Genomic DNA, 57,671 nt, shown 5'->3' on the forward strand with positions numbered 1-57,671 from the left:
GCACGACGGCGCGGCTCTCAAATACAGCCGCACGGCGGCGCGGCTCTCAAATACAGCCGCACGGCGGCGCGGCTCTCAAATACAGCCGCACGGCGGCGCGGCTCTAAATAGAGGAATCTCCACTATGGATCATATCGAACTCTCACTCACCCAATCGCTTGATCACTGCATAAAGTGTAATATTTGCACCTCGGCATGTCCGGTTGCAGCCGTTACCGACGCCTTCCCCGGACCCAAATACGTTGGGCCTCAAGCCCAACGCTTTCGTCACAAAGCTCAAGCGGTGCCCGATGCATCGGTAGACTACTGCTCGGGATGCCGCGTCTGTAATCAAGTCTGCCCAACCGGAGTGCGCATCGCCGAATTGAACGCACGTGCGAGAGCGCAAATAGTCACCGAACGCGGGATGCCGTTGCGCAACCGGATCATTGCCCGTTCGGGGTTGGTCGGACGTCTCAGTAATGGGCCGCACGCGCCGCTGGTCAACTTCACCCTCAGCTTCGCGCCGGCGCGCTGGTTGATCGAACAGGTGATGGGTATTCACCGCCACGCGCCGCTCCCAAAGGCCAGCACCTACACCTTCCGTAGTTGGTTCAAGCGACGCAAACCGTCAACAACCGGTCATCGACCACAGGTTGTCTACTTCCACGGCTGTAGCACCAACTACTACGAGCCACACGTTGGTAAGGCGGCTATTGCCGTGCTTGAGCATCTCGGCTTTGAGGTGATTCTGCCGCCGCAGCGTTGCTGTGGATTACCACTGCTCTCGAACGGAGATTTTCCCGCGGCGCAAAAGCACCACGAATACAACGTTGCTCAACTTTTGCCTTACGCTCGATCTGGCATCCCGATTGTCGGCACCAGTACCAGTTGCACACTGACGTTAAAGGAAGAAGCGCCTGAACTGCTCGGTTTGCACGGCGACGATGTTCGTGCTGTGGCTGCCGGTACCTACGATATCTTCGAATTCCTGCGCGATCTCCATGAACAAGGACGCCTACGCACCGACTTCCGGCCTCTCGAACGTACACTGCCCTACCATCCCCCTTGCCAACTACGCGCCCATCGGATCGGGCGCCCTGTGCTCGATGTGCTAGCTCTGATCCCCGGCTTACGCCTGCTCGAGAGTCGGGCTGAATGTTGTGGCATTGCCGGTACGTATGGCCTCAAGCGTGAGAAATATCAGATCGCTATCGATGTCGGCAAACCGTTGTTCGAGTTCGTCCGCACAAGTGGTCAACCGCTTGCCCTCTGCGACAGCGAAACCTGTCGCTGGCAAATCAGCGGCGCTACCGGTGTGGCGACACGCCACCCGATAGAAACCCTTGCCGAAGCGTATGGGCTGGCGGTATAAAAGGCCAGTCCCAACGGTAGGGGCCGGCCCCCGTGCCTGCCCCCATGCCGACCCCGTGCCAGCCCCAACGGTAGGGGCCGGCCCCCGTGCCTGCCCCCATGCCGACCCCGGCGGTTGGCCCCAACGGTAGGGGCCTACCCCCGTGCCTACGCCTACCCCCGTGCCTACGCCTACCCCGTGCCAGCCCCAACGGTAGGGGCCGGCCCCGTGCCTACCCCCGTGCCAGCCCAGACGGTAGGGGCCGGCCCCCGACCCCCGTGCCTGTCCCTACTGCCCGCACCATCCTTACAAAGATGTTACCGTAGCGCATTCTATCATTTGCTATAATACGAATCAGTGTGTTCGGATTAACCGGAGTAATGCGCATGCTTGCGCCGGAAACAGTTTTACAAGGCCGATACCATATCATCACCCAAATTGCCAAAGGCGGGATGGGCGCCGTCTATCAAGCCCGCGATCTCCGGCTACGCATTGATGTCGCCCTCAAACAGACCCTTTTTACTGATGAGACATACCGAGAAGCATTTGAGCGTGAAGCCCAAATCTTGGCCCGGTTACGCCATCAAGCCTTACCACGAGTTATCGACCACTTCATCGATCCCCAAGGTCAGTTCCTGGTGATGGAGTTTATCCACGGCGAAGATCTCGGTAACCAGTTGGCCCGACTTGGCCGCCGGTTTGCTTCGCCAAAGCTATTGCCAATGGTGGTCAAGTGGACAGATCAACTCCTCGATGTGTTGAACTATCTGCATACACGACCAATACCGGTTATTCATCGTGATATTAAACCGAAAAATCTCAAACTCACCGCAAGTCACGACATTATTTTGCTTGATTTTGGGCTGGCCCGCGGTGGCATGACCGTCTTCGCCGGACTTGAGGGGCCGAATGTTCGCAAAGTGTATGGCTTTACCCCACCATACGCACCGTATGAGCAGATGCGCGATGGCGAACCCGACCCCCGCAGCGATATTTATGCCCTTTCGGCTACTGTTTATCACCTGCTGACCGGCGTGTTACCGCCAGATGCCATGACTCGCATGGCGAGTATCGTTAACGGACAACCCGATCCCTTGCGGCCCATCCGTACACTCGCACCGCATGTGCCGGAGGGATTCGCTCAACTCATCGAGCAAGGAATGGCGACGCTGATTCATCAGCGGCCACAATCGGCCCGTGATATGCGCGAGGCATTGCACCGCTTACGTGGGCGTTCGGCAGTGACCGCCATTCCGAGTTCTGTTCCTCCAATCACCCCATCATCAGTTTCACCACCGCTGCAAGCCGATACAACGGCAACCCCGGCCCAACCGTCAACAATGCCGAGTCGACCAACACCACCACCCGTCGGCACAATGATCCGTCGCCTGATTACCGGCAGTCCGGTGCGGAGCGTTGCTTTTTCACCCAATGGCAAGTGGTTGTTGGACGGTCACGACGACTATACCGTCGGCGTGTGGGAAGTCGCTACCGGTGAACAGAAGGTAACGTTACGCGGTCACGAGAGTACGGTACGAACCGTTGCGTTCAGTCCCGATGGTAAACTCATCGCTACCGGCAGCGATGATGAGACGATCCGCATCTGGCGCACCTCCGATTGGCAGACACTACAGGTCATGCATCATCCCGGTTGCCCGATTGAAAGTGTTAGTTTTAGTCCTGATGGTCGTTACCTGGCCGCCGGCGGTTGGGGTAATGCCATCACGCTCTATCTGCTCAAGCAAGAGAAGATCGAGCCAATTGGCCTGTTTTCTTGCCCATTCGTGCATTCGCTGAGCTTTGCACCGAATGGATCACTCTTGGCCGCTGGCTGTTACGATGGGGCGATCTATCTTTGGCAGATTGCTGATCAGCAGGCCCTTGATCCGATAAGTGGTTTCAACACCTTTATTTACAGCGTTGCCTTCAATCCGGCCAGCACCATCATTGCCGCCAGTAGCGGTACGACAATTCGCTTATGGCGGCTGAAAGATCGTTATCCCCTCGATACACTCCAAGGCCATACTGCACCGGTCCGCGAGCTGGCATTTAGTCCTCGTGCACCTTTGCTTGCGTCGGTCAGTGAAGATCGCAGTGCGCGGTTCTGGAATGTCGAACACGGGCAACCGCTACCGCTGATCCTCGAACATAGCGCCGGTGTTAGTTGCCTGAATTTTAGCCCCGATGGTCAATTGCTGGCTACCGGTTCCCACGATGGCCGAATCTGCCTCTGGCAAGCACCAACTGAACAGTAAGTACTGCATCCTCTAGAGATGAGGCCGCGTCCTTCACAACTTGCGTTGCGCTACCTGCTCAACCAAAGCGATGATCCGCTCCGCCCGCCGACCATAGGTGTGTTCGGCGGCTAACCGCTGCCGTTCCGTTGCCAATGCCGGATCACACTCCGCCAGCGCAGCCGTCAGGGCTGCTTGCAGCCCATTCAGATCGCGTCGCGTAAAGCTGTAAGCCAAATGCGATGGCAAGATCTCGTAGAGCGCCGGAATTGCTGGTAGGACTATCGGCAAGCCCAACGCCATATACTCAAACAGCTTAAGCGGTGATGCCGTTACATCGGTCACCGTGTCGGGAATCACCAATACATTGGCTGCACCTAGACAGGATACGACTTCGATTTGTGGTCGCAGTGGTAAGAGATAGAGATCGGCTGACATTGCTGTCGTTTCGGCAACTCGCAACCCCTCACTCAACGCATGGGCAGCCAATGCAGCGCGCTCACCGGGTCGCCCACCAATGACGATCCCGATCAGCGTCGGATGGATAGCCCGGAGTCGACGAATTGCACTGAGCAGGCCATCGAGCCAACGATGGGCAAAGGTCATACCGGCATAGGCTACGATAGGGGCATCGGCAGGTAACCCTAAACCACGACGACACGCCGCACGGTCCTGTGGCCGAAAGACCTGTTCATCATACGCATCAGGAATGACGGCTACCTCGGCCGGATCACGCCACTCAATCTGTGCTAACAAACGCCGAAAATTATCGGTGAGCGAAACGACGGCACTTGATCGACAGAGCGCCGTGCGATCGATCAAATCGAGGAAGCCGCGGGCCCATGGCTCCTTAGCCCGCGATGGGTTACGCGACTCCAGATCATGGGCTTCATAAATCACCGGTAAGTCGAAACGTGGCCCGAAGACTCCGGCCCACCACGCCGCGATAATCGGCTGCCGAATATACACCGCTTGCACGTTGTGGCGACGCAGCGCGACGACGGTTGCCGTCATCGCGGCAAACGCCGAGTGCTCAAGGTAATAGAGCAACGTGCTCTTGTACAAACGTGACAACTTCCCGATCGCTGGTCGTGGTAAATGCACCGCACCTACCTCAAAAAACCGGCTCGGTTCATTACCCCAGCGCGGAATAAGGGCCAACGTATCGGGTCGGCGGGCACGCAGTTCTCGCAACGTGGTAAACGTTTGCAGGGCATTGGCCGATTGCAAATTGAGGCTCGTTGGATACGCAATGTAAACAATCATCTCAGCGGGCTACCTCAAACCGAGACAACAACCGATCTAACTCAGCCAGCGTTGAGGCGAGCCCCTCCGGCGCAGTATGCAACGATCCACCGGTCACTAACGCTGCTCGCACCAAATGCGGATCATCACCTGCGACCGCCAGATTCCGCAGATCCTGTCGGATCCGCTCGTCGCTAATCGCAATGCCATGCCGAGCAAGCATGGTTCGATAGTACGGATAGTGCTCAATTAATTGGTGGGCGACGCTCTCAAACCCATAGCGGGCAATTTGCATACGGGTACCGAAGCGCATGGTATTCTCGGCAAACATAATGCGGTCGTGCCGTGAAGGCTCGATCAAGATAATATCCACTTCTGGATGGCGACGGCGTACCTGCTTGATATGGTAATGGAGACCCGCGTGGATGAAGGTGCGGAATACTTGATTGCCGATACGCTGAATACCCTGATCACTAATCGCCGCACCGGGCGGATGACGACGGTTGTCAAATGGTACCATTGGATTAATACAAACGATCAGTTCAGCGCCACGCTCAATCGCAATATCAAGGCTAGCAGTACCGCGGAGACCACCATCGATGTAATCCCGGTCACCTATTCGTACCGGACGATAGAAGATCGGGATCGCCGCCGATGCGCAAACGGCCAATGAAATAGGCACCTGATCGAGGGGTGGCAAACCAAATACTGCCCGTTCACCGCTGTCTAGATCAGTGGCAATAATCAGTAATTCACGGTCAAGATCGTGAAACCGATTAGAGCGACCGGGCTGTTCGAGGGCCACACGGATATAGCGTTCGAGCGCCTGCGAATCGTAAATACCGGTCGGCAAACCCACTGCCAGCGTTTCGATAAGGTCAAGCAGCGACGCCTCCTGCCCCTCGCGCAACCAACGCCGGAGCGCTTGCATCACTGCACCGGGCAACTGCGAGCCACGCCGCACCAGATCGGCAAGGTTCAACTGATAGAGATGGTGTGGTTCGAGTTGATCTATGCCGAGCAAGGAACGTTCGAGCACGCTAATCAGCGTGCGCGGCGACATATTATTGGCCAGACAAGCATTGATCAATGCGCCGGCGCTTGTACCGACATAGATATCAAACTCGTTGACCGAAAGGTGATCAAGTACTTGATCGATAGCGCAAAGGGCACCGATCTCATACGCGGCGCCGGCAACGCCACCGCCGGCCAGAACCAGAGCGGTTGTGCTACGATGCATAAACTGCCTCTTTGCGTGTATGTATTATTGGCCGCTCTTCAATACGCTAACGCCGGCGTAACAACTGCTCAACCATGTTGGCAAGCGCGTCGATCTGTGCGTGGAGCCGTTCAACATCGTTCCGCGTGGGAACATCAGCGATTCGTTTGGCGAGCTGGTCATGCGCATCACGGGCAAACTCTTGGCGTAACAGCAGTCTGCGCCAGCGATCGGCTTCTTCAGGTGAAAGCTCACCTTCATCAACCAAAACATCGATCCGGCGACCGATTTCGGCCTCGATCAGATCGTCGCCGCCCAGCGAACTAAAGAGTGTGCGCCGGAGAGTGGACAGTGTGTCGCCACCCACCTGAATCAGACCGGTCAGTAAATTGGTGGGGAGGGGTGAATTGCGGCCACGGGCCTGTAACACAACCTGAGCCAAAATATTGGCCGTAATATCATCACCTGTTTCGTTATCTAGCACCTGAACGGTTTCACCCTTCTGAACAAGCTGAGCAATGCCGTCAAGGGTGATATACCGTTTCTCGTTAGTATGATACAGCTTACGGTTGGCGTATTTTTTGATAACATGCATGATATTGCCGCCTTGTGCTGCATACCGGTAGACAACCATGCAGCAGCTATAGTTCTGAGTGTTGTGGTGATAGTCTCAGCGGCAATTATAACACGCTGCGCCACAATGCCGGCAACTGTAGCAAATGCCACAGTGCCGGCGCTTGTCTTGACCCGACTCTACTTCGTCTCGCCCTCTTCCTTGGCCTCACCACGAGTACGGTGGCGGGCTGGTGTCTCCTGAATGCGGCGCAGCTCTTCTACCCGCGCGGCCAGTTGGGCAATTTTCGCACTGAGCTCATCAATGTCGCGCTTCGAGGGGATGTTGAGCCGGTTGAGGAACTGCTCAAACCCTGTCTCAACTTGAGCAGCAAGATTGTTCAGATTGGTTTGCATCGGATCGACTTGCGGCAGAGCTGTCTTGCGGAAGCGCTCGGCCGCTTCCTCAAACAGCTTTTGCGCATCTTTCTGCGCCAGTTCGCCCCGCTCTACGAGCCGATTGATGAAGGCTTCGGCTTCTTCACGGCTGAGCGCAAACGCACCAATCCCCGCGAGGATGAGCTTGCGCACCACTTCAAAGATCTGGACACTCGGATTGACCGGCGGTGGTGTCTCGTCGATCTGGCGAACGTTGACCTCAATCTCTTCCACCGTGCTCATAGCAACCTCCTGCTTTTCACGAGTAACCGGTTGTTAACTGCTTGTATCATAGCACAGTCTACCAAGTTTTGGTAGACGAATAACGCAGCGCGTTATACAGATCAATTATAACACGCTGCGTCATAAAGATCAATGGCGCAATAGTTGCGAAGTGCTCTACGATGCTGACATTCCAACAACGTCCCAGACGAAATGAAACGAGCTTAACCGCATCCCTTCACGCTCATAAAACCGGTGCGCATCCGTTCGCCATGTGCCCGAATCGAGATGGAGTTGTGCGCAGCCTTCGGTAACGGCTTGTTGCTTGAGCCATGCGAGTAATGCCGCACCATAACCACGTGACCGTCGATCACTCCGCGTCACCAGATCATCCACGTAGAGAAAACGCCCCCACGCGAGATTCTCACAGACCCGAAACCCAGCTACGGCCACGACCTCATCATCAACAAATGCCGCAGCTAGCCGATAACCTGCCGTTGCTTGTTGCCGAACACGCGCTACAAACTCATCGGCAGTGAGATGCGGACGCAATTCGCGCATCACCTCATAACACGTGGCAATTATGTCATCACGAATGACCAAATCAATCACCGGTGGCGCAGGCGTCTCGCTATGCATGCTATACCTCGCTATCTTTCACTTGCCCCGACATCCTCGCGGTAGGTGCGTCCTGGAAAACGGATCCGCTCAGCGTTGATGATCGCCCGACCTCGCGCACCGGCTAGCGTTGCGCCAAGGGCTACAACTGTCACCACATGACCACCGGTGAGGTATAGCCCACCGCCACCACCTAAGATACGGTCGTGGTGTGTTGGATCGTACCGCAGAATAAACGGAGATTCGGTCTGATCGTGAAACACCAGTACCCCCTCTTCAACCTCACTTATCCCTTCAACGGCAGCGCTGATCGGGTAATGATACGGATAGCCCTGTGTGACCAACGCCAACGCGACACTCGCTTCTTCACGCCAGCGTAATGGTGGCAACCGGTGCAAACGACGGGCAATTGCCGCTTCCAGATACGGCAATAGGTCATCGATCAAGCGTGGCAAAACTGCCTGCGCTTCCATATCACGCAAACTACAGCGTAATCCTACAACGCGCGGCCCGTGCGTACCGATGATACAATCGACCCCAACGATTCCCCAATATGGAAGTTGCTCACGGGCGATTGCGGCAACGAGCGGCTGCATAATATGGCGTTCTAGGTACGCCGTCAGCTTTTGAGTGTAGGGCGAATTGCCGGTAATTGCCCCCATCGCCGGTGCCGGTGGACTATTCGGTTGTGGACCCATCCCTTCATAGAGACGCGCCGGCAATAATGTCACCACTGCACTCCCGTCGGTGATGGCAGAAAAACTGACGAGTGGCCCAGCGACATATTCTTCGATGATGACCCCGTGACTGCTCCCCTCAACTGGTCGGGAAACAAACAAGTCATGCAACGCTTTGAGCGCGGCGTAACGATCGGCATAAACACCCTCACCGGCTGCAGGATGATCGCCACGCAACACCACCGGCAACGGTTGCGCGGCGAGATATTTCTCGGCCATCGGTAAGCTGGTAAAGCAACGCCCTCCTGGGGTTGGTAACTGATAGCGCAAAAGCAGCTCTTTGGCGTAACAGCGACTCCACTCAATACGGGTGCTGCGCTGCGATGCACCACAGACACCGATATGCATACTTACCACTTCATCAACCAAACCGGCCCAGAGTGGTTCGCTACTCGCCGGTACAATCAGATCAACCCCCTCGTTGAACGCCCATTGGGCTACTTGCGCTGGTTGTAACGGATCGAGGTCAACCTGTGGGGCAATCTGGCACGCACCGCCATTTCCCGGTGCTACCAGAACATCAGCCGATGGACTGGCAAAGAGCTTCCATACTAATGCATGCGTGCGACCATCATGGCCGAGAACAAGAACTTTCATGCCGCACCGTTCCTTGCAAACACGTGTTGGTAATAGCGAACGCGGTACAACTCGTGCGCAAGATTAGATGCCTAATCGGCTACGAGTGGCTTTGATCAGGTTCTGAATCAGCATCACATTCGTCACCGGCCCGGTACCGCCGGGAACCGGTGTAATCGCACCGGCCACTTCAACCACAGCCGCAAAATCGACGTCACCAACCATACTGCCATCGGCCAAAACATTAGTACCAAAGTCGATGATCGTTGCACCGGGTTTGATCATCTCAGCGGTAATCAGTTGCGGTCGACCGGCTGCGGCCACAATGATGTCACACTCGCGCAACACCGCACCTAAGTCAGATGTGCGTGAATGACAGATAGTGACTGTCGCATCGGCCTGTAGCAACAGCAACGCCATCGGCCGCCCGACAATCGCCGAGCGCCCAACAACTGCTGCCCGTTTTCCCCGTACCTCAATCTCATACCGACGCAGCAATTCCATACCACCGGCGGGGGTATTCGGTATCAGCACCGGGCGTCCTTGTGCCAAAAGACCGGCATTGATCGGGTGAATACCGTCGAGATCCTTTTCGGGAACCAGCCGACTCAAGACGCCATCGAGGGACAAACCGGCCGGCAACGGTAATTGGAGCAAGATGCCGTCAACCCGGTCATCAGCACTCAATCGCGAAACGGTCGCTTCGAGTTCAGCCTGGGTGACAACATCAGGAAGAATAATCGTTCGACAGGCAGCACCCAACGACTGCGATAACCGATCGATGCTGCGCACATAACGGGTTGCCGCCGGATCTTCACCAACCTGCACGACGGCAATCACCGGTGCCCGATCGATCCGTTCGTGTAGTTCGGCAATCTGTGCTGCCAACTCGTGACGCAATGCTTGTGCCAATGCACGACCATCGAGAATACGCGCACTCATCCGATCATCCTTCCCCGGACAATGGTGACAATACCATCAACTTCATCACCAAGCCCGATCAGTAAATCTTGCAACTGGGCGCGCGTTTCGCGAACAAAGATCTGATCCTCAAGTGCAGCCAAATTAATCTCAACGTTCAATGCAGCACTCTGAACGGTGGCGCGTACCAGTAAAGCGGCAACCCCAACATCACTGACCACCAAGCGCGCACAGTTGTTTGCCAAGGTCGTGCAAAGCGGAAGTAATGCTGCTGCGGCCTGTGCAGTTCGCAACGGTACCTCGGCAGCCAAACGGGTAATCTGCTGGATTGCCGCCTTGCGTGTCGCTGCATCGGCCTCGGTTGTGCGCGGTAGTTTGTACGCCGCTGCGAGGCGATTAAAGACGGCAATATCTTCATCGGCCAGCCGTTGTAATTCGGCACGCAATTGCTCGGCCTGAGCGTGAATAGCCCGTAACTCGTTTTCTACTTCGGCAAATTGCGGCTTCCCGATGGTCAATTCACACACCATGCTCACCAAACCGGCTGCCATAGCACCGGTAAGTGCTGCCACACTCCCACCACCGGGGGTGGGGGCACGTGAGGCAAGCGCATCGAGAATGGCGCCGAGCGGCTGTTGCATCAATGATTCGGACATGACGCCTCCCTTATCTGGAAACAGCTCACCATCAACGCTGCTATGGTCGATAGCGAGATTTATTATAGCCGATAGGTTATACCATACCGATATAGTTGCCTCGTTTGCATCATACCAACACCGATCAAGCACTTCTTCATCCTGTGGTGCGTAATCCGGCAGCAATAGCATTGACCAGCAGCAACAGATCGATGAGCGTCGTTTCCGCCGCCGGATCATCAGCCGCGCGCTGGGCACGCCATTGCCGGAGTAACTCGATCTGTCGTTGATGCAAAGGTGCTAGCCCGATCTGGCGACGGGCGAGGGTTGCAGCAAGTTGGGGCCACCGTCGGTCCAGTGGCATACCAAAGAGCGATTCCAGTGCTGCTACAGTACGTTCAAACTCGGCATCGATCAAGATCAGAAAATCTCGACGCAGCGCCTCATCTTCGACTAATGACGCATAAGCGTGCATGGTCGGACGATGAGCAGTCAGGAGACTCGTACTCACATTTGCTAATAGATAGCTCAAGAACGGCCAATTCCACTGGGCAGCATAAAGCTCTTCCCACACTGCCGGATCGGTATCGCGCAAGGCTTGGAGCGCACTCCCCACACCATACCAACCCGGCAAATAGAAGCGCGACTGGTTCCAGCTAAACACCCACGGAATCGCCCGCAGATCGGCGAGCGTCGCTTGCCCCGTGCGCCGTACCGGACGTGAACCGATCCGGCTTTGCTCGATGACGTCAATTGGCGTAGCTTGTCGAAAGAAGGTGACAAAACCATCACGCTCAATGAGATCACGGTATGCTGCCTGCGCCTGTTGGGCCAAGCGTTCCATCACCGGCTCAAGCGGATGCGGTGTTGGCGGATGTCGCCGGTGTAACAGTGTGTAGGTCGTCGTTCCGGCTAACAATAATTCGAGATTATAAGCAGCAGTCAGACGGTTAGCGTATTTTTGGGCAATGACTTCACCCTGTTCGGTCAAGCGCAAATCGCCGTTCAAACTGCCCGACGGCAACATCGCAATAAACCGATTGGTCGGTCCCGCACCACGGCTAATTGTTCCGCCACGCCCATGGAAAAAGCGAATCCGCACCCCACGCGCTGCCCCAACCTCACTCATTGCCCGCTGTGCTCGTTGCAGCGCCCACTGGCTGGCGAGAATCCCGCCATCTTTATTACTGTCGCTATATCCGATCATCACCTGCTGGACCAGCTCACCATCATGGGACTGTACCCCTAAGCTACGACGGGTCACCGGATGATCGAGGATCTCGGCTAAAATCTGCGGACTGTGTTCGAGATCTTCGATGGTTTCAAACAGCGGTACAACCGGTAACCGACAGACCAACCCCTCCGGCGTTGCATACGCCAGTCCAGCTTCGCGCGCTAGCAAGTACACCACCAGTACATCCGTCACATCACGGGTCATACTGATGATCAGCGGGCCAAGACCACTCGTACCGTAGCGAGCAATATGAGACGCCAACACCCGATAGCACTCAACCACCGCCGTCGCTTCTGGCCCCAATGGGGTATTAGGATGAGCAAAGGGACGCGGTGAAACGATTTCGCGCTCTAACAATGCACGTCGTCGTTCAGGATCACCTCCAAGAAGATCATCGGTCGGTAGACCGGCCACGATCAGCAACTGCGCCAGTGCCCGATCATGAAACTGACTATTCTGCCGAATATCGAGCGTTGCCAAATGAAAGCCAAACGTTTGCACTAATTGCATGAGCGGGCGAATTTCTGCTTCGGCCAGCCGTCCACAACCAACCGACCGTAAATGCTGTGCAAATTCTTGTAAATCGTGCAGAAGTTCATCTGCACTACGATACCGTCCCGGTTCATCAACCAACCGGGCCGCTTCCGCCGGTGAATCATCTATCGGCAGTCTCGCCAACATCAGATTCAGCGCCTGCCGCCATGGCTCGTTCGGATTCCGCGCCACCGCTTGTACCCCTCGCATCCCCAAGGCATTCGTCATCCGCCGAATCTGCTCGGCTAGACCGGGTGGGGTTGGTACCAGCAGATCTGAGATACTTAGGTGACGCACCGCCTGCCGAATCCGACGCCGGAGTAAGCGCAAAGCTTGCAAACGTAACTCGTGCAACGTCTGCGCTGTAATCTCGGCCGTGACGAGCGGATGCCCATCGCGGTCGCCACCGACCCAAGAACCAAACGTTAGCTTTGGCCAACGCTCGATCAATAATGCCGGATCAAATCCGCTCATTTGCCACGCATAGCGCAATTGATTATCCAGGACCGGCAATACGTCAGGAAAGACGTTCACAAGGTAGTGCAGGACATTTCGTACCTCTGAAGCCACATCCGGTTTACTAAGAAAGATGTTACCGGTTCGCCACAACCGCTCTAACAACGCTATGATATCCGTCTCGATCTCGGCTTGCTCTGCCGGAGACCAACGTTGGCTTTCACGTCGGACGAGCAATAGATACAGCTCGCGGTAATGATCGAGGACGGTAGTACGTTTTGCCTCGGTTGGATGGGCGGTTAGCACCGGTTCAACTCGTATTTCAGGCAACGCTGCCGCAATCTCATCAGCCGTGAAACCGGCACGTTGTAATTTCAACAACGCATCACGCCAACGCCCCGATTCGGGTGGTAATGCGGGATCACGGTCGGTCATCCGGCGCTGCTGGACTGCCGCATTCTCTTCGGCAATGTTAAGCAACTGGAAGGCAATCCCAAATGCCTGCGCCAATTCTCGTACCGCCACTGCCGACTGATCGGTCCCCTCATGCAACCATGGCAATGCTGCTGCAACCGAGATCGCACCAATATCACGGAGCATACGTTGAAAGCATTTCAGCAAAAAGTGAAAATCCTGCTCAGCTTTGGCATGATCGAGTGGTTGCATGATCACCAACACCTTTCGCTACCGTTACGCCTGATCCCGTTGGCATCATAACAAATCCATCGATGTGTGTCGAGTAGGTTGGAAAGACAACTAAAAATAGTGCGCCTTGACACTTTCCGCCAAGGCGCACAGACAAAACCTTCTGTGATCGAAACCCTAACCTATCGATAAATGACCGGTACAAAGACCTTTATCGACTCTGGTTCAGGTGTGGGTGGTGCCACAACGGTGATAGTTCGAATAATCCCATTCGGCGCCGATGGACTTTCACCACGGTTATTGCTTCGCCCTTCAGCATCTTCGCCGGTCATCGTATTGTAATCCACCACAATTCCGATGTCATACGTGCCTGGCGTACCGAAAATCGTATTCCAGTTCGCCGGCTCACCATTAGCTTTATTCCAACTATTTAATGGAACGGTGTACGATGCACCCGGTATAAATGGCTCCTTCGGGACTTGTGCCGATACTGTCACACATACCGGAGTCGCTGAACCACCGGCGTTGGGATCAGGAGCCGGCACAGAGGTGAGCACTGGAACATCCGGATCGGTTCGCCGAGCGATGCAGAGATCGACAAAGAAACCACCACCCCCACTTGCCGCCACCACACTGCGCGTCGCCGCAAGGCTATTCTTCCGCAGATTGCGCAAGGTCAAGACAATATTGCGAAAACTTCCGTTGTTCGTCTGAACATCGAAGGTCTCGATGATAATGTCCGGCTTGGCTGCAACAATCTTCTCGACCGCGAAATAGAGAAGTTTCGGTGAGAACGTTCGATCACCGGGATCTTGAATGAGCTGAGCCCGGTACTGCATACAGGTTGCTTGAATCTCTTCGTCTGGGAAGGCATTGATCAAGCGTACCTGGTTAAGCCCGTCCTTAGAGTACAACACAGAATTAGGATTCGCATCTATTGCTCGCCACCGTTCTGGATTCGAAATGGAAGGCGAAGGATCAAAATCACTCTCTCGGCAGGTACCACTTGTCACGGCGGCGCGGAATTGAATGCGGATATCTGCCTCAGGATTGCTAGATGGACGGTTGAGATCAACAAACCACTTGAGAGCCAGTAGCCGCGACGTTTCGTTGTCGGTTAGTACCGGGAATGGTTGCGAATAGTACCAACCTTCTGGTGCTCGGGTCGCACTGGTCGTCTCATTTGCACTGCCTACACCACCAAAAAAGATCGTATTCGTTGGCTCGTTATTCTCACTAGCCCCACCGATCACATACATCCACGCTGCATAGACTTGACTTGTCACATTATCAGGTGGTACTGCCGGGATAAGTGCTGCCGCTGCACCGACCCGTCGGTATGGTTCTGGTAAGACACGGTCATTCGTCTCATTGGTACCGACGAAGTAAATATTACTATTGGTCAAATCTTCTAACAAGAATTGATCGTTAAAGATTGCGACCGGGATCGTCGCAGTTGCCCCGCTAGCACCGGGAAAGCTATTGTCTGTCGAACCGGTAATGTAATAGATACGATTGTTGAAACTCAAACCTGTAACGTTATGTCGAGCCTGAATGTTAATCGCTTGCGTCCCACTACCTATAGCAGCGACCTGGTCGGTCCATGTTAACGTACCGGTCGTCGGATTGACATCGGCCCGCCATACCGAGGTATTAAGCAACGTACAATCAATCGTAGTACAGCCACCGAGCAAAAAGATCGCATCTTTCTGTACCGGTGCGCCACCTTCGATCCGAGTGGTGTTAACGGCTAGTGCCGTCCCAGAGTGAAGGCCAGAGTGAAGGGGGAACGGCAAATCGGCCAACTTTGCCCAAACCGTTCCGGCGGACGAATTAGTAGGATGCGTCAGATTACCGTTGGCATCGACTTTGGTGTAGAAGACATACGGATAAATATCTTGCTGTACAAGCTGACTTGGCGCAACACTTAAGCCGCCTATCGCATAGATAAAGTCATTCCCTGCGCTGGTCCGAACATGCACGAGTTGTAAGTCCTGAACTCCGCGGAGGTCAGGCGAAGCCGAATTGGTGATAATCTCACCATTACTGTCGAGGGTAGGAAACCGCCAAGTATCCGGTGTGTTCCAAGCGATAATATCACCGTTAGCATTAACTGTTGCACGTTGTACAAGATTAGTCGAGAAGTTGTACGTCGCGCAAGTTTGATCGTACATATTACCGCCGACAATAAAGATATAGCCAAGATTCGATCCGGTAGTTGCCGGCACAGCTACGGCTGCCGATCGCGACCGACCGGCAATCACGATGTCACATTCAGGACCGGGATCAGCGCCCTGGATGGCAAAGGCCTTAAACGCATCATTGCCCGGTGCAGGGTATGAATCGGTCACAAATGCACCGGTCGCCTGATTAATTTCACCACGAAAGACATAGTTTGAGTTGGAGACACTCTCACCATTACTATCTATTGTCGTAGCACCACCGATAACAAACAGATATTTACTAAGTGACACTACAGGAGCATCGCTCAATGGCAATGGCAATGTTGTGCTTGAGGTTGACCAATTATTACGATTTAACGCCCCGACCGGTGCTAGCTCCACAGCGCCGACCACATCTGGAGCACTCGGCGTGCTTGGTGCTGCCGCCACGACCGTGCGCTGAAACACCCCGCTGGCAAAATCGGCCTGAGAGTTATCGATAATTTGATCGGTCCCTGTTTCGTCAACCAAAGCGCGTATAGTCCCTGATGGCCACGCAGTCACCAGCATAACGCAACTGAGGGTATATATAACCATAACCCGTAATGTGCGACGGGATAGAGATAGAAATGGTGGTGTCATCAGTGACCTCCCGACGAGAATACCTGTGAAGTTGAAGTTCGCCGATGGATAAGAGCAATACCGGTGCTATACTTTGAGCAAGTATAGCGCCGGTACTCATAGATAGCCTAATTCACACTGCACACATTGCCGTCGAGGCGCAAGCGTAGGTTCTGCTCAATTGTTGAGATGAAACCAGCTCCCTGACCATTTGGTTCAAGCACCACCACCATATCCGATTGGGTCGAGCCATTAGTAAAGATCTGGCTATACATGCGCGGTTGTGCTGTCGGCGGATCCAATGGGTGGCGGTAGAAGAGGTAAGCCTGCATCCGATAGGTACCGCGTGGAATCTCTTCGAAGGTATACCGTACCCGACCATCGGTACCGGCTACAATCGGTGCCCGATAGATGCTATTGGTCGAGATGTCTTGTAAGATCACCTCACCAACATTCGGATAGCTCAGCCCACCCACCGACTGGAAGTGATTACCCGGAATAGTGGCGCGCCACTCACCATCACTACCACTCATACATGGTCCACGCTCAATCTCAGCATTGATTGCTAGCATGATGCGGTCGACGTTATTCAACCCATCAGGACCCGATTCAAGCGTTTCGGCGGTATAGAAGTGGCGCGGTGTAGTGGCAACGCCATCACGCAGACCGGTCGCCGGGATCGACGAGAGTGCCAAGACATAGATGTCAGTCTGGATCGACTGATTCGACTTAATCGTGTTTGCCATATTCACCATTTGCGTGATCGGCCGATCCATTCCATTGTATTTCCCACCAACCTCGGTGGTTTGACAAAGCGCATCTTCGAGTACCTCATCCTTCCGACAAGCATGACCATTGGGATACGTCGTCATACTGCTGCTACCAGCATTCACATTCGAGTCGTTGGCATTGAAAAAGGTATTAGTTACCCCATCGGTTACGAAGATAATGGCCCGCCGATAGATCCACTCCTTACCAAGTTGGTTGGTGGTTCTGGGTGCATTGGCCAACAATTGGCTGGCACGGTACAATCCACCGGTCCCATTAGCACGACCACTCGTTTTGTATGGATCGCCCTGATATGCACCGGCATTATTAACGGCTTGGATCAGAGTATTCGGGTTCGATTGGAAGGGTAAGATATTCGTACTCGGAACGTTATGCGTAAACCAGACTAGTGCCATACTGTCAATTGGCTGCGTTGGATCATAGCCGGGGTTGCCAGGCATATTCGTTTGCCGGATCAGCAGCTTAATCGCCTCTTTGGCAACGTAAATGCGCCGCTCTTGCACCGGATTCCATGCATATTGGGGCTGACCACAGCTTTGGGCCGGAGGCGACCCGGGCGGTCCATTCGTGCATTGGGTCACTCGCCCATTCACGATACCTTGGCCGATGAAGTTGGCATTCATTGAACCGGAGACATCAAGAATGACCACGTATTGCACCGGACGACGTTCATTTACAACGATCTGATACTCCGGCCACAGCTCAACACCCCCGGTCAGGCGCACAACACTGGTATTCTCCGGCGGCGGCGGCGTTGCCGAGCAGGCCGTACCTTGGCGATTCGGATCGCCGAGGAAGATGAGATCGAGGTAAGGCTTACCCCGCTCCTGTCCATATGCGGTCAGCACAAACAGTCCAAAGCGCACCACTCGGAAGGCAGCGTTCGATCCTTGACCAACAGCAACATCGTAGATCGGCAGGACCATCCGCGTCCCGGCAGCGATGTGAGCATCAAGAGCGTTGCGTACACCAACACTGTTGTTGTAACCAGAGCTACCGTAAACCCAGTCACCAACATTCAACTCACCGGGTCGTTCAGGGTAGCTAGCCGGACGGGGCAGATTGGTAGCCGGCCATGGAACGACCTCCATGAAACCCTTGGAAAGTGAACCGGTACCGGTCAGTGCTAACTCTAGCTCTTGGTTACTATTGGCATTTGCACCACTTGCCCCGCGCCCATCGAGCCAGCGCAACCACCCAAACTGGCCGGGCAGGTTGCCATCGGTCGGATACAGACGCATCTTGGTAAAGCCTTTGTAGGTACCACTCGTCAGTTTTTGCCAATTATTATCAGGCTTACCATCACCATTCGCATCACCCGGATTACGAAACTCATTACCGCTGATGTACTCATTATTCACCGCAATAGGGTAGACCCCATCAGTCGGTGGACAGGTACCGGCGTATGCAGTAGCACCGATTGGCAACTGATTCTGATTGACAACCCGGGCGAAGAAGGTATCAACATCACCTTCGAGGTTTACTTGGATGTACGCCACATTATCAGGAGCGACCGTACCATCGGGATTGATGCGAGCACCACCCTCAATCGGTTCGCCACGGCCATTGAGATAGTAGGCCTCCATCCGAATATTCGGATTATTTTCGATATCAATCCCGTTTGAGCGCAGCGAATTCACAATAGAGTCATAGATAACTTTATTGGTCGTACCGGCCGGTCGACGAATGTAAGTGTTCATCGCCGACAACGATGCTGCGTTAGCAGCAGCGACGGCACGGCGCTCTTCTGAGAAGGTGCGCCCTACATCCACCGATAATGCTACCATCCCGATCAGCACGACGATCATGAGGGCGAGAAGTGGGATGCTCTGCCCTCGCATTCGTCGTGGTGGGCGGTAGGCACGAATACGACGGGTTAACATAGGTTCCTCCTAAACTGAGTATCAACTGGAATGACAACTCAAATAATCTACCCTACAAACTGGCTCCGGACCGGCATAGTGTGAGTAACCCGCAAAATGATCTCTCGCCCAAACGCCGGCGCAAATGGGAAGAAGAGCCGATATCGGTAGCGAATAGTGACGCGGATCCAGCAATTCTGACCGGCGTTGCGCATATCGACCCGCGGTGTCGTAGTAGCGCATGTCCCGCTCAGATTAGCCGGATTCGGTCCTTTCGGATTTTCAATAATGACAAACCCGTTGGGGTTGGTCGGGTTACTCGGATTGAAGATGACAGACCCCTGGCGGTCATCATCAATCCCATCACCGTTCAAATCGAACAAATTGGCAATCCCCGAAGGTCGGTCGCCACCAGCAAAGCGAATCCTCCTATAAATTTCTGAATAATTAAGCTGTACCGCCGTTACTTGACCACTGCTATTGGTGACGATGATCGGGTAGCTACCATACGTCGCTCCCTCTTGTGCAGCAGCGCGCAGCGCCTGCAAGGTAAAGAAGATCAAGCCAAGGTCGACAGCGGCAGATAGTAAGAGGAAAATAACCGTAGCCGAGAGGGCAAACTCAACAATGGCTTGGCCAGCAGTTTTCCGACGTCGTGTGCTTTGCATAGACACCCTCTCTCATGGTGACCGCAGGTCTTGCAACTCTTGCCAATCGGCAACATCTCGGGCACAGGCCACGCCTCGCGGACTCGCCGGATCAACGCCGAGGTTTTCAATTGAGCGACGCTGCACCACCCGCAAATTAATTGTTCCGTTCTCTAGACCGATCAAGTCAAAGAGCGGTGTGATGCTCCGCACTGGATAGTTAATCTCGATCTCGATAGGGCCTCGATCTTTTAGATTACGAGTCTGCCCGCCATTAGGGTAGCGGATAATCACATAATCCTCAATCCGCCGACCTTCATTCCCCGAACCGTCGAAGAGGACAATATCGGAGCGGATGGCTTCCATAATGCCTCGCACACACCCATCGGCAGTAAAACCGGGAAAGTTAGCCGGCGGATTGTTGCGCAGTTGCAACCACGTCTCGTATGGTGGCAACTGTGCTGCCGCTTCAGCCCCGTTACGAGCCGCTTGCGAGATCATCGAGTAGGCAAAGATCAAATAACCAAACTCGATAATCCCAAACAACACGATCAGCATCGTGGGGAGCAAGAGCGCCATCTCAACGATGGATTGTCCGCGTTTGGGTTTCATAGCACGCACTCCTGCACAGACCTTACCTCTGGTGATTAGTATATGATGAGCAGATGATGAACTGAATAGTCCGAAGGTACCGGATTTTTCAGAGGGGCTCTACCGCATAAGTATGCATCAGTTGCTAATCATGACCGCCGATGTATTTGAGGATCATGTGTTGCCAATACGGCCAATCATGACACCAGCCATCCCAGATCCGGAGCGCATTACCAATACCCTTCGCCCATAATTGGCTTGAGAGGAGTTCATTGGACCACGCCGATGGATCATCACGCCCGGTGACCAAAATAATGTCGGTCTCGCGCAAGCGGTCTATCGCCCACCGATCGTTGAGGTTCGGAATAAAATCAACCGGATTATGAAAGTAGACGCCTTGCGTGTAGTTGGTAAAAAACCGTTTGAGATCGTACAATCCCGATAATCCGATCACGCGCCGGATTAGACCAGGATGGCGCAGAGTGAAGGTAACGGCCTCGCTGGCTCCAAAGGAACAACCCGTCGCCATAAAAAAGGGGTTAGGGTTGAGATGGCGAATGAGCGGTAGAACCTCGGTGATCAGGTAGTGTTCATACTGTTCTTCCCGCCAGATGCGGGCATCAGTATCGGCATTATAATTGTACCAACTTTCACTATACACACTATCAACACAGACGAGCTGAATCCATCCTTGCTCCAGATGATGACCCAAAGCCGCCACCATGCCACGGTCCTCATACTCGTAGAACCGTCCATGCGACGTAGGGAAGACGAGTACGGGCGCGCCGGCGTGACCAAAAACTAACAATTCCATCGTTCGATTGAGGGCAGGGCTATGCCATGCGTGATATTGTCGGTGCATAAGCAAATGTGGCTTTATTCCAAAATCTCGCTGACAATGGTTCAAATGATAGCCTACCCCTCAGTATCTGTCAATGCACATTTGTGGCATCACGATGCCTAATTTCGGTAGTTGCTGTGTTTTCAACAGTGAACAAGGAACATGACATGACAACGTTGCCCACAACGATACCTCACACCCTTACGTGGCCGACCATTATGATTCTCGTATGGGGACGCTGGCTCATCAGTGTGGCATTTCGCCTCGTCTACCCGCTGCTTACATTGCTTGCGGCAAGCTTTACCGTCGATCTCAATGTGGCAAGTTTATTAATTACCGTGCAAGTGGCAGCCTCGCTGATCAGTCCGCTCGGTGGTTTTGTAAGCGATCGGATTGGCGACCGGGCAACAATGCTGTGGGGCAGTATCATCTTCTGCATTGGATCGTTGATCTGTGCCCTCAGCCGTAGCTTTGGTTGGTTTCTCTTGGGGTATGCCGTCATTGGTTTAGCCGTCGCCATAGCAATGCCAGCCTTGCAGAGCTATGTCAGTACGCACAGTCGCTACGAACATCGTGGACGAATGCTCGGTGTCCTCGAATTGAGCTGGGCGCTATCGGCATTGCTCGGTATACCATTGGTGACGTGGGTCTCTGAACGGTTTGGCATCGCCGCTGCCTTTGGTGTGCTGACCGTTGCTGCAATCGCGACCATTCTGTTGTTTTTGGTATTACCAAACGATCGATATGCTACCGGGGCATCCACGGTGCCACCTTCCTTCCGGAGTACGTTGCATACCTTACGCCAATCGAATGTCCTGGCAGCACTTGGCTTTGTCTTCATCCAACTCGCCGCCGTTGAACTAATATTTGTTAGTTATGCCGGCTGGTTGAGTAGTGCATTTGCCGCTACCACAACTCAGCTCGGTCTTGTGTTTGGTCTGCTCGGCGTGGTCGAACTACTCGGTTCATTGACTGCGACACTGTTTACCGATCGGATCGGTAAGCGACGAGCGGTGTTAGGCGGCTTTACGTTGGTCGGCATCTGGCTCCTGCTCTTGCCGCAAAGTAATTCGTGGCCGGTCTTTCTCTCGCTGCTGTTGGCATTTGATCTCTGTTTCGAGTTTGCGATTGTCTCCACGTTTCCCTTGATCAGTGGCCTGAACGCTCAGAATCGTGGCACCATTTTAGCGGCGATGACCGCCTGTATCGGCGGTGGCCGCATTGTCGGATCGCTGGTCGGGCCATGGATCAGCACGATTGCCGGCTATCCGCTCAATAGTACGTTGGCCGGGATTTGTGTATTGATCGGGGTTGGGATGGGATGGTGGTTGATGTATGAAGGTCGGGCATAACTACCAATCGGCATTCGAGTATGGTACGATACAGAGGCAAAGCCGTGCGGTTCCGCCGGATCGATCCCGCACTGCCAGAGACCACGTTGTAACCACCGGCGTTTGAGGTGCATCTTGTTGGTAGCAAGACGACAGTTATGATGAGAAAGGATTTGAGCGATGGCCCTTATGCAAGAAAAAGATCGGCAAGCGGTGCGGGAAGCGTTGAGCGGTTTACAACATGCGGTCGAGTTGGTGTTGTTTACCTCAGCGGACAGTGGCGAATACAGTGAAGTAACCCAGGAGCTTCTTCAAGAGGTAGTAGAGCTTAACCCGCTCTTGCGCTTGAACGTTTACGATCTTGAAAAAGATGGCGCATATGCTGCCGAACTCGGCGTTGATAAAGCACCAGGGATTGTCTTCTTGTCCGGCGAAGAGCGCAAAGACAACGGTATGCGCTTTGCCGGTCTACCGAGCGGCTACGAGTTTGCCTCATTGATCGAGGCAATTCGCTTAGCCGGAGGCGCCACCCAACCCGATTTGCAACCGGCAACGATGTCGCTGTTAGAGACCATCAAAGCGCCTATGCACCTGCAAGTCTTTGTTACACCGACATGCCCCTACTGCCCACGTGCAGTAGTCATGGCGTACCGATTAGCGCTGGCTAACCCGTACATTACCGCCGAAGGCATCGAAGTGACGGAATTTCCTGAACTTGGCGATCGCTACACGGTGATGGGTGTCCCCAAGACCGTGATCGACGATCTGGTGCATATTGAAGGTGCTGTACCAGAAGGTATGATGGTCAACAAACTACGTGAGGCGATCGCTGCTGCGGCCTAACGATATGCCCACGTCGGACACTTGGAGTATCTTCCAGCCGTTGCAGGCGTGATATACTACGATCACGTCTGTAATGGAGGGTATAATACTGTGCCGGGACCAATTATCGATCTGTCACTCTACGACGATGAAGAAGCGCTCTTAGCTGGGTTACGCCGTGGTGATCCAGATGCTTGTACGTGCTTTGTCAAGCGCTTCGCGCCGCTTGTCTACGCGCGTGCATTGCATCTGCTCGGTGACGCGGACGATGCCGAGAACGTGTTGCAGACCACATTTATCAAGGCCTGTGCAGCCCTTCCCGAGTATACCGGAGCCGGTAGCTTGCGAAGTTGGCTGTACCGGATTGCGTCAAATGAAGGACTGATGCTCTTACGCCAAAAGCGGGCGCATGTTGGTCTCGATGCCGCAGGTGAGATTGGGTCGGACAAGACGACGAGTCAGTTTAAGACGATATCGCGATGGACGATCGATCCGGTGCGCAGTGTGTTAGACGGTGAATTGCGACGCGAAATTACCCAAGCCATCGCCGAACTGCCCGACCCATTGCGAGCCGTCATCGTATTGCGAGATATTGAACAGTTAAGCACAGAGGAGACTGCCGAGCGGCTCGGCATCAGTCCCGGTGCGGTCAAGGTTCGGTTACATCGCGCACGGCTACGGTTGCGCGAGGCGCTGGCCCGTTATGTGGAAACGACCGGGGAAGCCGATTAATGCCAGTGGCAGTGCAGCGAGGGTGCCTATGGAGCGCTTCGATCACCATCATTGCCTTGAGTTTGATGTCCTGAACGATTACCTTGATGGCGAACTCAGTGCTACCTCATGTGCCGAACTCGAAGAGCATCTACGCCGATGCCCCGAATGTCAAGAGATATTGGAATCACTCCGTCAAACGGTTGAACTACTACACCACCTCGACGACGTACTACCACCCTTGCCACCGGCTCTTGAAGAACGGCTTATCGATCAGATGCAACGCCGGTTACAGGACAAGCATCATTAGCGACCATAATAGGTCATGAGTAACTGACGAAAAGCGTAGGCTACCGGCGTCAATGGACGGGCCGCCCGCCAGAGCAGACGTAGCGTGCGCCGCAATGGCCTTCCGGTAATCGCAATCGGATGCAACGCACCGAGTTCTTGCTCGGTGGTAATAGTATAGAGCGGTAAAATCGTGATACCGGTTCCGATCATCACCATCCGTTTAATCGACTCGAGGTTATCAAGCTCCGCAATAACACGCGGCACCAGTGCTTGATCGCGTAACGCTTGCTCAAGCCATGTCCGTGTTTGACTGTTCGCTTGGCGCATCACCATCGGTTGACCGGTCAACTCGCTAAGTGCCACCTCATGGCGTCCCCACCACGGATGGCGTCGCCCAACCACGACATATTGATCAAATTCACGCAACGGCTGCTGCTGAATATCGGTGATAGTACCATCGAGTTCACCTTCAATTGCCCCGAGATCAAGAGTTCCCGCCCGCAATTCGGCCACAATCACCGACGTCGTACCGGTCTGGGTACTCACCGCCAGATTCGGATAGCGTTGCCCAAACATCTGCACCCATTCCGGTAACAAATACGCACTCACGCCGGGGGTAACCCCGATCGTCAATAGACCGTTACGCAAGCCGGCAACATCGGTAACGGCCAATTCGGCCTCGGCAACGAGGCGAAAGATACCTTCGCAGTAGGCCAGCAACCGTTGCCCAGCCGGTGTCAGCTCAACACCACGCCGACCACGAACAAACAGCGCGGTGCCGAGCGAATCTTCGAGGGCGCGGATATGTTGACTAACACCGGATTGGGTCATGTGCAACTGCTCAGCAGCTTTACTGAGACTACCGGCCATTACGACACGGGTGAAGATATCGAGTTTGTAAAGATCGATCATCGAACGAACCGTTGTCAACGAATGTATGAATAGGTGATAGCGAAGAAATACATGCCTCTGACAATAGTTGAATAATCCACCTATGCCACAATGCAATGAGTAACTTGTCTACCAGGTATAAGTTCTTACTTAGAGATAGTATAAGCAAGAATCGGCTTCTGCCAAGAGAGAATTTTTGTTATCGTATGTACAAGAAATCCCACCACCCTAAACAAGCAGTTGGCGCCACACTGCATTGCAAGCACCAAGTAGTCAGAAAGGGGACAGAAGCAATGTTGCTGAAGTACTTCTACGACGAGATGTTAGCACAAGCCTCCTACCTCATTGGCTGTGCCAAGACCGGCGAAGCGATGGTGATCGACCCTATGCGCGATGTTGAGCCGTATTTACGGGTAGCCGCCAAGGAAGGTTTACGGATCACGCATGTGACCGAAACGCACATCCACGCCGACTTCGTGAGTGGGGTTCGCGAGCTGACTGCGCGTACCGGCGCGCAGATGTATCTGAGCGACATGGGCGATGAGAATTGGAAATATGCCTACCCCGAAGTGAGCAAAGCGATTTTGGTCAAAGACGGCGATACGTGGATGGTGGGCAACATTAAAGTGCAGGTTATCGCCACCCCCGGCCACACTCCAGAGCACATTGCCTTCATGATCACCGATACTGCCGGCGCCGATCAGCCGATGGGTATCTTCACCGGTGACTTCCTTTTCGTTGGTGATGTAGGACGGCCTGACCTTTTGGAGGAGGCAGCCGGTATCGCCGGAACCAAGGAACCGGGTGCTCGCCGCCAATTCCAGTCGGTGCAGCGTATCAAAGCCCTCCCCGACTACCTGCAAGTCTGGCCGGCACACGGATCAGGCAGTGCATGTGGGAAGGCGCTGGGCGCAATTCCATCGAGCACACTCGGCTACGAAAAGCGTTTTAACCCGGCATTCCAGTTCGACGATGAAGATGCGTTTGTGAAATGGCTACTGCACGGTCAACCCGAACCACCACGCTACTTCGCCCGCATGAAGTACGTGAACAAGGTCGGACCGGCGCTCTTGCACGACCTTGCTACGCCGGTTGAGGTCGAACGGCCCGTGCTTGATCAGGCGTTAGCCGAAGGGGCAACGGTGTTCGATCTCCGCAGTGCGGCTGAATTCGTTGCCGGCCACGTACCGGGCAGCATCAGCGTCCCAATCCGCAAGATGTACAGCACTTATGTCGGCTGGTTTGTCGATTTCAGCAAACCGACCTACCTCGTGGTGCCTGATGATGCCGATTTACAGCAGATTTTGAAAGACCTCCGCGCGATCGGTGTTGATGATATTCCGGGATACATACCGGCGTCGGCTTTGGGAGGCAATCTGGCCCAACTACCCACTGCAACGGTTAAAGACTTGAGCGAGGCTCTCGCCAATCAATCGGCAGTCATCCTCGATATGCGCAACCAGACGGAGTTTGACGAGATTCACTTGCCCGGTGCGCTACACATTCCGGTTGGCTATCTCCCACGCCGTCTCGCCGACATCCCGCGTGATACGCCGATTATTGCACATTGCGCCACCGGCTATCGTTCGCAGGTCGGTACGAGTGTCCTGCACCGGTTGGGCTTCACCAACGTAGCAACGCTTGTTGATCCACAAGGCACATGGCGCGAACTGGTGTCGGCTGTAACCGTGTAAACAGAGATAGGTCTTCTCCTGCACCTGCGACCATCTCTCCACCGGTCGTAAGTGCAGGACATAAGAAGTGGGCGATTGGCTTGGCTCGAACGATCTTCGAGCCCAACAACTAGGAAAAGCTATGACCTACACACAAACCAATGGAGGAACGACCGCCGAGATGCAGTCACTCGATGTAGGGCACATCGCCGAGCTACTGAATCAGATGATGGAGCGGATGGATCGGCTCGAACAGCATCTGGCGAAGGTCAATGCGCTGGCTGATGAGGCTCCAGCGCTACTGGCCATGGCAACCGACACGGTTGACGGTTTGTACCGCGATGCAGCAAGCGCCGGAGTGGACATTGATGAGCGGTTGAAGATCGGTCTCCACGCCCTCGAACGACTGACCGATCCGGCAACATTGCGGGCTTTGGCTGGGTTGAGTGAGCAATTGGTGGTTCTGAATGATCTGGCGAAGCAAGCTCCTGGTTTTGCCGCGATGACGGTCGATATGATTGACGAGCTGTACGCAGCCATCAAGCGACAAGGGGTCGATTTAGAGGACACCGCACGACAAGGTCTGTTGGCACTGCGCAATCTGGTGGCGTTGATGGAGTCGGAAGAGATGAAGGCGCTGATGAATTCCGGCGTGCTCGATCCGAAGACCCTACACGTGATGGGGGCTGCTGCCCATGCATTGGTCAGTGCGCAACGCGAACCGCGCCGTGCCGGGCCAATGTCGTTGTTGGGCGCACTCTTCAACCGCGATGTACAGCGCTCACTCGGGTTCGCTCTCAGTTTCGCCGAACGGTTTGGGCAAAAACTGCCCGGTTAGTCAGTAGTGTCGCATGATGTCACGATAGAAAATGCGGATTAACCCACACTAGAAGAGAGGGAAATGCTATGGCCAAGAGCCACTATCAAGTCGTCATTGCCGGTGGCGGTACCGCTGGTCTGACCGTTGCCGCCCAACTGATGGATCAACCGAATCCGCCGGAAATTGCTCTGATCGAGCCATCGACCGTTCATTATTATCAGCCATTGTGGACGCTGGTTGGCGCCGGTGTCTTCCCACGCGAGCAGTCGGCACGGCCTGAAGCCGATTACATCCCACCGGGAGTGACGTGGCTGAAGGAGCGAGTTACTGCGTTTGATCCAGATAACAATAGCGTGACGCTGAGCAACGGCGAAACGATCACGTATGACTTTTTGGTAGTCGCACTCGGGATTCAGATTGACTGGGGCAAGGTAAAGGGTCTGCCCGAAACGCTCGGCAAGAACGGTGTCTGCTCGAACTACTCGTATGACACGGTTGAGTATACGTGGCAGAACATTCGCACGTTCCGCGGCGGCAATGCAGTCTTCACCCATCCGAGCACGCCGATAAAGTGTGGTGGTGCGCCCCAGAAGATCGTCTACCTTGCCGATGACTACTTCCGCCGTTCGGGTGTGCGTCAGCAAAGCCAGCTCAACTTCTACCACGCCGGTGCCGCGATTTTTGCCGTTAAGAAGTATGCCGATGCGTTGAACCGCGTAGTGGCGCGGAAGGGGATCAACGTTCACTATCAGCATGATCTGATTGAAGTGCGTGGTGAGGCGCGTGAGGCCGTCTTCCGTAACTTGGCGACCCAGGAGACGGTGACGGTTCACTTCGATATGCTGCACGTTTCACCACCCCAGAGTGCGCCAGATGTGATTAAGAGCAGCACGTTGGCAAACAGTGGTGGTTGGGTTGAGGTGGATCAGTACACGCTCCAGCACAAGCGCTACCCGAACGTCTTCAGCCTTGGAGACTGCTCGAGCTTGCCGACATCGAAGACCGGCGCAGCAGTCCGCAAGCAGGCACCGGTGGTGGTAGCGAACCTGATGGCAGCCATCGCCAAGGAGACCCTGCCGGCAACCTACGATGGTTATACGTCGTGCCCACTGGTGACCGGTTACGGCAGCTTGATTTTGGCCGAGTTCGATTACACCAACCAGCCCAAAGAGAGCTTCCCGTTCGATCAGTCGCAAGAGCGCTATAGCATGTACGCGCTGAAGGCCTACGGCCTGCCGGCAATGTACTGGAACGGTATGCTCCGCGGACGGATGTAACGATTTTCTTCCCGGGTCTCCTCCCTCCCCCTTCTGCCGCAGTCTCACTCAATGAGGCTGCGGCAATTGGTTTCCGGCAAACAAGGATCAGAACGTCTTATCACTGACGGAAATGCGTAACAGCAGGCCGATGATGAGAAAGTTGATGACGATCGACGAACCACCATACGAAATAAAGGGAAGCGTAATGCCGGTGAGTGGGATGAGTCGCAAATTCCCACCGAGAATAATGAACGATTGCACGGCAATGATCGACGTTAGTCCAACCACCAGCAACTGCTCAAAACCGCGGAAACGACCGGGAATCGTCAGAGCCACATGGTAACCACGAAAGATCAGCAGCATGTAGGCGATGAGTACCGCCAACGCACCGGCTAGGCCCATCTCCTCTCCAATTGCGATAAAGATAAAGTCGGTATGCACAGCCGGTACGTACTCAGGCACACCGCGACCAAGACCGGCTCCAAAGATACCGCCAGAAGCGAGGGCATAGATTGCTTGCACGATCTGATATCCCGACCCTTGGGCCGTGGCCCATGGATCAAGCCAGACCGAGACGCGCAAAGCGACAATCGGTAAAAAACGGTAGAGCAAGTAGGCACCACCGGCAAAGGCTGCCATACCGACGAGGACGTATAGTCCGCGTCCCGTTGCCACATAGAGCATCACTAAAAAGACACCGAACAGTAGGAGGGCGGCTCCCAGATCGCGCTGAAACACGATGGTCAGCATGGCGATCCCCCACATAATGACGAGAGGGGCTAAGTAGGGCAGTGGCGGTAACTTCAAAGGCCCAAGTCGGTAACTCGATTGGACAATCTCACGGTATTCGTTAAGGTAAGAAGCCATGAAGATGACAAGAATAATTTTGAGCAATTCCGACGGTTGAAAATAGAACAAGCCAAGATTGAACCAGACGCGCACCCCGCTACCATTGGGATCGACACCGAAGATAAACGTCGCCAAAATGAGCAGAAGCCCTAGCGACAACCAGAGATAGCGGTAGTGATCGAGCACGTCGATAAACGAGAGGCGAAACAGTCTGATGCAGATACGATCGAGTGGGGTGAAGAGGATGGTTGCCATAATCACCGTGCCCAGCGTCACCCACAAGGTCTGCTTGGCGGCAATCCCTTCGTAGCACGGAAAGCGCTCACCGGCAGCATTGCTACAAATGGCAATCTGATTCAATCCCGGCTCTAACCGCGCCGTCATCATGAGACTCAGGCCGGCAAGTAAGGCAACCAGTGGCAAGATCAACTGATCGGCGGTCGGACTACGCCACGATAGGCCGAGGGAGATCGCCAGAAAGAGCAGCAGGGGTAGGCTGGATGGCCAGAGGAGACGGGCCAAGCCACTGAGGGTCGTTTGCAGTTCGCTCTGACCGGTAGCCACTATCACCAACAGATAGCCGGCGACAAAGAAAAGCAGTACCGTTACCAGCAATTGTAACTCGACAGCGCGGAGACGGCGCAGTTGGTTGAAGGTGGAACGGATGGTCGCCATAGATACTCCTTGAGGGAATACGCTGCTCGCCGTGAGAGGGTGAAGACACTACAGCTATTGCTGAGACACGTGCTGTCACAACGGCCAATTCGATTCGCGTTCACAATGGAAACCGGCCCGCTCCAGGGAATCGATCACTGCTTGGGCATGCTCTTCATCGCGCACCTCAAGGATCAACTCGACACCGGCACGGTCAATCGGCACTCGCCACATCCCCCGGCGATGGAAGAGGTCCATTACACTCGCACCGGTCGAGGCAACGTGATTGACAAGCGCTGCTAATCCACCCGGTCGGTCATCGACGCTGGTCCGGAGCAGGAGGTAGCGCCCCTGTCGCACCAGCGCATATTCGATCACGCGCATGAGCAGATTGGCATCGATATTCCCACCGCAGAGAATGGTCGCGGTGACCTGATTCGGTTGGACCGGCACCTTCCCACTAAGCAGCGCTGCCACGCCGGCTGCACCGGCACCCTCAACTACTAGCCGGCTATATTGCAAGACATGGGCTATTGCCATCACAATCTCTTCATCATCGACGGTGACCACCTCATCGACGAGTGCTTGAATCATCGGTAAGGTTAGTTCGCCGGGACGCTTGACGGCAATGCCGTCGGCGATTGTGTGTGCAGTAGGTGCCGTAACTGGATGGCCGGCAGCGAGTGATGCCGGCACCGGTGCGCAACCGGCGGCTTGTACACCAACGATACGGACATGCGGGAGCAAGGTCTTGACGGCGAGGGCAATGCCACTGATCAAACCACCACCCCCAATCGGAACGATGAGTTGTTGCAGATCGGGGAGTGCTTCAACCAATTCCAGTCCGATAGTTCCTTGACCGGCAATCACACGCGGATGATCAAACGCATGGACATACGTCAGACCTCGTTCTTCCTTCAAAGTATGAGCGTAAGCAACTGCATCATCAAACGTCGCACCTTGTAGGATGACTTCGGCACCGAGCCGACGGGTGGCAACCACTTTGGTCAACGGAGCACGTTCGGGCATAACAATCGTTGCTTTTACGCCGAGTAATTGTGCAGCCTGGGCAACACCTTGGGCATGATTCCCGGCGGAGGGTGCGATCACACCACGCGCCTTTTCCTCGGGTGAAAGATGCACGATGGTGTTATACGCGCCGCGGATCTTAAACGAACCGCTCTGTTGGGTATTCTCAGCTTTGTAAAAGATTGGCCCTCCCAGCTCCGCGCTGAGTCGGGTAGCAGGCAGTACCGGCGTCGGCAAAATTATCGAGCGCAAGGCACGCCGGGCAGCTTGAATATCGGCGAGTTCGATAGCAAACCGGTTCATGGAACGTCATTGCTCCTTATTCAAATTAAGCGAGAGTTTATGAATAGCTATTCGGCCGATGAAAGAAACCGTGAGCCGACATAACCGGAAGTTTACGTCTCACCTACTGAGGCAACACTGTAACACACGGTACAATGAACGAACGCTTTGCAGTGCCGAATGAGCCGCTACCGCCGGGGTACGAATCGTGCCCGAATGAAAGGTAACATACGGCACACATTCAGCTTAGGCAAGGAATGAGGCAGTCGACAGAGCCGATCCTTACCGGAAACATGACCGTCTTGCGGCGGGAGTAACCGCGTATTAATCCTCGCCGGCAATCAACTCTTGGGCATTGGCCGCGCGTGCCGCCAGTACGCGAAAGCGCATTGCCGTTTCTCGGTCACTTACTTGCTCGGCAGCTTTCATGATCACACCAATCGCGAGTTGCAGACGACGTAGCTCTTCCCGATCACCGGCCAGTTGCAACCGTGCAATTTCTTGCTCACAGTACTGGGCAATAGCATTGATAGTCAGCATAGGCATCCTCTTCTTATGCACCAGCACATACCACTGACATTGTACCATTCTTGCTCTACAATGAGACAAACGTAGATAGGGAAAGGAGTCATACTGATGGCGATGAGTATTGCTGAGCTAACCGATGCAATTAACCGGTTTGTAACCGACAAAGGCTGGTATGCACCTGACAGCATCTTCCCGCAAACCCCACGCAACATTGCGATTTCGGTGGCGGTGGAAGCGGCTGAAATCCTTGAACATTTTCAATTTCGCGATGAACCGAGTGACCGGGCAGCGTTGGCCGGTGAGCTGGCCGATGTTGCCAACTATCTGTTTCAACTGGCATACCTGCTCGACATCGATCTTGAGCAGGCTATCTTGACCAAACTGGCCGAAAACTACGGACGCACGTGGGATGGATAATGCGGTTCGTCGCACCTCTTTTCACAATCGTGTAACTATGATGTAACGACCATTAGTACAATGCATCCCATCTATAGAAATAAGTTGACCGTGCCCGTCACGTTCAATGAGGAAACCGGAGAACGCACATGGATCGTGCCGCACACATCAAACAGATTGCAGACAGTTGGAACACACCACGCTTTGCCGGTATTGTGCGCCCGTACACTGCCGAAGATGTCTATCGTTTGCGTGGTTCAGTACAGATCGAATACACGTTAGCACGGATGGGGGCCGAGCGCTTGTGGGATCTGCTGCACACCGAGCCGTATATCAACGCCTTAGGCGCGCTAACCGGTAATCAGGCAATGCAGCAGGTGAAGGCCGGATTGAAGGCGATCTACTTGAGCGGGTGGCAGGTTGCGGCTGATGCTAACCTCGCCGGCCAGATGTACCCCGACCAGAGTCTCTATCCGGCGAATTCAGGCCCACAATTGGTACGGGCTATCAACAACGCACTACGACGCGCCGATCAGATTTACCACAGTGAAGGACGCAACGATATTTACTGGTTTGCGCCGATTGTGGCCGACGCTGAGGCCGGGTTCGGTGGCCCGCTCAATGTCTTCGAGATTATGAAAGCGTACATCGAAGCCGGTGCAGCGGGCGTACACTTTGAAGATCAGCTTGCGTCCGAAAAAAAGTGTGGGCATATGGGTGGGAAAGTGTTGATCCCAACCCAAGCTGCGATCCGCAATTTGGTGGCTGCCCGTTTGGCCGCCGATGTCATGGGGGTGCCGACCCTTATTATCGCGCGTACCGATGCTAACGCGGCGACCTTGTTAACCAGCGATATTGACGAGCGCGACCGGCCTTTCTGCACCGGTGAGCGCACCAGCGAAGGCTTCTATCGAGTACGGGCCGGCCTTGATCAGGCGATTGCACGTGGCTTAGCCTATGCACCTTACGCCGATATGATCTGGTGCGAGACGAGTGAGCCAAATCTCGAAGAGGCACGTCGCTTCGCTGAGGCAATTCACGCTCAATTCCCAGGCAAGCTGCTGGCGTATAACTGCTCGCCTTCGTTCAACTGGAAGAAGAAGCTCGACGATGCAACGATTGCTGCATTCCAGCGTGAGCTGGGCGCAATGGGCTACAAGTTCCAGTTTGTGACGCTGGCCGGCTTCCATACGCTCAACTATAGCATGTTTGACTTGGCCCGGAAGTATCGTGATCACGGTATGGCAGCGTATAGTGAGTTGCAGCAGGCGGAGTTTGCCGCTGAAGCGTTCGGTTACACAGCCACCCGCCATCAACGGGAGGTCGGTACCGGTTACTTCGACGAGGTGGCACAGGTGATCGCCGGTGGTGAGATCAGCACGACGGCGCTGACCGGAAGCACCGAGGAAGAGCAGTTCCATTAGATTTGGATGCTGTGCCCCTCTCCCCCTAGGAGGAAGAGGGGCATGCGTTCTCATCCCTTATCCGTTTGCCCCTCGCCCCATAACCGGGAAGCGAGGGGTGATTTATTCCATAGCTTTTAGTACGGGCACTTTTTCCCTCTTCTCCAACCACCCCACAGGAAAGGATGGCAGACAGTGGGCAGCTCCTCTCCCCAATCACGAAGAGAGAAAGTATAATGTACTATTGTGCAAACACCAACGTTGATTATTGTTACCGGGCATTCAGCTACCGGTAAAACGACCATCTCACGAGCGCTGGCTATCAGCCTGCGCTTACCGTTGTTAAGTAAAGATGCCTATAAGGAGTTGATGTTCGATGGATTAGGCTGGTCGGATCGGGCATGGTCACGGCAGGTTGGTACTACAGCGATTACCATCATCTACCATACGGCAGCGACCATCTTAAGCAGTGGGCAGTCACTGATTATGGAGAGCAATTTTCGCGTTGATCTTGATACAACGCGGATACAGAATCTCCACACTATGGCTCCATTTCGCCCGGTACAGATACGCTGTGTCGCCGATGGTGATGTGCTGGTTGAGCGAATCCTGCGACGGCTTACCTTAGGTCAGCGCCACCCCGGTCATTGCGATGATGTATCGCCGGCTGACCTCGCTACCGTGCGCACACGAGGCCCGATTGAACCACTCCCGATTGGCGGACCGTTACTCACCATCGACACGACCATCCCTGAGCAGATTGACTTGTCTACGATTCTGGCGTGGGTTAAAACGCATCTTGAATACGCCGGATAAGTGATTTTTACACTCTCCTGAGGCCCGCACATGCAAGGAGCACATTATGAATCAGGCCATCATCCACTCTACTGCCACGGTTGATCCACGCGCACGGATCGGTGAACACACGCGCATTTGGCATTGGACGCAAATTCGTGAAGATGTGAGTATCGGTAGTGAGTCGATCATCGGTAAAGGGTGTTATTTTGATGCCGGGGTAAGCGTCGGTAATCGAGTGAAAATTCAGAGTAACGTGTCGGTGTTTCGTGGGGTGACGATTGAAGATGGTGTCTTTGTCGGGCCACACGTCTGCTTTACGAATGATAAAACGCCACGTGCTATTAATCCCGACGGTACGCTGAAAGGAATTGACGATTGGACGGTGACACCAACGTTGGTGCGCTATGGTGCGAGCATCGGTGCGAATGCGACAATTGTGTGCGGGGTAACGGTTGGCCGCTTTGCAATGGTAGCCGCTGGTTCGGTAGTGACGCGCAACGTGCCTGATTACGGGCTGGTGATGGGCAATCCGGCCCGATTGGTCGGTTATGTATGTCCGTGTGGTGTACGACTGCCCGGCGGTCCGGCTACGACAAGTGAGGAGCGTACTTGCCCGGCATGCGGACGGGTGACGTTGGTGGGGAGCAATACATAGACCGAAAGATGCCACATTATGCCCTTCTCGTAAGATCAGCGAATGGTATGTGGGGTGAGCGGCATAGTCAGTTGGCGACGTGCTATGTCCCAACTACCTAACGGAGCCAGTTCGATATGACCATCGGTAGGATCGAGCAGCAATACGGCGCGCTCGAAATATTGTGCAGTACGCCGACTGCCATTGGCTAACTGGGTGGTGAAAGTAACACTAAGCGGCAGACCGAAGACCATCTGCGCCCCACCGCGCTGCCAGTAGACAGCGAAAGGGCCAGACGGCCAACTCTCCGGCATTCCCATTGCCGTTTCGCCACCATACGCACGGGCCGTGGCAGCTTCTGTGCCGAGTGATGCCATACGGACGTAAGCAGTCGTATCACGTTGCGCCTCATCGATTTCGATCACCGCACGTGTAAATGCTTGACGCATCCCACCGGGTATAACTTCCGCCGGCGCTAATGGGAGGCCAAACCGTGTCTCGCCACCGAGTGCGCGCCAAAAGCGATATATAACAGCCGGCACCTCGATGTCGTTGAGCACCCCTGGCGTAGGCAAGGGTAATAGTTCATCGGCATTCGCCAGTACTGCCTGCAATCCGGCTAGATTCTCGGCCACTTCAGGCTGGTTACCGGTCACCAGTTCGGGTGTAATGGCGGCAATACCTAAGGCGGCAGCCCAATCGTGCATTCCACCGGTAATCCTGTAGCGATCCCAAAACCGGGTATATTCGTAGCCGGCAGCCGCAGCATACGTTTGGGCCATCGCAATGGAGGGCTGGTGTTCACAACTGGCCGGAAAGACGACACCGGCATTGGAATGAAGAAAAATTGCGCCGGCAGCATCGAGTAAGAAGGCGCGCAACAAACGACTCTCGATTTGTGAGTCTGGATAAGGGCCACCAGTATCGGAGATAATGCCACGCGCGCCTTGCACTTGTTGCTGCCAATCATTGTCGGGACAAGCATCGAGGCTGGTATCCATATTGCGGTTGAGATCGACACCGGCAGCATCAAAGCGCCATCCACGGGCCAAACCGTCTGGATTAATGACCGGGATAATGACGAGCCGCACATCGGCCGGTACCGCGGTAGGATTGGCCCGGAAGTATTCGATCAAGGCAAGAGCCAATTGGTAGGTATTCGCTTCAGGGCCACCATGGGTAGCCCCGATAACCACCAGTTTGCGTGGCCCATCACCGAAGATCACCGCTTCTATCGGACGGCCCTCTGTAGAACGCCCAATTTCAACGGTGCGAACGGGACGAGCTTGGACCGGAGACAACCAATGTAAACCGGTTCCTATAATAATAATGAGGAAGGTTAACAGCGCGTGTGGCATAAATTGCTACAACCGAGCCTCTTCTTTCAAGCGCAAATAGGTGTTTACCATTGCTACCGTCAAGGAAGTTGTGGGCACATCGAGTGTTAGCGCACCACTGCGTTGAATCTGGTCGAGCAAAGCCCGGCGTTCATTGGTCAACTGTTCGGCGACCAAACAGCGAAACAACCCATGGCTATCAGTAACCGGACGACCGGCAACATTAACGATATGCGGATCGCTAATTGTCACACAGAGCGGCAAGTGATGGCGCGCGAGCCGTTGGAGAAGACCGATCAACGGTTGTTCGGTAAAGATAACGATCAGTGCGCGCCGTGACTGCCGCTGATCGAGATAGGCCAAGGCCGCAGCAATATCGGCTTCAACCGGCTGGACCTGTACATTGTACAACGCCTCAAGCAAGCGTTGGAATTGGACCTTTCCCTTGCGTGGTGGGATAAAGTTCTCGACGGTACCGGCAAAGGTGAGCATACCGGCTTGCTCGCCTTTACCGATTACGACATAACTCAGCATTAATGCCGTACTGACGACGTAATCGAGCCGGGTAAGACCAGGATCGTCGGGTTGGATTGGATCGGCCACCGGCGTTGCCATCAACCGTCCGGCGTCGATCACACAGATAATCTGCTGACTCCGTTCCGCTTCGATTTCGGCAACAATTGGTTTTCCGCGCCGAGCCGTCGCCTTCCAATTGATCCGGCGGTATTCATCGTCTGGCGTATATTCACGCAGATGCTCAAACTCGCCCCCCTTACCGAGTTGGCGGATCGAACGTAGCCCGATAGTACACAACTGACCACGGCGGATAAGGCGATCGTATTTACGTGCTGCGAGCAGATTTGGATACACCGGTACGGTACGAGCTGCGGCAAAGCGTACCTGGCGACGGTGGCACCCAAGCACACCGTCGTAGCGCATGACGATGTCGCCAAATTGATAATCACCACGCCGTTGTGGATGTAAGTGGTAACGAACCTCACACAGACCAAACGGTTCGACAACACCGCTGAGCCGGTCAGTATCGACCGGAATCGCTACCGGATATTCATCACGCAGATCAAACCGTAACACACGCGCTGAAACATTGGTAATGAGGATTGTGACGAGGTTGGCTGTTCCAAGTGATAGACGCTTCTCACACAAGCGTTCGACTTCGATATCTTTGGGATCAGGTGAGAGGAGAATATCGCTCATCACCACCCCGCCAACGAGGATCAAGTAGATAGGCGTTGCCCAGCTCAGCCATGGCGCAAATGCGGTACCAGCGATAAGAGGGGCAGCGAGTAAGACAAGGAATAGTAAGCGTGGTGTCGGTAGCATATATCTGTAGCGAGACCTAATGATAGTGCGCAGAGTAGTGGCGATGAACGAACTGCGGTGTACGTCACTACCGTTTTTGCATTATAATCGATTCGGTGACCGATGATAAGCAGATGATGTTGCCGACATTCTGGGCAATCGTGAGCTGAACAGGATACGTTACCTGTCACGAAACACCTCGGCAATCACCCAACCAAGCACACCCATGACATTTATTCGTCTCCTCCAATACCCACCACGCCTGTGGCCAACCCTTTCACTTTCCACCGGAGAAGGGTCGGTTCTGTTTATGGGAGCGTTCATCATCTCAGCGGCAATGGGCGTCGTGCGGCAAATACTGTTCAATGCACGGTTTGGGATTGGGGAAGAGGCGGCAGCACTCTATGCCGCGTTTCGCCTATCAGAGACGTTGAATACACTTATTGCCGGTGGCGCATTAACCAATGCACTGATTCCCTATGTTCTCCTGGCAGCGCGTCAAGGGCATCCTGCGGTATCACTGCTCATCAGTCGCGTGTTGAGTCTCATGCTCGTTGTTGCTCTTTCGCTAACTCTTGTACTCGTCATAGCCGCACCATGGCTCTTGCGCTGGATCATCGCACCTGGCCTCGATCAGGCTACGCAAGAACTGGCGACGCTCCTCACCCGCATCTTAGCTACTGAGATAGTGTTTCAAATCACGAATGGTGTATTGAGTACAGTTCTGATCGCGCGTGGACAATTTTTCTTACCGGCTTTGGGGATTGCGCTGCGCAATATGCTGATCATTGTCAGCTTGTTACTCCCCCAAGCGACGATCATAACCGTTGCCATCGGTTCGTTAGGCGATTCGGTGATTCAGCTTCTCATCCTCATACCGGGTCTCATGCATCATCGCCTGCAACTTCGTCCGAATCGGCAATGGCGCGATCCGTTGGTGCAAGGCACGCTGCAATTGGCCATTCCCGGCGCTATATCGGGTACCATCAACTACGGCAACAATGTAGTTGATACGGCAATTGCTAGCCTTGGCGCGCAGGCTGCCGGTTTAGGCGCAATGCACAACGCCCTTTTACTCGGATACCTTCCCCAACGTCTATGTGGTACCGCTATTGGTCAAGCCGCGTTTCCGCATCTCGCTGTCGCGGCGATTGCCCGCAACCGCCACCTGTTTAGACAGCGCTGGATGATGGCTACCGGTGTGGCTATCGGGTTGGCAACCTTGAGTAGCTTAGCACTGGCACTCGGCGGACGATGGCTGATTACCCTCTTGTTCGAGCGTGGTGCATTCGACCAGGCCGCCGGCGATCTGACGTTTGCAATTCTGTTGATTTTCGTCCTCGGTCTGCCGTTGTACGTCATGGTTGAGATTACAGGTCGCGCACTGGTCGCTCTCGGTGATGCGCGCACACCGCTGCTGGCGAACACGGTACAGTTGGTTAGTCGGATTCTGGTAGCGACCGTGTGCTGGCCGCTGATCGGCGTCTTGGCCGTTCCGGTAGCGACTGTTGCCAGCAGTGCCATCGAAGCGTTCATTCTCGGTGGCGTGCTACACAACTGGTTACGCAAACCGACCACGTGGCGTGTGAGTCATATTGAGGACCAGATCGAATCGCATGTTGTCTTCGATTAGCTATCACCAATATCTCGCCTCAATTCACTGCAATGACCCGCTTGTGGATTCTCCGTATCAGGTCAAGGAATCTTTTTGTCCAATCAGATAGGAATAGATTATGATATAAGATTAAAGATAATGGGGAGAAATGCGATGGCTGCATCACACATTCCGTCAGATCAACCAAAGCCTCCATGGCTAGACATTGATCCACTTGTTGCGGCCACCATCCTCAATTGTTTACCAATCGCAGTTTGGATTGTTGATGAACAGTACCGACTCGTCGTTGCAAATACTGCCTACCAACATACCAGACCAACGTGTATGCCGGCAACACCAGAAGCCGGCGATTACATGTTGCCAGATGATTCATTGCCCAAGTGTCGAGTCCATTGGCAACAACAGTATGAACATGCCGTGCAAGGCGAACACCGTATCTTTACCATTGATGGCATAACGTACTACTTTCAGCCGGTCACGATCAAACGCGTGGGTAAAGGTGTTTTGGTTTGTACCGTGCAAGACACCACCCTCAACCTCGCAATTGAGGCTATGCCCGACCCATTTAGCATCTACACCGCGCTTCGCAATCGCTCTGGGCAGCTTATTGATTTTCAAATTGTGGCGGTAAACAGCGCTTTCTGCCACATTACCGGTTATCACCGGCATGAACTCATTGGTCAACGGCTCCTCGATCTATGTCCCCACTATCACGAAGATGGTACCTTTACCGATCTGCAACAACTGCTGAAAACGGGAGAATCGGTGCAGCGGATCACGACCTTCTTCGATAGGAATGGCAAGACGCGAACGTTTGAAGTTCATGCCGGCAAATTCAACGACGGGTTTGTCGCAAGCTGGCGCGACATCACCGTCCAACACCAGCTCGAGCATCGAATCCGTCAACAAGCCACGCTCCTTGATCAGATCGCCGACGCGGTGATTGCCACCGATTTAAACTACAATATCACCAGTTGGAATCGTGGGGCTGAACGTATTTACGGTTGGTCAGCCAACGAAGTTATCGGGAAACCGTTAGGCTCGTTTCTCAAAACCCAGTACACCAACACGACAATGGAAGAAGCTGCACTGGTCTTACACCAAACTGGATACTGGGAAGGTGAAGTCGAGCAGCAACGACGTGATGGACAGATCGTTCCGATCCATTCCGTCGTTGTGTTGAGCCGGGATGAAAACGGCACCCCAACCGGGGTCGTCGCGGTCAACCGTGATATTAGCGAGCGACGACACTTCGAGCAATTACTTATGAAAGCTAATCAGCGGCTCGAACAAGCGATTATCGATGCACGGCGCCAGGCCGCCGAAATCTTGCTGGTCAACGAATTACACGATCTCCTGCAAGTTTGCCATACCTTCGCTGAAGCAGCCGATGTAATCGCCTTCGGGTTACAACGTCTGTTTCCGCGCCAATACGGATACGTGATGGTACGGCAAGCAGGTACGGCCAATTTGACATTGCTGGCGCAGTGGGGTGAAATGAACGACGCACCGGCAACGATGACTATCGATCAGTGCTGGGCCTTACGGCGCGGTCTGATTCACCGCACCTGCCCGCACGAAAGCATCCGTTGTGCACACATTGCATCTAACAAACATAGGTGTACGTGCTGTGTTCCTCTCGTGGTGCAGGGCGATATTTTCGGCTTACTGTACATTGCCGGTGAGGAACTGCCACGGAGTGAACTCATCGTAATGACCGGTGACACCATCAAATTGGCCCTCTCGAATCTTGCCTTGCGCGCTACGCTACGTGAACAAGCAATTATCGATCCGCTCACCGGACTCTACAATCGGCGCTATCTGGAGACGAGTCTATCCCGTGAATTGCATCGCGCCCAACGCGAACAAATTCCGTTAACGGTTGCTATAATCGATATCGATCATTTCAAGCAGTTTAACGACCAGTATGGACACGATGCGGGCGATACCCTCTTGCGCGAACTAGCAGTCATCTTTCGCGAACACTTGCGTCAGAGTGATCTAGCCTGTCGTTTTGGTGGCGAGGAGTTTGTATTAATCCTACCGGGCGTCAATCGGGCAACCGCACAGACACGTTTGCAACACCTCCGTGAAGTCGTGCAGCAGCGACAAATTATCTTTGCCGGCGCACCTTTACGTCCGGTCACCATCTCAATCGGTTATTTCACCTGCGAAAATGATGAGATCGAGCCACACATTCTCCTTCAACGTGCCGATGCGGCCCTCTACGCGGCAAAACGTAGTGGGCGCAATCGGGTGGTCGAATTTAGCGATCTGCAAACGCTATCGTCCAATGAACGGGACGAATGATTTCAGCGGCGCTCGGGTCACAACTACGCTCAATTCGTTCCCAAAAGCACCACAGATTATGTCATTACAGGCACGTAATCGTAAGACATACTGACCGACATCGAGAACTACAGCGTTATTGTTCAACAACTGCATCCACGACGAACTCCCATCACGTTGAACTTCAAGCTCGTAGCGTCCGGCACCGGCGACCGGATGGAACGTCAGTTGCACCAGTGGGCCACCATTCACAGCCGTCACACTCACCAAAACCGGCGGATCAAGCTGCGCAGCCGGTGCTGCGCCACCATACTCGAAGGCACCGAGATCGCATGCACCAACCCGCGCCGCTCCCCGCTGATCGAGCAGAGGACAATCGACACCGGCGTTGATCGCCGGACTATCGGCTTGTAGGGCAAGAGTCGGCAATATTCCACCGTGATAACCAATGGCATTCTCCAGACGAGGATCGGCCTGCGCAATCCCACTAACGCAGGCATGCCCCACCGGACTTTGCAGATTGTGACTGCCGCGCAAGCTCCCAAAACACTGTACCGAATCGTGCGTACTACCGAGGAGATTTCCGGCGATGATCGTATTGCGTAGTTCAACGTCTGCTGCGTTGGTTGAGGTATTGTATATACCACCACCAAGCCGGTCGGCATAATTGTAGGCAACTGTAACATTCGTGACGGTTGCCTGCCCACCGTTGAAATAGAGACCACCGCCATTCCCGCGATTGGCAGTAGCCGCATCAGCCCGATTGCCAACCACGGTAAGATTGGTCAGGTTCGAACGATTCCAACCCGACACAAACGTCGTCTGGGCAACAACGATGGCACCACCAACATCTTCTGAGCGGTTGGCTACGAAGGTAGAATCGCGCAGCGTCAGTGGGCCGTTGTGATGCATCAGCGCACCACCGCTCGCGCGATTATTGCTGTTGAGATAGACGATATTATCCGCAAAGAAACTACGCTCGATTTCAGAACGGTCGGGGTAGTAGAGATACGAGTAGACGGCTCCACCGAAATTACGTGCTTTATTCCCGATAAACATGCTATCGCGGATTACGATCTGACCACCCGTCCCCGCCGGGCCGGCGCCATCGTTATAGATCGCACCGCCAAAACCGAAATTGGCGATAACGCCACCATAAGAGCTATCGTTATTGCGGAAGATCGAACGGAGAACGGTGATCGGGCAACGCAGATTGTAAATAGCACCGCCGTTAATACCGCGATTGTTCTCGAATACGCTATCTTCGATATGGAGCTGACCAAAATGCATTGAAATCGCGCCACCACCTTCTTCATCCTTGCCGGCAGTACTATCGTTATTACGGAAGATGCTGTTGTAGATAAACACTCGCGTATTCAGACCGGTCGCACGGATAGCACCGCCTTCCACACTACGACCGTTGATCAAGGTCAAGTTGCGAATCGTGAGCGTAGCATCATAAATCCAAATCAGGCGTGTACGACCATTACCACTCAGGGCTACCCGCCCACCTTGCTGGGGACCACCACCGTCAAGTTCGGTATCTTGGCGCAATTCCAATTGACCGGAAAGGGTAATTGTCACCGGTTGCGAGCCACAATTGAACGTTACGCGCCCACCACCGGCAACAGCGGCGCGGAGAGCGGTTTCGGTGCAGCTTGCCGGCGTGCCGTTCCCGACCACACCGGCAGCGCGAACGGGGGTTGCTGTGCAGACAAGTACGATACCGATCACGATCAGCCAGCGCACCGAAAATAACAAATTATTCATACAGTAACCTCGTTTGACCGTGCTTCGATGACAGCTTCGTCATCTTGACAGTAGTCAAACGACGGATTATCGGTCTACATGACTTTTTGGCTATCTGTGTAGGTAGGACTAGGAGCGAAAGGTACTAGTTGGGAATTAAAAAATTGTCATATATCTGTGTGGGGGAGTGTATGCGCAGAGGAACTCGCATCAATGGAGACCAAAGCATAGACTGATACAGAAGTCATGAAAGCCACGGCAGAGCTTTGCAGTGCTCAGGATAGGGAACATTGGGCCGGGGACACACGAACGTGTGTCACCACAACAACCGTTACCGGTTCTGAACGTCGGTCTCGGCGCGTTCGACGGCGCTGCCGATGCTGAAATATTTTGCTTCGGGATGATGCACCACAATCGCCGCCGTGCTTTGTTCGGGCACCAACTGGAACGCCTCAGTCAACGTCACACCGATCTCTTCACCGGGAAGGATGTGCCACAGCTTAGCATGTTCGGAGAGATCGGGGCAGGCCGGGTAGCCCCACGAATAGCGCTTACCGCGTCGCTCATCGAGACCTAGACCTTGTCGGATGATACGGTTCGTATATTCGGCTAGCGCCTCGGCGAGACTGACGCCAAGCCCGTGGATATAGTAGCTGCGACTATAATCACCACGCTGCTGTAACGTATCAACTAATTCGTCAACTGCGCTCCCCATCGTAACAATTTGGAAGGCGGCGACATCATACTCACCGCTATCGACACTGCGGAAATAATCGCTAATGCAGAGCCGTTCACGGGCCGGTTGACGGGGAAAGACAAAACGGGTCAATTCACGTGAGCGATTGGCCGGATCATAGACGATCAGTTCAAGACCATCACTCTGCACCGGGAAGTAGCCGTAGATCACCTTCGGCTGCAACCAACCATCACGCTCGGCTTCAGCGATCAATTCGCGCACCTTTTGATCGAACTCTGCCCGCAATCGTTCCCACTCTTCACCCTTGGCATTTTTAGCACCCCATTGCAAACGGTAAAGGCTATTGCGGTCAAGACATTCGACCACATCGCGCAGCCGGATTCGGCTCGTCGCTCGCCACCCCCAAAACGGAGGTACGGGCACCGGTACATCGGTACGCACCGCCGAACGTACTCCGGCAGCCGTCGCACTCGCCGCCTCACCCAGATCGGCCAACGCCACCCGCCCGGTCATTCGCCGGTGCAGCACATTCGCCGCCTCACGGATGGTCTGCTCGATAAATTGATCACGAGTTGCCGGATTACTCAGCCGATCCATTGTCTCAAGTCCCTCGAAGGCGTCTTTGCAATAAAAGACACCGGCGGGATACGGTTCTTCATCATCGACAAAAGTGATGCGCTGACCATACTGACGATTGATCGCAGCCCCACCAACCAACACCGGAATCCGCAATCCACGACGATGCAACTCTTGCACACAGAGGGGCATCTGTTTGCTCGTACTGACCAGCAACGCCGAGAGACCGATCGCGTCGGCCTGCACCTCTAGCGCCTTCTCGATAATCGTATTGATCGGCACCTGTTTGCCGAGATCGTAGACCGTATAGCCGTTGTTGGAGAGAATCGTGTTAACCAGATTCTTGCCGATGTCGTGGACATCGCCGTACACCGTCGCCAACACGACTTTGGCTTTACTGGTTCCTTCTACCCGGTCGAGGTACCGTTCGAGGCGGGCAACCGCCTTCTTCATCGCTTCAGCACTTTGCAACACAAACGGGAGAATGAGTTGACCGGCGCCGAAGAGATCGCCAACCTCCTTCATCGCCGGTAGTAAGACGTTGTTCAGTACCGCAACTGCCGCGCGGCCTTGGGGTGATGCCCCTTGATCATCGCGCACTGCTGCTGCCGGATCGCTTAGGCGCAGTCCAATGGCCTGCAATCGCTCATCAACCGCCTGATCAATATCGTCCTCAATACCTTCTTTCTTGCGGTGCAGAATCTTCCAGTGTAGCCGCTGATCGACCGTCATGCCGGCAGTGGGATCTTCACGCTCGTTATCACTACTTGCGGTATGCTGCTCAAAATAGGCGATGAAACGCGCCAAAGCATCGTCACGACGGGCAAAGATCAGATCTTCACACAACTCGCGCTGCATCGGATCGATCTCGGCATAGGGGGTAATATGAGCCGGATTGATAATGGCCGTATCGAGGCCGGCTGCTACCGCGTGGTAGAGAAACACCGAGTTAAGCGCGGCGCGGGCATGCGGAGCAACACCGAAGCTGAGGTTGCTCACCCCAAGCGTCGTGAAACAACCGGGGACACGTTGCTTGACCAAACGGATACCTTTGAGAGTCTCGATAGCCGAATAACGCAACTCTTCCTGACCGGTCGTAATCGGGAAGGTCAGCACATCGAACACCAGCGCTTCGGCGGGCAATCCATACTCATCGCGGGCAATCTGAGCAATCCGCTCGGCAATGGCCACTTTTCGCTCGGCAGTGTGCGCCATGCCCTCCTCGTCGATTGTCATCGCGATCACAGCGGCACCGTAGCGCGCCGCCAACGGCAACACCTTATCGATCTTCGCGCCACGTCCGCCCTCAAGCGAGACCGAATTGATCAATGCCCGACCGGGATAGATCGACAGTGCCGCCTCGAGAACGTCAGCCTCAGTGGTATCGATCACCAGCGGCAACTCGATATTCAGCGTCAGTTTCTTGATCAAGCGGGTCATTTGCTCACGCTCATCGCTGCGTTCGGTCATTGCCACGCAAACATCGAGCATGTGCGCACCACTTTCGACCTGTTCGCGGGCCACTTCTAACGCACCGTCGTAGTCATCACGCAGCAGCAGTCGTTTCACTTTTCGTGAACCGAGCGTATTCAGCCGCTCGCCGATCATGGTGAGCGTAGCATCTTGGCGCAATGCCGTGGCACGGATCCCCGAACTAACACTCGGAATATACTCGACCAGCCGCACTTTCGGAGTTGGATCATTGCCGAGCAATTGGCGCAAGCGAGCAATATGCGCCGGACGAGTACCGCAGCAGCCGCCGACCACCGCTACACCGTAATCGCGGACAAATTCGGCCAGCACCTCCGCGAATGGTTCCGGTTCCATTGGATAGACGGTACGCCCCTCGACCTCAAGCGGCAAACCGGCGTTGGGAATGCATGAAATCGGTTTACGCGAATGAGCGGTCAGATACTGGATAGCAGCACGCATATGTTCCGGGCCGGTACCGCAGTTCAGGCCGATCACATCGACCGGCATCGCCTCAAGGGTCGCGATCATAGCCGGCACATCGGTTCCGAGCAGCATACGGCCCGACAGATCGAGAAAGACTTGTGCTTGCACCGCAATATCCGGTCGGTTCAGATCGATCTTTGCCCGTCGGATACCATCGAGCGCAGCTTTGACTTCAAGAATATCGACACTCGTCTCCACCAGCAGTAGATCAACTCCACCCTCAATCAAGCCAATCGCCTGCTCGCGGAAGATATCCGACAACTCGGCAAAGGTGATATTACTCAGTTCTGGATCGTCTGACGATGGTAGCTTACCGGTTGGGCCGATTGACCCGGCGACATAGCGGGAACGGCCATCACGAGCCTCGAACCGGTCGGCAACACGACGGGCTAGCGCAGCAGCGGCACGGTTAATCTCGATGGTACGATCACCGAGACCCCATTCGGCCAACCGGAGGCGTGTGCTCTGAAACGTACACGTCTCGATAACGTCGCAGCCGGCTTCAAGGAACGAGGTATGAATCAACTCAATGACATCGGGCCGCGTGATCACTAGATAATCACGGCAACCAAACGTTGCCTCACCCCCGTAATCCTCGGCGGTAAGATCGAAGGTGTCGATGGAGGTGCCCATCGCACCATCGTAGACTAACACCCGTTCAGCCAATGCTTGCAAGTAGGTTGGTCGCGTCACGGCTACCTCGTTTAGATCACGATATGGTTACCATCACAGACAAGCGCCGGTGGCAATGCACAACAGCACCGGCGCTCTCACTTTCATAAGCAATAATACACGAAAAATCTCGCTACCGTGCAACGAAACGTGCTGCACATTAATTGAGTGTTGTCTGGTTGCTCGTCGCCAAATAGATCACCCGCTCGCCGATATTCGTTGCACGGTCGGCAGTTCGCTCAAGGGCATGCACCATATCGAGCAGATCAACTGCTGCCTCAAAGCGGTCGGGATCCTGGCGGGCTTCGCTAATAATCAAGGCACGCAGCGTATCTTCGAGTTCATCAACCCGCTCATCGTGATCGGTCAGGGAACGGGCCAACTCGACATCTTGGTGGAGAAAGGCTTCTAGACTGGTATTAACCATGTGCAAGACCAGTTGGGCCATCTCATGAATCTGGGGCGGTGGGGCGATAAATGATGACCGGCGCGAGGCACGGCGTACTCGCTTGGCAATACTGTTGGCGTAATCTCCGATCCGTTCTAGCTCACCGGCAATTGCCGTTACGACACTCGTCAATCGTAAATCAGACGCCACGACCGGCTGTTGGGTCGCCAATACGTGAATAACACTCTCTTCTAATGCCCGCCAGGCCTCATCGATCTGCTGATCGTCGTGTATGATCTGAGCTGCGGCGATAGTATCCCACGACTCAAGACAGCGAATTGCACGTAACAGTTGCTGCTCCACCATACTAAACATTCGCAACAGATCTTCACGGAGGGCGCTGATCTGGCGAATATATCGTTCACGAACCATTGATCAATCCTCCTTAGCTGCCCTGATACAACCGCTGACCTCTCGCTATCCATGAGATATGGACAATATTTGTGTCATTATACTTGAAACATCGATAGAATAGGTTAAGAACATGCAAAATCTGATAGATGAATCGGTGAACTCCGGTTGATCCATATCCGATCCATTACCCCTTGACTCACCTGGAAGAGCGTGATAAAATAGTGTCAGTTTTACACTACAGAAAGGAGGCCGGTGATGCCTGCAATTCACGATCTGGCAACGCGCAGTGTACCATTCCTGCACTATCTGGAGCAGTGGTATCGCAATCTGCCGCAAGTTGAGTTAGCAACCATTGTCGGCGATACCCCTGAACGGGTGGCTCTTTGTTCGATTGATATGATCAACGGTTTCTGTAAAGAGGGACCGTTAGCCGGGCCACGAGTCGGTGCGCTGGTCGAGCCGGTTGTGCAGCTCTTCAACCGCGCCTATGCTCTTGGAGTACGTGCTTTTGTGCTTACGCAAGACACCCACGATCCGGCAACACCGGAGTTTGCCTCATACCCACCGCATTGCGTTGCCGGCACCGCCGAGAGTCAGACGATCCGTGAGCTTGCCGAGTTACCATTTGCCGATCAGATTACCGTAATCGAGAAGAACTCGCTTAGTTCACACATCGGCACACGGTTCGGCGCATGGCTGTCTGAGCATCCACAGATCGATACCTTCATACTGGTTGGTGATTGCACCGATCTCTGCGTATACACGGCGGCAATGCATTTACGCCTAGAGGCGAATGCGCTTAATCTCAAGCGGCGTGTGATCGTTGCAGCTAATGCCGTTGATACCTTCGACACACCGGTCGCGGTCGCACGCGAGTTGGGTATCTATGCGCACGATGGCGATCTGCATCACGTCCTGTTTTTGCACCATATGGCCCAAAATGGGGTTGAGGTCATGAGGATCGTGTAGTCTATCGCTAGATAGCCGATACCCGAATGGCAGGCGCGAGTGGCATGCCCGCGCCTGTTTCGTTGCACTATGTTCTCCCAACGCCTATCGTGGTATACTTAATTGCCGAACGCACCATCGTTACCGGAAACGACTATGCCCGATACAGAAGACCTTGCCGCTCTGACCGTTGCTGAACTGGTAGAACAGGTTCGCGAATTACGCGCTGCCAATGCACAATTGCGCCGACAGTTGCATCCCGTCGGTCCACCGCTCGCTGCTCACGCATTGGCCGGTGAACTCATCCGGCAGACCGCGCTGCTTGCCCGTCTCGGTATCGAGTTTCGTGACGATCTCGAACCAATGGCGTTGATCCAGCAGACATTGCAGGCGGTGACCGTTGACTTGCCTGCCGATGAAGCAACGGTCGTGCTGATCGGTCCCAATCGGCAACCATCCCATGCCTTGACCGTGGCTCTCGGTGCGCCACGTCTGTTGCCACCTGAGCGCGCAGCCGAACTGATCGATCATGGGAGTGCCGGTTGGGCGTTGCGTCAAGGGAGCAGCATTGTCCTCTTTGATTTAGCCAACGACGTGCGTCGCTTCCAGCTCCGCGAATTACAAACCGGCGGCAGTCTGATTGCCACACCAATCCGACAACCTACAGCTACTACCGGTGTCTTGATCGTCTATCGTCTGGCGACGAATGCGTTTAGCAGTAACGAACTAATCTTGATCGAAAGTATTGCTGCGCAATTGAGCGTAGCACTCGGTGCTGTACAGCTATCACAGCAGTATCGTCTCCGCCAACACCGATTTCTCAACTTGCTCAACCTCGGTCAGTTGGCTATTGCTGGCCATACTGTTGGTGACGTTGCTGCACGATGTTATACCATCGCTATCGAAACGTTCGCTGCGCGATGGGGTTTGCTGTTTTTGCGTCCGGCGCCACAAGCACAGCTCGCTTGGATTGAACCGGCTCACCTTGCCGTCGATGTCCCGATAACTGCTATCGGTGGCGCCGCTCAGCTTGCTGCCGAGAGTCAACATGTTGTGACAGTTGCGCTGGGTGATGACGTAACTTGTCTTGCCTTACCGTTGACCCACGATGGTACGACAATTGGTAGCCTGGCTCTTGGGTTTACCGCTCAGCGTCCATCACCCGGTGGTCTCGATTGGAACCTACTCGAATTGTTTGCCCGCCAGACCGCAACGGTCTGTGCAACCCTGCAATTGGTGCAACGGCTACGCGAACAGGCGCAACTCCTCGAAGAACTGGTTACCGAGCGTACCGATCAATTGCAGCGTTCTCGTGACGTGCTACGCATGGTGTTTGACAGCTTACCGGAAGGCGTGGTCTTTCTCGATGAAAGTGAGCGCCTGACTGCTGTCAATACGGTCTTCGCGAACCAAATCGTCAGTCGTCATCCTCGAGATCTGGTTGGCAAGACGTATGCGTACCTCTTGCGTATGATCGAGCGGGTTGCGCCGACTACGATCGAATTGGTGCCTGAGGCCCGTCCCGGTCGCCAGCAATTACGACTGCGACAGCGGCTACCCGATGGCGAACGCAGCTATCTGATCGAACGAATGGAGGTACCGTCTTCACAAGGCCAGCCGGCGTCGCGGCTTGAATTTTGGCGACGCGAGTCGTAATCGTGTTTTGGAAAAGGTGATCAACGTTCCATGCCATACCTGCACACAACTCGTAACGGCATTCGCATTTTAGTCGAGGAGCTACCACACACGCACTCAATAGCGATTGGCTGTTTCATCGACATCGGTGCGCGCTATGAAACAGCCGAGATTGCCGGTGCGGCTCATTTTATCGAACATATGCTGTTTAAAGGTACCGGTGCCTACCCGACTGCCCACGCGATCTCGCTGGCAATTGAAGGTGTGGGTGGTTATTTGAACGCCTCTACCGGCTATGAGACTACGGCATTTTATGCGAAGGTTGCCACCATTCACTTCAACCGTGCATTGCACGTGTTGAGCGAAATGGTGCAACGACCGCTGTTTGAAGCTCATGAACTGGAAAAAGAACGACGGGTCATCATCGAGGAGATCCGTGGGATTCAAGACAACCCTACCGAACTCGTGCATACGTTGTTGCAACAGACGATGTGGGGCGATCACCCGTTCGGTCGCGATATTGCCGGACGGATCGATACCGTTAGCGCGATTGCCCGCCACGAGCTGTTGCAGTTTTTTGCCCAAGGTTATCATGCCGGTACGCTAGTGATCTCAGTTGCCGGTAATATCAGTGCCGAACAGACGATCCCGGCTATCGAGCAAGCATTTGCCGATTTGCCGGTTGGTCAGCGCCCAACAGCCCTCCCTGCGCCTTCCTTACCCATCGAACACCGTCTCAATCTTTTGCCACGTGATATCGAACAGGGGAACTTCTGCCTCGGTCTCCCCGGTGTATCCTATCACGATCCCGATCGGCGGGCAGTGCAGGCCCTTGATGCACTCCTCGGTGGTGGGATGTCCTCACGCTTGTTTCAGACGCTTCGTGAAGAGCACGGTCTGAGCTACAATATCGGTTCCTATCACAACGAGTTTGCCGATACCGGTATGTGGGTCATCTATGCCGGGGTCGAACCTGATGCGTTACGTGATGCTGTCGCAATGACGCGAGCAATCATCCGCGATGTGGTTGAGCACGGTCCCACCGATCAAGAACTCACAACCGTAAAGGAGCAGCTTAAGGGTAGTTTATTACTCTCACTTGAGGATACCTGGGCTATCGCCTCACGAAACGCAACCAGCCTGCTCCGCTACCACACCGTGCCATCGGTTGAACAGATTATCGCCGAGATCGATGCTTTGACCCTCGACGATCTCCAACGCGCCGCACATCGTTTACTATCCACCAACCAACAATGGTTGGCAGTGGTTGGTCCCTACACCGGGGATGACATGGACGATCTGCAAGCCTTATTGGAGGAGTAAGTTTGACGATGAAGTCTGTTGCGATTGTCGGCGCCGGCGTGGCCGGATTGGCAGCCGCCCATGCATTGGCTACTGCCGGCTTTACGCCAGTTGTGTTCGAGAAGAGTCGGGGTGTAGGTGGGCGTGCTGCCACCCGCCGTATCGGCGATATATGTTTTGATCACGGCGCGCAGTACGTGAAAACGCCTACCCAACCACTCCGCGACTTGATCGTTGCAACCGGCGACGCGGTGACAATCGATCGCCCGGTGTGGGTATTAACTTCGACCGATCAGATTACGCCCGGTGACCTATCGCACGCCGATGAGGAAAAATGGACGTGGCCAAGTGGGATTACGCGCTTGGCGAAACACCTTGCCGATGGTTTGACCGTACAGTTGGAGACGACTGTTGCTCGCATTGATGTCTGCGACGATGACTACCGACTGACGGCTACTGATGGCCGTGATCTTGGCTGCTTCGCGGCGGTCTTACTGACTGCCCCTGCACCTCAAACGGTCGCAATCCTTGCCGCCGGCGATCTACCGCCGCAGGTCGCTACCCTCTGCGCAAGTCTACAGACCGTTCGGTATCGGCGTTCGATTAGTATCACCGTGGCCTATCCCCGCCGCCCGGCAGTACCGTGGTATGCACTGGTCAATGCTGATCGCCAACACTCGATCAGTTGGTTGGCCTGTGAACACGACAAACCGGGCCGAGTCCCCGCCGATTGCGGTGTCTTGATCGCCCAAATGAGCGATACCTGGGCGACAATGCACTGGGATGCTGTGCAGAAGGGCACGCTCATGCCGACCGAACCACTTCCATCTCCCGTCAGTGAGGTGCTCACTACCATCCGGCATCTCGTCGGTGATCTCGGCGAACCGTTGTGGATTAACCTGCAACGTTGGCGCTACGCCCTTCCCGATACAGCCACCCCACTGACCAATATCGATCGACTCGTCATTGCCGGCGACATGGTTGTCGGGCAGGGAAGGGTCCACCTGGCGATTGAAAGTGGTTGGCGTGCTGCCGATCAGATCCGCGCATTGCTGACGGAGTAGATCACGGTTAGCGAACCGGTCTCTCTGCCGGTGAGGACGTAGCCCAATCCGAAGGCAATCACGTCGCAATGCAGCTCACCACGATAGAGCCACGACTCTCGAACCGAACATCTCACACTCACCATAGAGCAGAGGCAGGGCTGAACACAACCAAGGAAACTTGTATGACAACCGCTGCTTGGCCCCTCATCTTTGACGGTCACAATGACGTTATTCTCGACCTCTATCGGCCACAACCAGGTAAAGAACGCGATTTCTTTCACCCTAGTTCGCATGGACATCTCGATCTCCCCCGCGCCCGGATTGGAGGTTTCGGCGGTGGCTTCTTTGCGGTTTACGTCCCACCTCCGACTTCTTCACCAACGGTCGAGCAAATACCCGAACCACCGTATCATTTGCCCCTTCCACCCGCCCTCGATCAGACCTACGCCCTACGCACGACCCTCGCGATGGCAGCTTGTCTGTTTCGGATTGAAGCCGAATCCCAAGGGGCGCTGCGCGTCTGTCGTACTGCCGGCGACATTGCCGATTGCCTCGCCAACAACATCATTGCTGCAATCTTCCACATCGAAGGCGCGGAAGCCATCAGCCCCAACCTCGACGAGCTTGAAGTGCTCTATCAGGCCGGCCTGCGTTCGCTCGGCCCGGTCTGGAGTCGTCCCAATATCTTTGGATATGGCGTACCGTTTGCCTTCCCTGCCTCACCTGACATCGGCCCTGGCCTCACCGAAGCCGGCAAGGCATTGGTGAAGGCGTGCAACCGGCTGCGTATCATGATCGATCTCTCGCACCTTAACGAGGCCGGTTTTTGGGATGTGGCCCGTTTGAGCGACGCACCGTTGGTAGCCACCCATTCCAATGCACACGCCATCTGCCCGAGCAGCCGTAATCTGACCGACCGACAGCTTGACGCGATCCGTGATTCGGGTGGGATGGTCGGGTTGAATTTCGGCGTCACCTTTCTGCGCCCCGATGGTAAGCGTGATGCGAGGATGCCACTCAGCGTTATGGTGCAGCAGATCAACTATCTTGTCGAACGGTTGGGCATCGATCACGTTGGTTTCGGCTCCGATTTCGATGGCGCGCTGATGCCGAAGGAGATCGGTGATGTACGTGGCTTGCCTCGTCTGTTGCAGGCCCTAGCCGATGCCGGCTTTACCTCTGCCGAGATCCGAAAGCTAGCTTATGAGAACTGGTTACGTGTCTTGCGATTAACGTGGGGAGAATAGACAACGAATATGCAACACCTCAATCATACCGAGCAACGAGTGCTCACTGCCATCGACGAGGCTGGCTTGGTAGAGACGCTGGCGCGACTGGTCAGCATCCCTAGCCTTGACGGCACTGCCGCCGAGAACGAAGCACAAGAGGTCGTTGCCGACCTATTGGCTGCTCAAGGCATGACCGTTGATCGTTGGGAGATCGATCTGCCGGCGTTGTACGCTCACCCTGTCTGTAGCTGGGAAGTACCACGTGAGCGTGGGCTTGGCGTGGTCGGTATCCTTGGCGCCGATCGGGGTGGGCGGAGCTTGATCCTCAACGGCCATGTCGATGTCGTACCGGCAGGTGACCCACGGTACTGGCGCAACGATCCGTGGCAAGCGACCGTTATTGATGGTCGGGTATATGGGCGAGGCGCGCTAGATATGAAAGGTGGCTTGTGCTGCGCCATCTTTGCCGCACGTGCCATCGCCGCTGCCGGAGTACGCCTGCGTGGTCGGTTGCTTATTCAGAGCGTGATCGGTGAAGAAGATGGTGGATTAGGGACACTCGCGACGATTCTACGCGGCCATACCGCTGATGCCGCAATTGTCGCCGAACCAACCGAACTCAAAATTGCACCGGCCCAAGCCGGCGCACACAATTTTCGCCTGACCGTCTCCGGTGCTGCTGCCCACGGCTGCGTGCGTGAAGAAGGTGTTAGTGCTATCGATAAATTTATTCCGCTTCACCAAGCGATATTAGACCTCGAGCGTACCCGCAATGAACGGTTGCGCATGAACGATCCAAGTGGTTTGTTTGCTCGTTATCGCACTCCCAACGCCATCTGTATCGGTATTGTGCGGGCCGGCGAGTGGGCTTCGTCCGAAGCCGAACAACTCATTGCCGAAGGCCGTTACGGGATCGGTGTTGGCGAAGACCCGGATATGGCTCGCGCCGAGCTTGTACAAACGATCATGGCGGCGGCGACCAATGATCCATGGCTCCGCGATCATCCTCCGCAGTTGGAATGGTGGGGCGGTCGATTTGACCCGGCCAGCACGCCGCTCGATGCCCCAATTGTGCAGATGCTCGCCACGTGCGACCAAACCGTGCGTGGTACACAGGCGGTCTTCGAAGGAATGCCCTACGGTGCCGATATGCGGCTCCTCAGCAGTATCGCTGGTATTCCTACCGTCTTGTATGGACCGGGTGATGTACGTGATGCTCATCGTCCGAACGAATCGGTTGCGATTGATGATCTGCTCACTGCAACCCGCATCTTTGCCCTCACTGCGCTCCGTTTCTGTGGTTACGACGAGGAATAAATTAGGATGAAAACCAGTCTGCAAATCGCCGCCGAAGCCTACCTCGAACCGATCAGTGTCATCGCCGAACGACTCGGTCTGCCCGCCGAGTATCTCGAACCGTATGGTCGCTACCGCGGCAAGATTGATCTTACGTTTCTCGACGATCACCCCAATCGTTCACATGGTCGCTACGTTCTGGTTAGCGCCATAACGCCGACCCCGCTTGGTGAAGGTAAAACAACCACTGCCATCGGGTTGGCGATGGCTCTCAACCGGATCGGTAAACGCGCCGTCGTTACGTTACGTCAATCATCACTAGGACCGGTGTTTGGCATTAAAGGCGGTGGGGCGGGTGGTGGCTATAGTCAAATCGTCCCCTTAGCCGAAAGCATACTGCATCTCAACGGTGATATTCACGCCGTCTCGCAAGCACACAATCAGTTGGCGGCCCTGACCGACAACAGTTGGTATCACGGCAACCCTCTCGATATCGATCCCGATCGGATCGAGATTCGGCGTGTTGTCGATGTCAACGATCGCTTTTTGCGACAGGTCATGATCGGGCTAGGCGGCAAGCAAAACGGTTTTCCGCGCCAGACCGGCTTCGACATTAGCGTCGCCAGTGAACTCATGGCGATCCTCGCGATGGTCAGTGGCGCAGGCGCAAAAGCGGCACTCCGCGATCTGCGCGCCCGTATCGGCCGGATGGTAGTGGCCTTTCGCCGCGACGGTACACCGGTAACAGCCGAGGATGTACGCGGGGCAGGTGCGGCAACGGTGCTGATGCGCGAGGCGCTTAAGCCCAACCTGATGCAGACCATCGAAAACACACCGGCCTTGATCCACGCCGGCCCCTTTGCCAACATCGCACAGGGCAACTCTTCCATTCTGGCCGATCTCGCGGCGCTCCGTTGCACCGAGTATACCATCACCGAGGCCGGTTTCGGCGCCGACATCGGAGCAGAAAAATTCTTCAACCTCAAATGCCGAGCCGGTGGTCTCTGGCCCGACGCTGCGGTCATTGTAGCCACCGTTCGCGCGCTCAAAGCGCACAGCGGCAAGTATGAGATCGTCGCCGGTAAACCACTGCCGGCAGCGCTACTCCACGAAAATCCCGACGATGTCTTCACCGGTGGTGATAACCTCCGCCGACAAATTGCCAACATCACCCAATTCGGTGTGCCGGTCGTTGTCGCGCTTAATACCTATCCCGAAGACACTGTGACAGAGATCGAAGCCGTCGCCCAGATTGCTACCGCAGCCGGTGCTGCCGGCATGGCCGTGAGCAACGTTTACGTTGCAGGTGGAGCGGGAGGCATCGAATTGGCCAAACTAGTGGCTCATGTCGCCGAACGACCTGGCCCACGCGAACCGAAATTCCTCTACCCGCTCGAAATGCCATTAGCCGAGAAGATTGAAATGATCGCTCGCCGCATCTACGGTGCAGCCGGCATCGAACTAAGTGCGACGGCTACTGCGCAACTGGCAACCTTTACGGAGGCCGGGTTTGGTAACTTACCCATCTGTATGGCGAAGACCCATCTCAGTCTCAGCCACGATCCTAAATTGCACGGGGCGCCAGCCGGTTTCATTTTTCCTATTCGTGAGGTACGGATTAGCGCCGGTGCCGGATTCATTTTACCCATCGCCGGCACAACCGTGACCATGCCGGGCTTGGGCGCACATCCGGCAGCCCATCAAATTGACATCGACGAT

45 protein-coding genes (1 of these 45 running past the window's edge) are annotated in these 57,671 nt (G+C 54.7%); 22 read left to right on the forward strand and 23 right to left on the reverse strand.

The window, feature by feature from the left end; genetic code table 11:
• Positions 1-124 precede the first annotated feature (124 nt).
• On the forward strand, positions 125-1,354 hold the full coding sequence (locus tag AC01ZF_RS08315) for an anaerobic glycerol-3-phosphate dehydrogenase subunit C (RefSeq protein WP_428111372.1): 1,230 nt from the start codon (positions 125-127) through the stop codon (positions 1,352-1,354).
• 365 nt (positions 1,355-1,719) lie between these two features.
• Positions 1,720-3,588 (forward strand): WD40 repeat domain-containing serine/threonine protein kinase, encoded by a 1,869-nt coding sequence (locus tag AC01ZF_RS08320; protein WP_424674725.1) that lies wholly within the window; start codon positions 1,720-1,722, stop codon positions 3,586-3,588.
• A 33-nt stretch (positions 3,589-3,621) separates the two neighbouring features.
• Here AC01ZF_RS08320 and AC01ZF_RS08325 read toward each other — a convergent pair whose 3' ends face one another.
• The 14 genes from AC01ZF_RS08325 to AC01ZF_RS08390 all read right to left on the reverse strand — a co-directional run bounded on the left by AC01ZF_RS08325 (position 3,622) and on the right by AC01ZF_RS08390 (position 21,133).
• Positions 3,622-4,833 carry a glycosyltransferase gene (locus AC01ZF_RS08325; RefSeq protein WP_424674724.1) on the reverse strand — a complete coding sequence of 404 codons (1,212 nt, stop codon included), beginning with the start codon at positions 4,831-4,833 and terminating at the stop codon, positions 3,622-3,624.
• A gap of 1 nt (position 4,834) precedes the next feature.
• Positions 4,835-6,052 (reverse strand): patatin family protein, encoded by a 1,218-nt coding sequence (locus AC01ZF_RS08330; protein ID WP_424674723.1) that lies wholly within the window; start codon positions 6,050-6,052, stop codon positions 4,835-4,837.
• A gap of 46 nt (positions 6,053-6,098) precedes the next feature.
• Entirely contained in the window at positions 6,099-6,626 is a 528-nt protein-coding gene (locus AC01ZF_RS08335) for a polyhydroxyalkanoate synthesis regulator DNA-binding domain-containing protein (RefSeq protein ID WP_424674722.1), read from the reverse strand.
• 158 nt (positions 6,627-6,784) lie between these two features.
• Positions 6,785-7,264, reverse strand: a complete 480-nt coding sequence (locus AC01ZF_RS08340) for a phasin family protein (RefSeq protein WP_012615382.1) — start codon at positions 7,262-7,264, stop codon at positions 6,785-6,787.
• A 156-nt stretch (positions 7,265-7,420) separates the two neighbouring features.
• Positions 7,421-7,882 (reverse strand): GNAT family N-acetyltransferase, encoded by a 462-nt coding sequence (locus AC01ZF_RS08345; RefSeq protein ID WP_424674721.1) that lies wholly within the window; start codon positions 7,880-7,882, stop codon positions 7,421-7,423.
• Positions 7,883-7,893: 11 nt separating this feature from the next.
• Complete coding sequence (locus tag AC01ZF_RS08350) at positions 7,894-9,195, reverse strand: phosphoribosylamine--glycine ligase (RefSeq protein WP_424674720.1); 1,302 nt, start codon at positions 9,193-9,195, stop codon at positions 7,894-7,896.
• A gap of 63 nt (positions 9,196-9,258) precedes the next feature.
• Positions 9,259-10,116, reverse strand: a complete 858-nt coding sequence (locus tag AC01ZF_RS08355) for a bifunctional 5,10-methylenetetrahydrofolate dehydrogenase/5,10-methenyltetrahydrofolate cyclohydrolase (RefSeq protein WP_424674719.1) — start codon at positions 10,114-10,116, stop codon at positions 9,259-9,261.
• Entirely contained in the window at positions 10,113-10,751 is a 639-nt protein-coding gene (locus AC01ZF_RS08360) for a cyclodeaminase/cyclohydrolase family protein (RefSeq protein ID WP_424674718.1), read from the reverse strand. Before AC01ZF_RS08360 ends, AC01ZF_RS08355 begins: the two co-directional genes overlap by 4 nt.
• Positions 10,752-10,887: 136 nt before the next feature.
• Positions 10,888-13,620 (reverse strand): phosphoenolpyruvate carboxylase, encoded by a 2,733-nt coding sequence (locus AC01ZF_RS08365; RefSeq protein WP_424674717.1) that lies wholly within the window; start codon positions 13,618-13,620, stop codon positions 10,888-10,890.
• 161 nt (positions 13,621-13,781) lie between these two features.
• On the reverse strand, positions 13,782-16,403 hold the full coding sequence (locus AC01ZF_RS08370; protein WP_476575278.1) for a hypothetical protein: 2,622 nt from the start codon (positions 16,401-16,403) through the stop codon (positions 13,782-13,784).
• A 107-nt stretch (positions 16,404-16,510) separates the two neighbouring features.
• The gene (locus tag AC01ZF_RS08375; protein ID WP_476575279.1) at positions 16,511-19,054 is read right to left on the reverse strand and encodes a pilus assembly protein TadG-related protein; all 2,544 of its coding nucleotides are present in this window, start codon (positions 19,052-19,054) and stop codon (positions 16,511-16,513) included.
• Positions 19,055-19,101: 47 nt separating this feature from the next.
• Positions 19,102-19,701: a TadE/TadG family type IV pilus assembly protein gene (locus tag AC01ZF_RS08380; RefSeq protein ID WP_428111360.1), complete on the reverse strand. Its 600-nt coding sequence runs from the start codon at positions 19,699-19,701 to the stop codon at positions 19,102-19,104.
• 12 nt (positions 19,702-19,713) lie between these two features.
• Positions 19,714-20,292 (reverse strand): TadE family protein, encoded by a 579-nt coding sequence (locus tag AC01ZF_RS08385; RefSeq protein WP_424674713.1) that lies wholly within the window; start codon positions 20,290-20,292, stop codon positions 19,714-19,716.
• Positions 20,293-20,416: 124 nt separating this feature from the next.
• The gene (locus tag AC01ZF_RS08390; RefSeq protein WP_424674712.1) at positions 20,417-21,133 is read right to left on the reverse strand and encodes an esterase family protein; all 717 of its coding nucleotides are present in this window, start codon (positions 21,131-21,133) and stop codon (positions 20,417-20,419) included.
• Positions 21,134-21,279: 146 nt separating this feature from the next.
• On the opposite strand from AC01ZF_RS08390, the gene AC01ZF_RS08395 reads away from it, so the two are divergent.
• The 4 genes from AC01ZF_RS08395 to AC01ZF_RS08410 all read left to right on the forward strand — a co-directional run bounded on the left by AC01ZF_RS08395 (position 21,280) and on the right by AC01ZF_RS08410 (position 24,286).
• Entirely contained in the window at positions 21,280-22,464 is a 1,185-nt protein-coding gene (locus tag AC01ZF_RS08395) for an MFS transporter (protein ID WP_424674711.1), read from the forward strand.
• Between the two features lie 159 nt (positions 22,465-22,623).
• Positions 22,624-23,286 carry a protein disulfide oxidoreductase gene (pdo, locus tag AC01ZF_RS08400; RefSeq protein ID WP_424674710.1) on the forward strand — a complete coding sequence of 221 codons (663 nt, stop codon included), beginning with the start codon at positions 22,624-22,626 and terminating at the stop codon, positions 23,284-23,286.
• A 90-nt stretch (positions 23,287-23,376) separates the two neighbouring features.
• Positions 23,377-23,997, forward strand: a complete 621-nt coding sequence (locus tag AC01ZF_RS08405) for an RNA polymerase sigma factor (protein ID WP_424674709.1) — start codon at positions 23,377-23,379, stop codon at positions 23,995-23,997.
• A 28-nt stretch (positions 23,998-24,025) separates the two neighbouring features.
• Positions 24,026-24,286: an anti-sigma factor family protein gene (locus tag AC01ZF_RS08410; RefSeq protein ID WP_424674708.1), complete on the forward strand. Its 261-nt coding sequence runs from the start codon at positions 24,026-24,028 to the stop codon at positions 24,284-24,286.
• Here AC01ZF_RS08410 and AC01ZF_RS08415 read toward each other — a convergent pair.
• A complete protein-coding gene (locus AC01ZF_RS08415) occupies positions 24,283-25,179 on the reverse strand; it encodes a LysR family transcriptional regulator (protein WP_476575280.1) in 897 nt (298 codons plus the stop codon). The two genes, AC01ZF_RS08410 and AC01ZF_RS08415, sit on opposite strands and share 4 nt — an antisense overlap.
• Before the next feature lie 272 nt (positions 25,180-25,451).
• On the opposite strand from AC01ZF_RS08415, the gene AC01ZF_RS08420 reads away from it, so the two are divergent.
• From AC01ZF_RS08420 to AC01ZF_RS08430, 3 genes are all read left to right on the forward strand, one after another.
• On the forward strand, positions 25,452-26,852 hold the full coding sequence (locus tag AC01ZF_RS08420; RefSeq protein ID WP_424674706.1) for an MBL fold metallo-hydrolase: 1,401 nt from the start codon (positions 25,452-25,454) through the stop codon (positions 26,850-26,852).
• Between the two features lie 121 nt (positions 26,853-26,973).
• A complete protein-coding gene (locus tag AC01ZF_RS08425; protein WP_424674705.1) occupies positions 26,974-27,669 on the forward strand; it encodes a helical membrane plugin domain-containing protein in 696 nt (231 codons plus the stop codon).
• Positions 27,670-27,737: 68 nt separating this feature from the next.
• A complete protein-coding gene (locus AC01ZF_RS08430) occupies positions 27,738-28,928 on the forward strand; it encodes an NAD(P)/FAD-dependent oxidoreductase (RefSeq protein ID WP_424674704.1) in 1,191 nt (396 codons plus the stop codon).
• An 87-nt stretch (positions 28,929-29,015) separates the two neighbouring features.
• Here AC01ZF_RS08430 and AC01ZF_RS08435 read toward each other — a convergent pair whose 3' ends face one another.
• The 3 genes from AC01ZF_RS08435 to AC01ZF_RS08445 all read right to left on the reverse strand — a co-directional run bounded on the left by AC01ZF_RS08435 (position 29,016) and on the right by AC01ZF_RS08445 (position 32,264).
• Positions 29,016-30,434, reverse strand: coding sequence for an FtsW/RodA/SpoVE family cell cycle protein (locus AC01ZF_RS08435; protein WP_424674703.1), 1,419 nt, complete (start codon positions 30,432-30,434; stop codon positions 29,016-29,018).
• A 75-nt stretch (positions 30,435-30,509) separates the two neighbouring features.
• Positions 30,510-31,745, reverse strand: coding sequence for a threonine ammonia-lyase (gene ilvA, locus AC01ZF_RS08440; RefSeq protein WP_424674702.1), 1,236 nt, complete (start codon positions 31,743-31,745; stop codon positions 30,510-30,512).
• A 303-nt stretch (positions 31,746-32,048) separates the two neighbouring features.
• Positions 32,049-32,264, reverse strand: coding sequence for a hypothetical protein (locus AC01ZF_RS08445; protein WP_424674701.1), 216 nt, complete (start codon positions 32,262-32,264; stop codon positions 32,049-32,051).
• Positions 32,265-32,360: 96 nt separating this feature from the next.
• Between AC01ZF_RS08445 and AC01ZF_RS08450 the strand changes: the two genes are divergently transcribed.
• From AC01ZF_RS08450 to AC01ZF_RS08465, 4 genes are all read left to right on the forward strand, one after another.
• The gene (locus AC01ZF_RS08450; protein ID WP_424674700.1) at positions 32,361-32,669 is read left to right on the forward strand and encodes a nucleotide pyrophosphohydrolase; all 309 of its coding nucleotides are present in this window, start codon (positions 32,361-32,363) and stop codon (positions 32,667-32,669) included.
• A gap of 128 nt (positions 32,670-32,797) precedes the next feature.
• Positions 32,798-34,072, forward strand: coding sequence for an isocitrate lyase (gene aceA / locus AC01ZF_RS08455; protein WP_424674699.1), 1,275 nt, complete (start codon positions 32,798-32,800; stop codon positions 34,070-34,072).
• A gap of 225 nt (positions 34,073-34,297) precedes the next feature.
• Complete coding sequence (locus tag AC01ZF_RS08460; protein WP_476575281.1) at positions 34,298-34,867, forward strand: P-loop nucleotide/nucleoside kinase family protein; 570 nt, start codon at positions 34,298-34,300, stop codon at positions 34,865-34,867.
• Between the two features lie 46 nt (positions 34,868-34,913).
• The gene (locus tag AC01ZF_RS08465) at positions 34,914-35,504 is read left to right on the forward strand and encodes an acyltransferase (protein WP_424674697.1); all 591 of its coding nucleotides are present in this window, start codon (positions 34,914-34,916) and stop codon (positions 35,502-35,504) included.
• Between the two features lie 35 nt (positions 35,505-35,539).
• On the opposite strand, the gene AC01ZF_RS08470 is transcribed toward AC01ZF_RS08465, so the two are convergent.
• Together AC01ZF_RS08470 and AC01ZF_RS08475 are read right to left on the reverse strand one after the other, a co-directional pair.
• The gene (locus AC01ZF_RS08470; protein ID WP_424674696.1) at positions 35,540-36,841 is read right to left on the reverse strand and encodes a M14 family metallopeptidase; all 1,302 of its coding nucleotides are present in this window, start codon (positions 36,839-36,841) and stop codon (positions 35,540-35,542) included.
• Positions 36,842-36,847: 6 nt separating this feature from the next.
• Complete coding sequence (locus AC01ZF_RS08475; protein WP_476575282.1) at positions 36,848-38,161, reverse strand: DUF58 domain-containing protein; 1,314 nt, start codon at positions 38,159-38,161, stop codon at positions 36,848-36,850.
• Positions 38,162-38,366: 205 nt separating this feature from the next.
• Between AC01ZF_RS08475 and murJ the strand changes: the two genes are divergently transcribed.
• Positions 38,367-39,773 carry a murein biosynthesis integral membrane protein MurJ gene (gene murJ / locus AC01ZF_RS08480; protein ID WP_424674694.1) on the forward strand — a complete coding sequence of 469 codons (1,407 nt, stop codon included), beginning with the start codon at positions 38,367-38,369 and terminating at the stop codon, positions 39,771-39,773.
• A 135-nt stretch (positions 39,774-39,908) separates the two neighbouring features.
• A complete protein-coding gene (locus AC01ZF_RS08485) occupies positions 39,909-42,065 on the forward strand; it encodes a sensor domain-containing diguanylate cyclase (protein WP_428111346.1) in 2,157 nt (718 codons plus the stop codon).
• Here AC01ZF_RS08485 and AC01ZF_RS08490 read toward each other — a convergent pair.
• From AC01ZF_RS08490 to phoU, 3 genes are all read right to left on the reverse strand, one after another.
• Positions 42,039-43,814, reverse strand: a complete 1,776-nt coding sequence (locus AC01ZF_RS08490; protein WP_428111344.1) for a choice-of-anchor Q domain-containing protein — start codon at positions 43,812-43,814, stop codon at positions 42,039-42,041. The two genes, AC01ZF_RS08485 and AC01ZF_RS08490, sit on opposite strands and share 27 nt — an antisense overlap.
• Before the next feature lie 310 nt (positions 43,815-44,124).
• The gene (gene metH, locus AC01ZF_RS08495) at positions 44,125-47,715 is read right to left on the reverse strand and encodes a methionine synthase (RefSeq protein WP_424674690.1); all 3,591 of its coding nucleotides are present in this window, start codon (positions 47,713-47,715) and stop codon (positions 44,125-44,127) included.
• A 139-nt stretch (positions 47,716-47,854) separates the two neighbouring features.
• Complete coding sequence (gene phoU / locus AC01ZF_RS08500; RefSeq protein WP_424674689.1) at positions 47,855-48,514, reverse strand: phosphate signaling complex protein PhoU; 660 nt, start codon at positions 48,512-48,514, stop codon at positions 47,855-47,857.
• Positions 48,515-48,751: 237 nt separating this feature from the next.
• Here phoU and AC01ZF_RS08505 point away from each other — a divergent pair, with 237 nt between their 5' ends.
• From AC01ZF_RS08505 to AC01ZF_RS08535, 7 genes are all read left to right on the forward strand, one after another.
• Positions 48,752-49,465 carry a cysteine hydrolase family protein gene (locus tag AC01ZF_RS08505; RefSeq protein WP_428111341.1) on the forward strand — a complete coding sequence of 238 codons (714 nt, stop codon included), beginning with the start codon at positions 48,752-48,754 and terminating at the stop codon, positions 49,463-49,465.
• A gap of 135 nt (positions 49,466-49,600) precedes the next feature.
• Positions 49,601-51,100, forward strand: coding sequence for a GAF domain-containing protein (locus AC01ZF_RS08510; RefSeq protein WP_424674687.1), 1,500 nt, complete (start codon positions 49,601-49,603; stop codon positions 51,098-51,100).
• 30 nt (positions 51,101-51,130) lie between these two features.
• The gene (locus AC01ZF_RS08515) at positions 51,131-52,402 is read left to right on the forward strand and encodes a M16 family metallopeptidase (protein ID WP_424674686.1); all 1,272 of its coding nucleotides are present in this window, start codon (positions 51,131-51,133) and stop codon (positions 52,400-52,402) included.
• 8 nt (positions 52,403-52,410) lie between these two features.
• Complete coding sequence (locus AC01ZF_RS08520) at positions 52,411-53,445, forward strand: NAD(P)/FAD-dependent oxidoreductase (RefSeq protein ID WP_428111380.1); 1,035 nt, start codon at positions 52,411-52,413, stop codon at positions 53,443-53,445.
• A 164-nt stretch (positions 53,446-53,609) separates the two neighbouring features.
• Positions 53,610-54,674 (forward strand): dipeptidase, encoded by a 1,065-nt coding sequence (locus tag AC01ZF_RS08525; RefSeq protein ID WP_424674685.1) that lies wholly within the window; start codon positions 53,610-53,612, stop codon positions 54,672-54,674.
• 9 nt (positions 54,675-54,683) lie between these two features.
• Entirely contained in the window at positions 54,684-55,973 is a 1,290-nt protein-coding gene (locus tag AC01ZF_RS08530) for an ArgE/DapE family deacylase (protein ID WP_476575283.1), read from the forward strand.
• A gap of 6 nt (positions 55,974-55,979) precedes the next feature.
• A protein-coding gene (locus AC01ZF_RS08535) for a formate--tetrahydrofolate ligase (protein WP_428111333.1) crosses the window boundary here: on the forward strand, positions 55,980-57,671 show its 5' portion. 27 nt of this gene lie beyond the right edge of the window; only the first 1,692 of its 1,719 coding nucleotides appear in the window; it begins with the start codon at positions 55,980-55,982; its stop codon lies beyond the right edge, outside the window.

This window comes from Chloroflexus sp., from assembly GCF_056331925.1.

Excerpts from the sequence above, each read along its gene's own strand:
- AC01ZF_RS08315 (WP_428111372.1), top strand. The coding sequence starts at position 125 with ATGGATCATATCGAACTCTCACTCACCCAATCGCTTGATCACTGCATA.
- AC01ZF_RS08320 (WP_424674725.1), top strand. The coding sequence starts at position 1,720 with ATGCTTGCGCCGGAAACAGTTTTACAAGGCCGATACCATATCATCACC.
- AC01ZF_RS08325 (WP_424674724.1), bottom strand. The coding sequence starts at position 4,833 with ATGATTGTTTACATTGCGTATCCAACGAGCCTCAATTTGCAATCGGCC.
- AC01ZF_RS08330 (WP_424674723.1), bottom strand. The coding sequence starts at position 6,052 with ATGCATCGTAGCACAACCGCTCTGGTTCTGGCCGGCGGTGGCGTTGCC.
- AC01ZF_RS08335 (WP_424674722.1), bottom strand. The coding sequence starts at position 6,626 with ATGCATGTTATCAAAAAATACGCCAACCGTAAGCTGTATCATACTAAC.
- AC01ZF_RS08340 (WP_012615382.1), bottom strand. The coding sequence starts at position 7,264 with ATGAGCACGGTGGAAGAGATTGAGGTCAACGTTCGCCAGATCGACGAG.
- AC01ZF_RS08345 (WP_424674721.1), bottom strand. The coding sequence starts at position 7,882 with ATGCATAGCGAGACGCCTGCGCCACCGGTGATTGATTTGGTCATTCGT.
- AC01ZF_RS08350 (WP_424674720.1), bottom strand. The coding sequence starts at position 9,195 with ATGAAAGTTCTTGTTCTCGGCCATGATGGTCGCACGCATGCATTAGTA.
- AC01ZF_RS08355 (WP_424674719.1), bottom strand. The coding sequence starts at position 10,116 with ATGAGTGCGCGTATTCTCGATGGTCGTGCATTGGCACAAGCATTGCGT.
- AC01ZF_RS08360 (WP_424674718.1), bottom strand. The coding sequence starts at position 10,751 with ATGTCCGAATCATTGATGCAACAGCCGCTCGGCGCCATTCTCGATGCG.
- AC01ZF_RS08365 (WP_424674717.1), bottom strand. The coding sequence starts at position 13,620 with ATGCAACCACTCGATCATGCCAAAGCTGAGCAGGATTTTCACTTTTTG.
- AC01ZF_RS08370 (WP_476575278.1), bottom strand. The coding sequence starts at position 16,403 with ATGACACCACCATTTCTATCTCTATCCCGTCGCACATTACGGGTTATG.
- AC01ZF_RS08375 (WP_476575279.1), bottom strand. The coding sequence starts at position 19,054 with ATGTTAACCCGTCGTATTCGTGCCTACCGCCCACCACGACGAATGCGA.
- AC01ZF_RS08380 (WP_428111360.1), bottom strand. The coding sequence starts at position 19,701 with ATGCAAAGCACACGACGTCGGAAAACTGCTGGCCAAGCCATTGTTGAG.
- AC01ZF_RS08385 (WP_424674713.1), bottom strand. The coding sequence starts at position 20,292 with ATGAAACCCAAACGCGGACAATCCATCGTTGAGATGGCGCTCTTGCTC.
- AC01ZF_RS08390 (WP_424674712.1), bottom strand. The coding sequence starts at position 21,133 with ATGCACCGACAATATCACGCATGGCATAGCCCTGCCCTCAATCGAACG.
- AC01ZF_RS08395 (WP_424674711.1), top strand. The coding sequence starts at position 21,280 with ATGACAACGTTGCCCACAACGATACCTCACACCCTTACGTGGCCGACC.
- pdo (WP_424674710.1), top strand. The coding sequence starts at position 22,624 with ATGGCCCTTATGCAAGAAAAAGATCGGCAAGCGGTGCGGGAAGCGTTG.
- AC01ZF_RS08410 (WP_424674708.1), top strand. The coding sequence starts at position 24,026 with ATGGAGCGCTTCGATCACCATCATTGCCTTGAGTTTGATGTCCTGAAC.
- AC01ZF_RS08415 (WP_476575280.1), bottom strand. The coding sequence starts at position 25,179 with ATGATCGATCTTTACAAACTCGATATCTTCACCCGTGTCGTAATGGCC.
- AC01ZF_RS08420 (WP_424674706.1), top strand. The coding sequence starts at position 25,452 with ATGTTGCTGAAGTACTTCTACGACGAGATGTTAGCACAAGCCTCCTAC.
- AC01ZF_RS08425 (WP_424674705.1), top strand. The coding sequence starts at position 26,974 with ATGACCTACACACAAACCAATGGAGGAACGACCGCCGAGATGCAGTCA.
- AC01ZF_RS08430 (WP_424674704.1), top strand. The coding sequence starts at position 27,738 with ATGGCCAAGAGCCACTATCAAGTCGTCATTGCCGGTGGCGGTACCGCT.
- AC01ZF_RS08435 (WP_424674703.1), bottom strand. The coding sequence starts at position 30,434 with ATGGCGACCATCCGTTCCACCTTCAACCAACTGCGCCGTCTCCGCGCT.
- ilvA (WP_424674702.1), bottom strand. The coding sequence starts at position 31,745 with ATGAACCGGTTTGCTATCGAACTCGCCGATATTCAAGCTGCCCGGCGT.
- AC01ZF_RS08445 (WP_424674701.1), bottom strand. The coding sequence starts at position 32,264 with ATGCTGACTATCAATGCTATTGCCCAGTACTGTGAGCAAGAAATTGCA.
- AC01ZF_RS08450 (WP_424674700.1), top strand. The coding sequence starts at position 32,361 with ATGGCGATGAGTATTGCTGAGCTAACCGATGCAATTAACCGGTTTGTA.
- aceA (WP_424674699.1), top strand. The coding sequence starts at position 32,798 with ATGGATCGTGCCGCACACATCAAACAGATTGCAGACAGTTGGAACACA.
- AC01ZF_RS08465 (WP_424674697.1), top strand. The coding sequence starts at position 34,914 with ATGAATCAGGCCATCATCCACTCTACTGCCACGGTTGATCCACGCGCA.
- AC01ZF_RS08470 (WP_424674696.1), bottom strand. The coding sequence starts at position 36,841 with ATGCCACACGCGCTGTTAACCTTCCTCATTATTATTATAGGAACCGGT.
- AC01ZF_RS08475 (WP_476575282.1), bottom strand. The coding sequence starts at position 38,161 with ATGCTACCGACACCACGCTTACTATTCCTTGTCTTACTCGCTGCCCCT.
- murJ (WP_424674694.1), top strand. The coding sequence starts at position 38,367 with ATGACATTTATTCGTCTCCTCCAATACCCACCACGCCTGTGGCCAACC.
- AC01ZF_RS08485 (WP_428111346.1), top strand. The coding sequence starts at position 39,909 with ATGGCTGCATCACACATTCCGTCAGATCAACCAAAGCCTCCATGGCTA.
- AC01ZF_RS08490 (WP_428111344.1), bottom strand. The coding sequence starts at position 43,814 with ATGAATAATTTGTTATTTTCGGTGCGCTGGCTGATCGTGATCGGTATC.
- phoU (WP_424674689.1), bottom strand. The coding sequence starts at position 48,514 with ATGGTTCGTGAACGATATATTCGCCAGATCAGCGCCCTCCGTGAAGAT.
- AC01ZF_RS08505 (WP_428111341.1), top strand. The coding sequence starts at position 48,752 with ATGCCTGCAATTCACGATCTGGCAACGCGCAGTGTACCATTCCTGCAC.
- AC01ZF_RS08510 (WP_424674687.1), top strand. The coding sequence starts at position 49,601 with ATGCCCGATACAGAAGACCTTGCCGCTCTGACCGTTGCTGAACTGGTA.
- AC01ZF_RS08515 (WP_424674686.1), top strand. The coding sequence starts at position 51,131 with ATGCCATACCTGCACACAACTCGTAACGGCATTCGCATTTTAGTCGAG.
- AC01ZF_RS08520 (WP_428111380.1), top strand. The coding sequence starts at position 52,411 with ATGAAGTCTGTTGCGATTGTCGGCGCCGGCGTGGCCGGATTGGCAGCC.
- AC01ZF_RS08525 (WP_424674685.1), top strand. The coding sequence starts at position 53,610 with ATGACAACCGCTGCTTGGCCCCTCATCTTTGACGGTCACAATGACGTT.
- AC01ZF_RS08530 (WP_476575283.1), top strand. The coding sequence starts at position 54,684 with ATGCAACACCTCAATCATACCGAGCAACGAGTGCTCACTGCCATCGAC.